Raw genomic sequence first — 41,668 nt, 5'->3', positions numbered from 1 at the left:
GTGCCGGTGCGGAAGGGCGGCTCTTCCTGGGTGTGGCGCACCCAGGAAGAGCCGCCCTTCCCCACCTACGACCGCCCGACCAGGCTCGGAAGGGACATCCAAGAGCGTTCCCCGACCAAGGAGCACACCGTGGCGAACCGCGCGGCCCACGAGACCAAGACCGTCCTGATCACTGGCGCGAGCAGCGGCATCGGCGAGGCCACGGCCCGCGAGCTGGCCTCACTCGGGCACCAGGTGATGCTCGGCGCACGCCGTACCGAACGTCTGAAGATGATCGTCGAGGACATCCGCGCCGCAGGCGGCGTGGCTGACTCCCGGGAGCTGGACGTGACGAACCTGGAGAGCGTTCACGCGTTCGCACAGGCTGCTCAGCACGCGTACGGCCGCATCGACGTGCTGGTCAACAATGCGGGGGTGATGCCGCTCTCACCGATGCACGAGCTGCACATCGCGGAGTGGAACCAGATGATCGACGTGAACCTGCGCGGCACTCTGCACGGCATCGCAGCCGTCCTTCCGACGATGCTCGCCCAGGGCGCCGGCCATGTCGTCAACGTAGCCTCCACGTCGGCGCACCGGGTGGATCCGACCGCGGCCGTCTACTGCGCCACCAAGTTCGCTGTCCGCGCCCTGTCCGAGGGTCTTCGCCAGGAGAGCCGCGAGATCCGGGTCACCGTGGTCAGTCCCGGCTTCACCAGCACCGAACTCACCCATCGCGGCGGCTCCACGGAGGCGCAGGCAGCCGCCCGCGCCGCCAGCGAGGTACTCGCGATCCCGGCGTCGTCCATCGCCCAGGCCATCGGCTATGCGATCAGCCAGCCCGCCGACGTCGACGTCAACGAGCTCGTCGTACGCCCCACCGTCCAGGGCTGACCACGGGTACCGCAAGCGCAAGGCGCCTTGCCCGCCGAAGGCCGGCGGCAAGGCAGCAAGCTCGACGCATCGATCTCCTGGGCCGCATCCCGGCACACAACCTTCAACGCCCGTGCGGCCCGCGGATAACCTGCGCGAGAGCCCATCATGTCTACGGATTGGTGAGAGCCGTGAAGTTCACTGTCGATGTCGATGTCCAGGTTCCGGTCGCAGACGGGACGCACCTGGCGACGAACCTATGGCGGCCCGAAGTGGACGAGGGTACGGCCTTCCCGACTCTGCTGGTACGTCTCCCCTACGGCAAGGACAACGTCAGCCTGTACGGAGGGGCGGCCTTCCCGAACATCTTCACCCTGGTGGAAGCGGGTTACGCGGTCGCCGTGCAGGACTGCCGCGGCACGTACCGCTCCGAGGGCATCTTCACTCCTCATCTGGACGACGCCTCGGACGGCGCGGACACCGTGCGCTGGCTCACCGCCCAGCCCTGGTGCAACGGTGCGGTCGGGAGCTACGGCGCATCCTACGTAGGTTTCGACCAGTGGCAGACCGCATCGACAGGGGTCGAGGGCCTCAAGGCAATCGCCCCCGCCCAGTCCACGGCGGACTTCTACCGAGCCCCCTGGTACTCCCCCGGTGGCGCCATGTCCCTGGAGTGCGGGTTCAGCTGGGCCGCGCTGATGTCTGTCGCCCATGCCGACCGGGAACTCGCTGCGGGCAGGGGCACCGCGGAGGACTTGACCGCCGCAGCCGAACTCATGACCCGGATCCCAGCCGCTCTGGAGACCACGCCGCTCGTTGACCATCCGGTCATCCGCAAGCAGCTGCCCTGGTTCATCACGGATGTCTGCGGCCACCCGTCGAGGGACAAGTACTGGCGGGACCTGGCCGCGATCGAGCGGGTCGAGGAGATCAGCACCCCGGCGCTCATCCTCGGCGGCTGGTACGACCTGTTCATCGGCGAAACGGTCAACGCCTACACCGAGATGCGCAGGCGCGGCGGCAGTCAGGAGGCCCGTGAGGGCCAGCTCCTCGTCATCGGCCCGTGGGCCCATTCGCCCGGCGCCGACCTGGGGGCATTCCCCGACCGCAGCTTCGGCGCCGGCGCATCGATGCAGATGGCGGAAGTGACCCAGTCGCACGTGCGGTTCTTCGACCGATGGCTGAAGGGCTCGGAGACAGCTCTCGACGATCAGGCACCTGTCCGTATCTTCGTCATGGGCCGCGACGAGTGGCGCAGTGAGCAGGAGTGGCCGCTTCCCGATACCCGGTACACCGACTTCTACCTTGGCGGGGGCGGCCGGGCGAACACGTCGGGCGGCGACGGGGTGCTCTCCCAGGAGGCTCCTGAGGCGTCCGCGCAGGAAACGTACCTGTACGACCCACGGCGCCCGGTGCCCACCACCGGCGGCAACATCATCGCCCTGAGTCCCGAGGTCTACGCCGGCCCCGCCGACCAGAGCCAGGTCGAAGAACGCGAAGACGTTCTCTGTTTCACGACCCCGGTCCTGGAACACGAGGTGGAGGCCACCGGCCATGTTTCGCTCACGCTCTTTGTGTCTTCCTCCGCCGTCGACACCGATTTCACCGGCAAGCTCGTCGACGTCCACCCCGACGGACGTGCGATCAATCTGTGCGAAGGCATTCAACGCGCGCGCTACCGGGAGTCACTCGCAGAGCCGGAGTTCATGCGGCCGGGCGAGATCTACGAGCTGACGCTCGACCTGTGCGTCACCTCGAACGTCTTCCTGCCCGGACATCGCATCCGTCTTGAGGTGTCCAGCAGCAACTTCCCCCGCTACGACAGGAACAGCAACAGCGGCGGCACCATCGCCGAGGAGCGTCTGGAGGACATGGTCCCGGCTCTGAACCACATTCACCACGGTCCGAGCCACCCCAGCCGGCTCACCCTCCCACTCATCGAGCGGGGAACCCGGCGGGCGGGTGGCTCCTCATAGGTTCGCCCTATATGGCACATCGGTACTGCGTCTTGGACGCCGTGGTGGGCCTGTTGCTGGAATCGGCGTATGACGAACCAGCGCATTGCCCTGATTCCCGGTGACGGCATCGGGACGGAAGTCCTGCTGGCCGCCCAGCAGGTACTCGATGCCGTCGGCCGCCGCCACGACCTTGGCTTCACCTACACCTCGTTCGACGACTGGTCCTGTGAGCGGTACCTGCGCGAGGGCGCGATGATGCCCGAGGACGGCCTCGACCAGTTGCGTGACAAGGACGCCATCCTGCTCGGTGCGGTCGGCTACCCGGGCGTGCCCGACCACGTCTCGCTGTGGGGGCTGCTGATCCCGATCCGCCGTAGCTTCCGCCAGTACGTCAATCTGCGGCCGATCCGCGTCTTCGAGGGCATCGAAAGCCCGGTGCGCGGGGCGGCGGCGGGAGCGGTCGACTTCGTCGTGGTGCGCGAGAACGTCGAAGGCGAATACAGCGAGATCGGCGGACGCCTGGGACGTGGCCTCCCCGAGGAAATGGCCGTCCAGGAAGCGGTGTTCACCCGGGCCGGAGTGACCCGCGTCCTGGACTACGCCTTCGGCCTGGCCGCCCGGCGCGGCGGGAGGCTCACCTCGGCCACCAAGTCGAACGGCATCGTGCACACCATGCCCTTCTGGGACGAGCTGGTCGCCGAGCGGGCCGCCGCCCATCCGCAGGTGGGTTGGGACCAGGAGCACATCGACGCGCTGGCCGCCAAGTTCGTTCTCGATCCTGCCCGCTTCGACGTGGTCGTGGGCTCCAACCTCTTCGGCGACATCCTCAGTGACCTGGCCGCCGCCGTAGCCGGCTCCATCGGTATCGCACCGGCCGCCAACCTCAATCCGGAGCGCGAGTTCCCCTCGATGTTCGAGCCGGTGCACGGCTCCGCGCCCGACATCGCCGGTCAGGGCATCGCCAACCCGCTGGGCGCGATCTGGTCGGCCGCCATGATGCTCGACCACCTCGGTCACCCCAAGGAAGCCAAGGACGTCACCGACGCCATCGCGGCGGTCCTGGCCACGACGGATGTCCGAACTCCCGACCTGGGCGGCAATGCCACCACGGCGGAGTTCACCGACAAGCTCCTCGAACGCCTCTGATCCTGGTACCGGCTTCTGTATTTCCGGGTTCTGATCGCCATCGCCACCCGCATCCTGACCGGCTGGACCTCGACGGCGGTGCCGTCCATCTTTACCTGGCCGCCGTCTGCATCGCCCAGGCCGCCGGCACGACGCTCAGCATCGGCCGGCGTCGCGCGCAGAGCCCGGGCGGCGGTATGTCCGATGCGTGTTACGGCGCATGCGTGTTGTCTGCCTCGGCGAGAGCGCTCGCCATGAACGCCTGGGCTGCCGGAGTGAGCGCGGTGCGTCGGCTGACCAGGGCCACTTGCAGGCTGGTGGTCGGTTCAAGGGTGAGGACACATGCGCCCGCTTGTTCCGCCAGGGATCTCCAGGAGTCCGTGACCACGGCCAAGCCGACCCCGCCGAGGACCAGTGGCACGATCGCCACCCGGTGCTCGGTCTCGACCGCAACGGTGAACTCGACTCCCGCCATTCGTAGATCGTCGACGTACTTGCGCATGCCCGTGCCCTTCTGTCCCACGATCAGCCGGTGTCCCGACAACTGCTCGTGTCGAACAGGCACGTCGGCGGGGAACGGCCCTCCCGGTGGTGCCAACAGCACGAACCGCTGCCCAACCACCGGATGGACGTGGATGTCCCCGTCCGGGATTTCGCCGGGTGAGGCGAGCAGTCCCAGCTCGCACTGCCCGGTGCGCACCATGTCCGTCACGTCACGGGGTGTGAATGCTGCCTGCACATGTACCGAGACCGCGGGGTGCGAGCGACCGAAGGTTCGAATCATCGTGGTAAGGGGTTCGATCGCCTGGGAGGGCATGGCGGCGATGTCCACCTGGCCGTGGTGGAGTCCCTGAACCGACTCCACCGTGGCGCGGGCCAGTTGCAGACTGCGTACGGCGTCCCTGGCAGGCTGGATCAGCGCGGTGCCTGCCTCGGTCAGGACCAGCCGCCGGCCGATGCGGTGGAACAGGTCGCTGCCCAGGTCGCGTTCGAGAGCGCGGACGGCCTGGGACAGGGAGGGCTGGGAGAGGTACAGAGCCGAGGCAGCCCGGTTCACTCCTCCGTGGTCGACCACGGCCAGGAAGTACTCCAGTTGCCTTACGTCCATGTTCTGCCTTCCACTCACCACCGAATATAGGAGCAGCCTATAAGGCTGCCTTGAATTGCATCTTGGACGTGGCTCTGGCCTTCCTGCTGTGATCGGGGCATGAGCGATCAGTTGCTAACCGGATTCGACCGCCGGACGATTGATGCCGACGGGGTCGGCATCAACGTCCGCGTCGCCGGGGACGGCCCACCGGTCTTGCTGCTGCACGGCTACCCGCAGACGCACCTGATCTGGCACCACGTCGCCCCTCTCCTGGCCGCCACGCACACCGTGGTACTCACCGATCTGCGCGGCTACGGCGACAGCGACAAGCCGCCCTCCGACGCCGGACATGCCCCGTACGCCAAGCGCTCCATGGCGCACGATGAGTTGCTCGTGATGCGGCAACTGGGGTTCGAGCGCTTCGCCGTTGCCGGGCACGACCGAGGAGGCCGGGTCGCCCACCGGCTGGCCCTCGACCACCCGAAGGCCGTCCGCGCACTCGCGGTGCTCGACATCGTGCCCACCCGGTACGCCCTCCAGAACGCCGATGCCGCGTTCGGCCAGGGCTACTACCACTGGTTCTTCCTCACCGCCGGCAACGGAATCCCGGAACATCTCATCGGCCAGGATCCCGAGTTCTGGATCCGGGCCAGAATGGGTGCACGCCATTGCGGGGGCATGCCCTTCCACCCGTCCGCGCAGGCCGAATACATCCGCTGCTTCTCCCATCCCGACGCCATTCACGCCTCCTGCGAGGACTACCGGGCCGCAGCCACTGTCGACCTGGAACACGACGACGCCGACGCCTCGGCCGGCCACCGCGTCAGCGCCCCGGTCCTGGCGCTGTGGGGCGAGCACAGCTTCGTCGGGAGGCACTACGACGTGCTGGAGGTCTGGCGTGACTACGCCGACCATGTGCATGGCCAGGCCCTGCCGTGCGACCACTACCTCCCCGAGGAGGCTCCCGTCCAGACCGCACAACAGCTTCAGGCGTTCCTCACGGAGCAGCGCCGCTGACCTTCCGCGCGTTCCACGACCGGCGGGCCACTCCATCGGGGGGCGACACACGTGACGCCCTCCGCCACGGCGACGACCGTGCTTCGCCGTTGCGGTGGTCAGCCGACGTGGGGCTTCCAGGCCGCCGGGTCGGCACCGTAGGGGACGAGTCGTTCGACGCGCGGCAGTGACATGTTGGAGAAGGTCAGCGGTGGGGCGAGGTTGGTGACGGCGCCGTAGGCGGTGTCGAATGTGACTGTCCGCGGCGGGTGGATGTCCTTCTCCGGCACTCCTGCCAGGAGTTGTTCGTCGATCAGGCCGAGCTCCTGTACCCACATCGCGCTGCGCGTGAGGGAGAGGCGCACATGGTAGGAACCGCCCTCCACGGACCGACGCAGCAGGGCGGCCATCATGCCCGCAGCGGCCAGGTAGCCGGTGACGAGGTCGGCCAGGTAGAAGACCGGGGAGAACCGGGGCCGGCCCGGCGCCCCCTCGCGCGCGGCAAAGCCGGAGGCGACCTGTCCGTTCTGATCGAAGCCCGGCCGACCGGCCCAGGGGCCCTCGTGGCCGTAGGCGTTGGCGCTCATGTACACGATGCCGCGCGAGCTGCCGGCCGCCAGCTCGGCGGGGGTGAGGCCGAACCGGTCGTTGACGTCCGGTCGCCAGGTGGTGGTGAACACGTCGGCTCCGGCGGCCAGTTCCCGCATGACACCGAGTTGGTCGGGCTCGCGCAGGTCGAGGTATGCGCAGTGCTTTCCGACGTCGACGCCGAGGTGCTGGGCCAAGGTGTCCGCATACCGAGGGGCGCTGATGTGGAGCACCTCGGCACCGAATTCGGCGAGAGTCCGCGCGCTGCGCGGGCCGGCCAGGACGTGAGTGAAGTCCAGGACGCGCAGCCCGTCGAGCGGGAAGGCGGCGGCCGGCGTCCAGGGCACGGGGGCGCTGTCCGCGATCTTCACGATCTCCACGACGGGCGTACGCTCAAGGAGCCGGCCCTGCGGCTGTTCCAGCCACTGCTCCCGAGTGAAGGCCCGGCAGCACGGCAGGCCCGCGGCCGCCATGGCCTCCTCCAGGTCCGCCGAGTCCCAGCGCGCGACCTCGCGGGCGAGAGCTTCGCGGTTGTTGCCGCAGTCGAAGAAATTCAGGTAGCCGTCGAGCAGCTTGGCGTAGGGAGGTCCGGCCTCCAGCATCACATAGCGGCCGTCGGCGCACGCGAACAGTCCGTTGGTGGCGACGTGTTCGGCGCCCACGTCGATGCCGTGACCGGACTGGCGCACGAAGTGCGTGGGGTGGAGGTAGTGCAGGGCGTGCTGGATGTCGATCTCCACGTCGCCGGTCTGGCCCGTGCGCCGCTCCCAGATCGCGGCCGCTGCTGTGCCGATCGCGAGCTGAGCCGTGGCGGAGGCCTCGCCGAGGCGGTGCGGGGAGCGGATGACGGGGTCACTCCCGTGCAAGGCCGCGTCGCCGTGGAATGCCTCACCGAGTCCCATCTGCGCCAGCAACTGCGCCAGGGGTTTCAATTCGCCTTTGCTGAGACGTCGTTGGATCACCTGTCATCCTCTCTCGGGCAGGCCGGGTGCCTCTCCTGACCCGACCGGTCGGTTCGGCCGCTCACTGCGCGCGCAGTTTCACCAGTGCATAGTGCTTCCGGGACCTGACGGTTCCAGCAGGCACGCCGAGGATCTCCGCGGTCTCCTGGTCGGTACGGCCGTACAGGTAGGTGGGCGCCAGCACCTCGCGGTGCTCGGAGGACAGGCTGCCCAGGAGCCGTGTGAACTCCAGGGAGGCGAGGACCGTCTCTGTGGAGTCCGGCTGCGTGACGTCATGGGTCACCTTGGTGACCGTCTCGTATCGCGTGGCGGCGCTGCGGACTCGGTCGACGACGAGGTTGCGGGTGACCTTGAGCAGCCATCCGCAGCTTCTCGGCGTAGAGCGTCAGGGCCATCTGGTGGTCGGCCACCATCGCTTGGAGGAGTTCGGTCCGGGCCGTGGGGATACGCGTGGCCGGCTTGGGTGTGTCCATGGTCTTGTTTCCCTGCAGTGAGTGCTGCTTGCGGGAGGACCGTAAACAGCGGCCTGTGCCGAATCGCTGCCGTTTTTGTGCCGTGCCCCGTGCCCCGTGCCATGTGCCCTCGCGGGCGGTCGGATTGGACAGACCGGCCGCAGGCCCCGTGTGCCGTGCGGAGACCGTCGTGCAATTCGAACGGGAGGTAAGGACGGGATGGCGCAGGACATCAACATTCCGAGGGACGAACTGTTCGCGCTGGAGATCCCCGACGTATGGGAGGAAGTCGATCTGAGCGGTGGGGTGTTAGCTGCCCATCGGGCTCAGGCGCCGGTGTCCGGCACGGCCACTGTGTATGACGACGGTGTGTTCATGGCATACGGCATGGTCTTCGCCGTGACCACGCCCGCGGGTTCGGAGTCGACGCTTCCGGTGCTCTCCGCACGGCTTGACGTCTCCACTGCGACCGGTGAGGCGCCCTCGGACCGTGTGATCAGCTCGGTGACGGTGCCTCAGGTCGGTACCGTCGCACAGGTGACGGGTACGGAGACCACGCGGCTGACCGGCGGTCGGGCAGAGGCACCTGTGGGAAGTCGAGCGAGAACGGCCGACGGTCGGCGGGGACGTCCTACTCGCGCTGCGTCAACGCCTGGCCGGGCTCGGTGGGTACGTGGGCCTGGGCGGTGCCGGCGAGGTGGGTAGCGAGGTCCACGGCCCACCCCAGACGCCGGCCACCCATCACGGAGGCGTCGCCGGCGCACGGTGGCACACCCGACCGTCACGGAAATCTCGCCAGGGCCGCATGGGCGTGTGAGCCGACCAGCACCGAGGTCCGGATCGCATGGGCGATCGCGGCCAGTCGTTCTGGCCATGGCGGAGGTCGCCGACCACGTCGAGCGGGTCGCCCCGCCTACCGGCACGTCCTCGCCTCGCGGCGTCTCGACGACGCGCCGGCACGACAGTTCGACGACTGTGACCTTGCCTTCCTCTTCCTCTCGCGTGTCGGCGACCGCGATGTGCCCGACGTCAGCCGGCCTGTCATCGCGCGGTTCCGGGCCGGCGGCTTCGTCGGGGCGATCAGGGTGTGACGAAGGTGTAGAGCTCGACGATGACACCGTCCTTGCAGTGGGCGATGTCTCTGCCGGTCACGACGGGCGGACGGCCGGCGGGACCGAACCGGAAACCGAGGTGGCCGAGGTCGTCGACGACGGACACGGGTCCGTCCGGCTGGAAGACCCAGCCTGGAGTCTCCTCGCGCAGCTCCGCGGCGCGCCGGGCGAGGGCCTCACGCCCGCGGGAGACGCGGTCGGGTTCGTGCCAGAGGACATCCTCGGCGTAGATCTCGGCGATGGCCGCGGCGCGGCGTTCGAGGTCCGGTTCGTTGAAGACGTCGAGGAGGTTGCGGCGCATCAGTTCCGCGACGGTGCGGTTCATTTCGTTGCTCCTTCGGATCGCTCATGCCGGTGTTGATGCGGGAAGTGCCGGGCCGGCTCCGCTCGGGGTGACCTGGTCCAGGTGCCCAGGTGCCCGGGTTCTCGGTCAGGCGGCCGCGGGTGCCGGGGGCGAGGCCCGCGAGAGGGCGACCCGCCTGCGCAGTGAACTGATCGGCACCATGGTGCTCGCCCACGCCGTGTTCAAAGGCCGAACGAAGGTCCGCAGACGGTCCACGGCGAGTTCGAGCCCCCGGCACCGCGTCAAAAGGGCAGAGAAGCCGGGGGCTACGCCGGAGAGGGTCCGTGGGTGGGGTCCTCCAAGTCGTGTTCGCGAGCGTAGGCGATGAGCTTGCGAGGCGCCCGGCCGATGTGCTCGGCCAGCGCGGCCTCGGCGGCATCCGCGTCCCGTGCCAGGGCGAAATCCCGCAGTTGGCGGTGCTCGGTGGCCAGGTCGCGTACCTGATCTTCGGTCAGGGCCCAGTACCAGCGTCGGTAGAGTTCGGCGTTGTCGCGCAGGGAGTTGACGACTCCCTCCAGGCGCGGGCTCTGCGCGCCCGACAGCAGCGCCTGGTGGAAGGCCCTGTGAGCGGCGGGCCAATCCTCGTTCAGCCGACCGTCTGCTCCGTCGACCGGGGTGCGCTCAAGCGTGTGGTGCGCCGCCACGACTGCAGACTCCCATTCCAGGCCGCCCAGGGCGATCGACTGCCGCAGCGCGATCGACTCCAGCTGCACCCGCGTCTGCGTCAGGTCGGACAGATCGTCGACCGACAGGGGCATCACGCTGAACCCGCGCTGCGGGTTCGACACGACGAGCCCCTGCTCGGTGAGCCGGGTGAGCGCCTCGCGAACTACCGACATGCTCACGCCGAATCGTGCCGCGAGGGCGACCAGCTTGAGCCGCTGCCCCGGAGCGAGGACCCCGTTGAGCAGGTCGCTCCGGATCCCGTCGAACACCTCTTCGGTACGCGTTGAATTCTCCTTGACCACCCGAACACCCTAGCCGCCTGACGCAATAACTTGCAGTTAACGACATTTCTCCTGATCGACGACACATTTCGGCAGTGGCGGATCACGGCCGCGGGATGTTCCGCAGGTTGGCCCGCGCGACATCGAGCATCTGGCCCACACCGCCTGCCAGGACCGTCCGGCCCGCCGCCAGAGCGAAGCCCTTGATCTGTTCGGCGGAGATCCGCGGAGGGATGGCGAGAGCATTCGCATCGGTGACGAGCTCCACCAGGCAGGGACCGGGGAAGGCGAGCGCCTCCTTGAGACCGTCACGCACCTCGCCTGGTCGCTCGATGCGGACCGCGTGGATCCCGACAGCTGCCGCTATCGCGGAGAAATCGACCGGTTCGTGATCGGTCTCGTGCTCCGGCAGGCCGTCCACCAGCATCTCCAGTTTCACCATGCCGAGCGAGGAGTTGTTGAAGAGGACCGTCTTGATGGGGAGGTTGTGCTGCTTCACGGTCAGCAGCTCGCCGAGCAGCATGGCGAGCCCGCCGTCGCCGGACATGGAGATCACCTGCCGGCTGCGGTCGGCCATCTGCGCCCCGATGGCGTGCGGCAGGGCGTTGGCCATCGTGCCGTGGAGGAACGAGCCGAGAATGCGGCGCCGTCCATTGGGCGTGATGTACCGGGCCGCCCAGACATTGCACATGCCGGTGTCGACGGTGAACACCGCGTCATCGTCGGCCAGTTCGTCGAGGACGGCGGCCGGGAATTCGGGGTGGATGGGTATCCGCCGGTCCACGTCGTGGGTGTAGGCGGAAACGACGGTCTCCAAGGACTGGGCGTGCTTGCGCAAGCCGGCATCCAGGAAGCTCCGGTTCTCCTTGTCCCGCACCAGCGGCAGGACCGCCCGGAGGGTCTCCCGGACATCGCCGTGCACGCCCAGGTCCAGTACCGTACGACGGCCCAGTCGGCCAAGGTCGTGGTCGATCTGCACGGTCCGCTGCTGCGGCAGGAAGTCGTCGTAGGGGAAATCGGTCCCCAACAGGAGCACCAGGTCGGCATCCTGCATCGTGTCGAAACACGCGCCGTAGCCCAACAGGCCGCTCATGCCGACGTCGTAGGGGTTGTCGTACTGGATCCATTCCTTCCCGCGCAGGGTGTGGCCGATCGGGGCCTTGAGGCGTTCGGCGAGCCGCATGACCTCGGCGTGGGCGTCGCGCACGCCGGCCCCGGCGAAGAGCATCACCGTGCGAGCGGAGTTGAGCCGGTCCGCGAGCGCCTGCACCTGGGATTCGTCGGGGGTGACGCGGCCCGCGCTGGAGACCAGGGGGCTGGTGCCGGTGGGGACGGTCGCCGCGGCCGCGGCGAGGTCACCGGGCAGGACGAGCACGGAGACATCGCTGTGGCCGACGGCACGCTGCATGGCGATCCGCAGCACGCGCGGCATCTGATCGGGCGTGGAGACCAGCTCGCAGTAGTCGCTGCACTCGGCGAACAGGCGCTCCGGATGGGTCTCCTGGAAGTAGTTCGTGCCGATCTGGTGCGACGGGATGTGGGAGGCGAGGGCCAGGACCGGAGCACCGCTGCGGTGCGCGTCGTACAGCCCTTGGATCAGATGGGTGTTGCCTGGTCCGCTGCTTCCCGCGCACACCGCGAGCCGACCGGTCAGCTGCGCCTCCGCTGCTGCGGCGAATGCGGCTGCCTCCTCGTTGTGCACATGGACCCACTCGATGCCCTTCGTGCGGCGAACCGCGTCCACGACCGGGTTCAGGCTGTCCCCGACCACTCCGTAGATCCTCGACACCCCGGCCTGACGCAGCACGTCGACCAGTTGTTGGGCCACTGTCCGCTTCCCCATCGGGTTGCTTCCCTTCCAAGCTTCGGCGGACCCGAAAGGCCCGTGCCAGTTCGTCGAACATCGACTTCGCGGCGTTGTACCCGTGGTGCGCCGACCACGGCCGGGGCGGCGACGTGGTGGGGAGTGCGTTGCTCAGGGACGCAGTGCCAGGGCGACACCCCAGGAGTCCTCGAACATGTAGTAGCGGCTGATGCGGCCCTCGGCATTGACGACGATGTCCACCGCGAACGGCGTGTCGATCACCTTGCCCGTCGAGCGCACCACGACCCGTGCGCGGCCGATCAGCACCGCGTTGGAACCATCGACGACGACGCGCTCGATCTCAAAGAGCTCGCGGTCGGTGAGACCGCCCATCGTCCGGAAGAACTCCGGGATGGCGTCGACCTGGCGCCGGCCCACCCAGGGGACGATCTCCGGGTCCCCGGGGATCTCCCAGTGGGCGTCGTCCGCGAACAGCTCCACCACGGCCGGGATGTCACCCTGCCCCAGGCGCTTGAGGAGTTCGTTCACCACATCGCGTGTCTGGTCGCTCATGACTGTCTCCATCTCCGCCGAACGGATTCGGCTTCTCGAACTGCGCTATTGCGTGGTTGATGACGGGCTGAAGCCCGGTCAGGCAGCGCCCTGCGTTCCGGATCCAGCCACCAGCCGGTTGGTCAGTGACCCGATGCCTTCGATGGTGCTGACCAGGGTGCCGCCCGGCTGCAGGTAGCGCTCCGGGTTCCGGCCCATTCCCACCCCGGACGGAGTGCCGGTGAAGACGAGGTCGCCGGGAAGGAGCGGTACGACCGCGGACAGCCGTGCGACGAGCTCGGGAACGGAGAAGATCAGATCCCTGGTCCTGCCGTCCTGGAGCACCTCGCCGTCCAGGGCGCAGGACAGCGCCAGATCGTCGGGGTCGGCGAACTCCTCGACACTCACCAGCGAGGGGCCGATCGGGCTGAATCCCGGGTAGGACTTGCCGAGGGAGAACTGCGGTACCGGTCCGGCGAGTTGGACCGTCCGTTCGGACAGGTCCTGGCCCACGGTCAGAGCCGCCACGTGGCTCCATCCGTTCTTCTCCTCCACCCGGTGTCCGGGGCGTCCGATGACCGCGACCAGTTCGACCTCCCAGTCGACCCGGTCGCTGGGCAGCGCCACGGTGTCGTACGGGCCGGCGATGCTGGTGACGAACTTCGTGAACACCGCCGGCGAGGTGATCTCCGGCCGCACGCCCGCCTCGGAGACGTGCGCCCGGTAATTGAGGCCGATCCCGAAGATCTGGGCCGGCCGCAGGACCGGGGCGCCGACCTGCGCGGCTGAGAAGGGTACGGCGTCGTCCAGCGAGCGGCCCTCGGCCCACTTCGCGAACTCGTCCCACCGCTCGAAGATGCGGTCGGGCTCGGCCGCGAACCTGCCGTCGCTCGCGGTCTCGACATCCAGTGCTCGATCGTCCTGCAGCAGTGCGAGCCTGCCGCCGATCCTGCCAATACGCATGACTACTCCTGTGAGGTTGTGTGCCGCGGACGTCAGCGGGGGCTGTGCGAGCCCGTCATGAGCGCGGCGAGGTCCTCCGGCTTGATGAAGGACGGCGGGAGCGGCGGGCCCCAGTTGTAGATACCGCGGGCTCCGTCGACGACCGAGGGCTTCCACAGCTGGTCGTCGACGATGCAGTCGAGGTCGCTGTAGTACTCCGAGAAGTTGCCGGCCGGGTCCTTGAGGTACCAGAAGAAGTTCGACCCGATGTGGTGCCGGCCCAGGCCCCACACATGCCGCTCGGGGTGCTCCTCCAGCATCGCGGTGGCGCCGCGGCCGACCTCGTCCACGTCGTCCACCTCCCACGCGGTGTGGTGGAGGAAGTCCACCGGAGCCTTCTGGACGAGGATGTTGTGGTGGTCGGTGGAGCAGCGCAGGAAGCTGGCCAGGCTGGGCACGTGGTCGGTGGCCTTGAAGCCGAGGCCCTCGGTGAAGAAGCGCTGGCTCGCGTCCTGGTCACGCGAGCCGATCACCACGTGGCCCAGCTTGCGCGGCCGCACCCGGTCCGTCCGCTCCACCCCGGGGGCGCGGCCGTTGGGGCGGGAGGGGCGCCCGGGACCGTTGTACGGCATCTCCTCGGCCGGGGTCTGCTCCAGGTGCGGGGCGATCTCCAGGACTACTGTCAGGTGGGAGTTCGGGTCGGCGACTCGCAGAGATGTGGCGCCCCTTTGAGCCGGCACGTCCAGTTTCGACAAGCTGGCGGCCACGCGGTCCAGGTCGTCCTGGTCGTCCACGCCGACGCCGAGTTCGATCAGCCGACGCTGTGCGGAATGGGCGAGCTTCAACTGCTCGCCGCCATCCTGGGTGGCGAAGCGGCGGGCCTTCCCGTCGCCCACCGCCGTGAGGCCGAACTCCTCGTAGTATCCGGCCGCGGCTTCAACGTCCGGGACGCCGAGGGTGATCGACGTCAGGCGGTGCAGGGCCATTGCGTTCTCCTTCAGATAAGGGGCTCGTCCGCAGGTTGCCGACTGCTGCCCAGGTACTGACTGTCACGCATGTGTCATGGGTCAAAAGGGTCGGTCCGGAGCGGGCCACGCCTCAGGCCCGCGCCCAACGCAACTCGGTGCGGCGCCGCCCGTCGCGGTCGGTTGACAGGACGAGAAAGTCGCCGTCGAGCCGCGCCCACCGGACCTGGTCCTCGGTGAAGGGCGGCAGTCCGACGCGGACGATGTGCCGGAGCAGGCCGGCCGTCTCGGCTTCGTAATCGCCGATGTACGCCACTGCGGGTGCGTCCGCGTGACCGGGGATCACCACGGCCACCTGGTGCGCAGGCCCGTAGTGCAGCCTCCCGGCCGGCTGTCGTCCATACGGCTCGGCCAGGAGGGTGCCGTCGGTGTTCAACTCGCGGATACTGCGCAGGGACCATGTCCCGAGCAGGCCCGAATCCCACTCCGGCCGGCCCGGATCCCATCCCGGCTGGGGCGTGGACGGCTTGTCCGTGGTGCACATATCGCTCCTCTTCGTGTCATCGGGCGGTGGGCACCCGCGGATCGCCGTACTGGATGGCCAGTGGGCCAGGATCACTTCCAGAGCGACCCGCGCCTCTACGCCGACCTCCTCGGCCGACATCGAAGCCTGGGGAGAACACCTGCGGCCGGACCCCCTCGTCGGCGTCGCGCAGCCGGACTGCGGTGTTGCTGTCACCGGGAGTCGTCTCCGGCGGGGCGTCGTCGCGCCCGTCCCGCATGTGGTGCCTCAGATCGAAGACGATGCCGCTGTCGGCCGCGGCGGCGGCCCGGATGACGTCATCCGGGCTGCGCAGGTCGGGGTTACCGCTCAACCTCGGCCCGCCGCCGAAGCCCTTCCGGATCGCCCGGCCGTCGCTCACTCACTCATGCACTCTCCTCGCTCCTTGCCTCACCCCTCGGCCGACGACGACCTGCGCCGACGGTGACGAACGATGCCGCGTTCATCTGCTGGGCACCGGCCCCCTGAACGGCACTCCTCCACTGTAGCCAAATATCGTCAAGAAGCAAGAATATCGAAATTCTGCGAGTGACCGACGTCGATCTGCGGGATCAAGCGCCGTCGCACTCGCTCCGGGCGTCACCGCAGGGCCGCGGAACCGGCAGCCCGGCCGCCCTCCTCGCGGTCGAGTCGTTCCTGCAGGCGGCGGTTGGTGTCCCTCACCCGGTCGGTGAGATCCCGGTAGGGCTCGTCCCATGGATCCTTCAGCCCGAAGCCGCGTTGCGGGTTCTCCAGCCAGCCGCACCAGTGCCAGCCGAGGCACCATGGGCGCGCCGCGAACGCCTCCGCGGAAGCGGCGTAACCGGCGCCGCGTTCGTGCTGGTCGCGCGCGGACCCGGTGCGTCCGGGGCTCATCACCGTGGGGCACCAGTTGCCGGTGTCGGCGATCAGGACGGGGCGGGCTGTGCGCTCGTGCCAGCGGCCGATCTGCTCCAGGGCTGCGTCCAGGCTCACGGGGTGCAGTCCCGGAAAGGTCTGCACCGACAGCACGTCGACGTAGGGGGCCATCGCGTCGAGCACGGCTTCAGGTACACCGGCCCGGGTTCCGTAGCGGTCCCCCAGGACCAGGTGGTGCGGGTCGTGGCGCCGGATCGCCTCGGTGGTGACGCGGTAGTAAGCCTCGGCGATCGCCGGGAGTTCCGAGGCCGGATAGCCCGAGCCGGCGGGATGGCGGCTCCAGCAGGGTGCATCGACGAGGAAGTAGCCCAGAAGGTTCGGGTCGTCGGGGCGGCACACCGTCCTGGCCAGGTGATCGCACCACTGCGCGAACGCGGGGTCGCGGGGGTCGCGATAGGCGGGGAAACCGTTCCAGTACTCGATCTCGGCCACGCGCAGCGACAGCGTGTAAGGGATGCCTGCGCCGGCCAGGTCCTCGGGCGGCAGGCCCTCGGAGTGCCCCAGGTCGACGACGGCGCCCTCTGTGGCGAGACCCGCTCCGCTGACGTACTCCGATGTCCAGCCCACGGTGTTGAAACCCCAGCCCCTCAGCTCTGGCACCAGGCCCTCCCGCAGCCACTGCCGCCGCGAAGCCCCGTACCGTGACTGGTAGATGGCGAAGTTGTGCGGATAGCGCAGGTTGGTGTCGTCGGCATGGACGATGCCCACGGACAGGAACGGGTCACCGTCCGGCGTGCGCAGTCGCCAGCGGTGGCGGCGGTCGACGCTGAAGGCCGGGTACGTGGGGTTCGTCGCCGGGTACGTGGGGTTCGCCATCGCGCGCCATCCCTCGGGTGAGTGAAGCCGTGAGTTCGTTTCGAGCTAAACATCCGCATCACCACACGACAAGACTAGATGTCTCGTCTCGCGTTCTCTACAGTAGGGACATGCCCGCAGATCCCGCACGACGCAACCATGAATCCTGGCGCGCCATCCTCGACGCCACCTTCGCGCTACTGGAGGAGGGTGGCTACGAATCGGTCAACATGGGTGCGATCGCGGCCCGGGCCGGCGTGGGCCGGCAGACGCTGTACCGCTGGTGGCCGTCGAAAGCAGCGGTGGTATTCGAGGTCTTCCTCGAAAAGACGAACATCGGCCCCTTCCTCGACGGGGGCAAGGACTTCCCCGCACAATTGCGCGCCTTCGCTCATGGATTCCGCACCCTGTACGTGGAAGGACCTGCGGGAACCCGCCTGCGGGAGCTGATCGGAGCAGCGCAGACCGATCCTGACCTGGCACGCGCCATGGTCGAGCAATGGTTCGAACCGCGCCGCGCGCAGGTCCGGCAGGCTCTGCGCGCGGCCCAGGAAGCGGGTGTCGTCCGGGCCGATGTCGCAGCGGATACGGCACTCGATCTCGTCTTCGCACCACTGCATTACCGTTTGCTAGTCTCGGGCCAGCCTGTGGATGCCGAGTACGTGAATGCCGTCGTGGACCTCGGCCTGGCCGCGCTGACGCCTCAAGTCTCCTGAGCGCAGGAGCAGACTCCGTCGGGCCTCGGTCACCCCACGGCTCACGTCGGGTCCTGGCCCGGATTGATCGCCAACATCCTCCTTGCCCCCTGAACAACCTGCCGCAGCGTCGCTGAGGGAGGTAGCAGCCCGTGACATGTCCCGGCAGCGGTGCGCTGGTAACGCACGAGGTGGCGGCCGCCCCCGTAGGGCACGCGACGCGAGTGGAGTCAGTGAACGATGGAGGACGTAGGGGTCGTGCGATTCGCGGTCTTGGGATCGGTGAGGATGTGGCGGGGCTCGGTTGAACTGGAGCAGGGACCGCCCAAGCGGCGCGCGCTACTCGCGCTGCTGCTGGTCCGCTCCGGTCACCCGGTTCCCCTCCACGAGATCGTGGACGTGCTGTGGGGGCAGACCCTCCCCTCAGCGCGGTGAACGGCGTCCATCGGCACATCGGCGAATTGCGCCGACAGGTCGCCGCGGAGGAGAACACCGGAACTCAGTGCGTCGCGTCAACTTTCGCGGTGATCGGAAGCGGTGCCAACACGCGTCATGTCGGTGGCGCGGGCTCACCAAAGGCGGCACCGTCGCACGAAGCTGGTGCTCGATCTCCCGGCAGCCGCGTCAGCCGCGGGCAGCCTGCGGAGGAGTCAATGTGGAAGGCGAGGCCGTACTCGCGGGCGAACCGGTTGGCCTCCGTGGCACAGCCGCCCATCGAGCGCAGGTAGAAGGCGTAGGCCACCGACTCGACCTGCCCCGCGCCCAGGCGCAGCGACCAGAGGTTCCGGGCCACCCGGACGAGTCGGCCCCGGCGCGCGGCGGAGCGCGCCGGGGCCAGGCGGTCACGTGCCCAAGGGGGTCAGCGGGCCTCGGTGACGGTGACGGGAACGTCCGGGCAGTCGCCCAGCACCTCCGCGAGCGCGGCTCGTTCCTCGGCGTCGATGCTCAGGCCCCAGCGAGTCTTGTCCGCCACCCAGTCGGTGACATACGTACAGCGATAGCCCTCGGCTGGCGGCAGCCACGTGGACGGATCCTGGTCCGCCTTGGACCTGTTCGACGCGGCGGAGACCGCGATCAGCGCACGGTCGTCACCCAGGTCGTTGGCGTAGTCCTCCCGCTCCGTCGCCGTCCATGCGGAGGCGACGCAACCAGTGGAGGCACACGGCTACGACGGCCAGACGACTTCACCGTCACGCACCAGCAACGGCTCGGGCTGGCACTCCTCATACGAGCGGATCCATCCCAGGTCGACACTGCCGTCGAAGCGACGATGACGGGCGTCGGCCTTGGTCGCGAGCCAGCCGAGGAGTTCACCAACCAGATCGAAACCGTCAGGGTGGATCTCCTGCCGACTGGTCAGAGCCCAGGCACCGCAAGCGGCGTCCTCCCGGCGCTCCAGGACCGAGTCAAGGGCGCCTTCCACCTTGAACGCCTCACTGTGGTCGGCAAGAAGAGGTTCAGGATAGTTCTCGATGACAGGCTGGCCGTCCTCGTCCTCCACCACGAGCGGAAACTCGGTGACGATACGCAGAGTCTCTGGCTTGGGCCCGGCTCCGAGGTGCCATCGCAGCTCTGCCAGTTCCTCCTCCGAAAGCTCGTCACGCAGATCCAAGGTGAGCATGAGCTCGAACATGTCAGCCACAGCTGCACACGATAACGCGGCGGACTGTCAGTGGAGACTGACACGATGCCAGGCATGACGATCAAGAACGCGCCCCGGCAGGCTCTTGGGATGGTGTTGCTCGGGACTGGAGGTATGTGATGCACGCGAGCATACAGTCTGGTGCCATCTCGCTCTGGATGGCCAGGTTCAGAGCCCGCCGACAGTCCTCGTAGAGGTGGCGAGGTGAAGCGGGTCGGCGCCGTGGATAATGGCCTCTTCGAGCTGTCGATCGACGCGGAGCCGTCCAAGGGGTGGCCGTGATCGGAACACGTGAGCGGATCACCACAGACGGTGCTCCATCCGCATGAAGGCGAGACCGCGGCCCGGTGCCGGTGCCGTGGCAGGCGCCGCGCAGCATGTGGGCGCTTTCACGATCGGCCCGTTGATGACGAACGCGGGCGCCCCTCCCACTCCAGGCGATCGTGCGCCACCCGCCGCACGGTCGCCCACGCTCCGGCGGTCAGCGTTCCTCATCATCGATGGGGTCCGGTTCGCGGATGTATGCGAGGTCGAGGACCTAGCGTTCGGTGATTGGGCTGCTGTTCCACGCTTCGAGGAGCGTTTGCTCGGAGGAGTGGTCTCTGAGCTGTTCAAGTGTGGTGTCGTAGTAGTCGGCTGTCGCCTGGCGGTTGGTCCACCAGGCGTTGCCTTCGTAGATGCCCGGGCGGGGCAGCTACGTTTCGCCTGCGGGGCCGAGGCCGACCTGATTGATGACGAGGATGCCGGTTTCCGACTCGAGGCTGATGCCGATCTGGCCTTCGGCGTCGGCGGGTGGGGCGGGAGGGGTGTCCCAGATGCGGATGGTGATTTCGACGTCGATGTCGGGCTGAAGGCTCCGCAGGTACAGGTGGTAGTCATTGCCGGCCACCACCTGTCTGCGGGCAGCAGTCATGGCATCGTCATCACCGAGGTAGGCGTCTGCGTCGTAGACCTCCACGACGCGCCGTCCCGGAGTGGCCTTACAGCTGTATCCGGCCAGAAGTGCCATGGCCTTGCTGCCTTCCCGCTAGTCGGTGATCCTCATGTAGAAGGGGTCGCCGTCCAGCACGCGGTTGAGGGTGTACATCTGGTCGAGCCGGCGGCCGACGGTCTCATTGTCATCGCCGTCGATCAGGCGGACCGAGCCGGTTGTCCCCCTTGGCCGACCCTTCCTTCGTGGAAGCGAACGGGTACTCGTCGCACTGCAGGTCGGTGCCCGAGTAGTCGCCCCACACTTTCTCGCATTCCTTGATCGAGCGCGTGCGGTTCTTCTTCTGCTCGTCCTTGTCGACCAGCCGGTGCAGGGGCTCCTTGGTGCCCGGGACCATCTTGCCGACCCAGGAGGGGAAGGTGCGCTCCGGCCAGTAAAGTGCGTCGTAGATGTGCCGCCGAGGAGTCCTTCGGCTGGACGCCGGCCTTCCACCACCTGGCCGGGGAGGCAAGGCTTGCGCGGCCAGCCTCCCCGACAACCCCGAGCTGTACCCGCGCTCGACCCGACTGGCTGTGCGGCGATCACCCGCCAGTCCACCGGCGGCACGTCCAGCCCAGTCCACAGGCACCCACGCATTCGGCAGGAAAGCCAGAAAAGGCTGGCTTCGCAAGAGACGGCGTGTCTTTCTTCAGCATGTGGAAGCGGACCCTGACGGTGGAAAACACCATCGAGTGCGTCCGCTTCGACGAGAGTGACCAGTGCGTGATTGCGTCGGTACGGCCCGACGCGAGGCGTCGGCGGCGGTGCGGGCAGTGTGATCGTCCGGCTGCCTGGTATGACGCCGGGCGGGGCTGGCGCCGGTGGCGGGACCTGGACTACGGGGCGGTGCGGGTGCTACTGGCGGCCGGTGCCCGCGGGTGCGCTGCCGTCCGCACGGCGTTCGGTGGCCACTGTGCCGTGGGCACGGCACGGCGCTGGTCAACACCTACGCGTTCGACCGGCAGGCCGCCCGGGTGGCCGCTCAGTACTCCAAGACCGCGGCAGCTGAACTCATGCGCACGTCGTGGCGGACGGCCGGCCGGATCGTCGAGCGGTTCGTGGCCGACCGCGACCGCGCCGTGGACCGGCTGGCCGGCTTGCGGCGGATCGGGACCGACGAGATCAGCCACCGCAAGGGCCAGAGATGCATGAAGGTCGCTGTAGACCACGACACCGCGAAGGGGGGCGGGACCTTGGTCCTCAGGGCCGGGCCTTTCGGCGGTCGGGCGGCGGGATAGATTGGGATACTTTAAGCGGTACTGTCGAAAATATTTTGGAGGACTGTACTCATGGCCGTAAGCAAGGCCGGGCGCATCGCCACGGCGGTGGCCGCCGCCGCGCTGATCGGGGTGGCCGCGTCCGCCTGTGGACCCGACGACAACAACGCGGGCGGGAGCGGGTCCGTGAAGGAGTCCTCCTCGAAGTCCGCGTCGTCCGCCCCCGAGGCGAAGGCTCCACCGGCCGGGAACCAGCTCGCGAAGGTGCCCGCCTCCGTCAAGGGCGGCGTGGTCACCGTCGGTGACCCGAAGGCCCAGCACACGGTCAAGGTGTACGAGGATCCGCGCTGCCCGTTCTGCAAGAAGTTCGAGGAGGGCGGCGCCCAGGCTCTGGTGAAGCCGGTCGCCGACGGCAACGTCAAGATCGAATACACGCTCGCTTCGTTCCTCGACAACAACTTCGGTGGCAGCGGCTCCCTGAACGCCGTGAACGCACTGCGCGCCTCCGTCGAGGCGGGCAAGTTCGCCGAGTTCCACGCGGGCGTCTTCGCCAACCAGCCGGAGGCGGAGACCGAGGACGCCTACACCCCGGCCTTCCTGCTGAAGATCGCCGACAAGGTCGAGGGTCTGCGTGGTGCCGCCTTCGACAAGGCGGTCACCAACGGCACGTACAAGAAGTGGGTCGAGACGGCCATGAAGTCCTTCTCGGACGACGGCATCCAGGGCACACCGACCGTCCTCATCGACGGCAAGAAGGTGCCGGGCGACGGCAGCGCGATATACGACAAGGCGGAGTTCGCCAAGGTCCTCAAGGACGCCGGGATCTCCTGACGGGGATTCCTGAGCCTCCACGGCTCCGCCGGTGCGGCGCTCCGGGCAGCGGACAGCAGGCCAGGCCGATCAGGACCGAGGTGAAGTGGCCGAGGCCGGTGAAGGTCCTGCCGGTGACCAGCGGGGCGCCGTACACCGCGAGGGCGATGACGAGACAGCCGTACCGCCACCGGCTCGGCACCCAGTGCGTAAAGGGCTTCCCAATCGGTACCAACTGCGGTTGAAACCGGGTTCGTGATCGTGGGGATGCCGAGGTCAACGGCACCGCCGCCGCGAGGAACCACCAACGTCGCCAGATCCCGCTCGGGGACAACGTGCATCACGACCGGTGACCGTAGCGACCGCAGGCCGCATCTGACCCCTGAACTGCTCAATGTCCACTGTTCGTTCAGTCAACGGGGCGTGCGCTGTCCCGTTCTCATCGTGAACCCCGCTGAACGGCCACGCCTCGAAGAGATTCGGAACAACCTCCACGACCGGGTCACCGAAGCCGAACGCGAAGGCTGGCTCGGCGAACCGGAAGGTCTCCATGTCAGCCTCACGACCGCGGAAGAGAAGATCGCGCAACTCGACGCCCGGCGGAAACGCCACGAGACCTCCGTCTTCCCACGGATCCCCCCCAATCGACCGGATCGCTGACCGCACCAACTAACCGCGCGTCCTGTCGAGCTACGGCCCGAGCCGGACCGCCCGGGCCTCGGCGACGGCGTCCAGAGCCTCAACGTGCCAGTCATAGAGGTAAGTCATCGTGCGGCAGTACGCCAGCACGCGCTCGTGCGCCTCAGCAGTGCCGATCTTCAACAGGGCGCGTACGGCGGCCTCGTGGGCGCCGGACCACGAGCCGGGGCCGAGGAGCGACGTCAGGGGCGTGAGGCACTCGGATGTGCCCCGCTCGGTCAGCGCGGCGGACGCGGCCTCCCGCACCGGGCGTGACGCGGCGAGCCGCTCCTGGCCGACCGCGGCGTCCGTGGCCGTCCGCGCCGGCGGTGCCGCAGCGAGTCGGCCCAGGACAGCGGTCGCCCCGGCTTCTGGGCGGGCGGCGAGCGTCGCGACGAGCCGGTCGGACAGGTCCTCGCTCAGGTTGTCCACGCCGTCGGCGAGCGCGACGAGGACGGGCAGGGCCGGGGCGCCGATCAGACCGAGGGCGTGCACCGCGGCGCGGGCAACGTCGGGTTCGGTGCCGTGCGGTTTGGTGCTGTGGGTGACGAACTCCCCGAGTGCCTTCACCGCCTCCGCCACGGGAAACCCGCTCAAGGCCGGCACCGCCTGGGCCCGCACCGCCTCGTGCCGTGACCGGGCGCAGGCGAGCACCACCGGCAGGGTGTCCGGCGCGCCGATCAGACCGAGGGCCCGCACGGCGCGGGCGCGCAAGGTGCCGGGTTGCTCCTCGTCTTCGGCCAGGGCCGCGAGGGGCGCGGCGGCCTCCGTTCGCCGTAGGGCGCCGAGCGCGTCCGCGGCGGCCGTGCGCACCGCCGTCGGGGCCATGCCGTTCTCGAGGACGGTCAGCAGCGCCTGGGCAGCCCCTGCGTGCCCGATGCCACCCAACGCCCGTGCGGCACCGCGCTGTTGGGTCACCGTCCCGTCCCCACCGGTGAGCAGTTCCAGGAGTTCTTGAAGCGGCGGACCGGGAAGTCGGGCGATGAGGTCCGCCACGGCGTCGCTGATGAGCGCGTCGCTTAGAGCCTCCAGCAGGGCCTCGCCCGCCTCGGCACCCGCGTACGCGGACAGAGCCAGGGCGGCGGTCCGGCGTACGGTCGGCACCGCCGACTCGCGCAGGTGGTGCCGGAGCAGAGCGTGGTACTCGCCGGGGTCCGGTACGGCGAAGAGGTCAGGGGCTTCCGCTACGTGGGCGCAGACGGCGGCCACGGCGTGGGGCGGGCACTCGGGGTGGTGCGGGGATCGTGACGCCGCGCGGAGCACGTCCAGCAGGTGGTTCCGACCGTCCTCGGTTCTGGAGAGTAGGGCGGTCGCGAGGCGTGCCGTTTCAGGGTCCGGGTCGCGTTGCGCCTCGTACAGGAGCGGTTCGGCGGACGGGTACCGGCGCGCGGGTGGCCAGGCGGCGTCGGGCAGTGCGTGGAGCGCCGTGACCGCGGCCCGGCGCAGTCGGGTGCCCGAGGCGGGCGCGTGCGCAAGGACGAGGAGGGCGGAGCCCGCGCGCGGGTCCCCGATGGCGCCAAGCGTCCGCACCACGCGTTCCGCGTGATCGGGCAGGTGGTGCCAGAGCAAGGCGAGGAGTGGGGTCACGGCCTCGGGTGGGCGCATTCGGGCCAGCGCATCGAGGACGAGGGCAGCCGTGTACCCGGGCCGGTCGGTCGTCACCTGGTCGAGCACGTCGAGGAGTCCGCTGACGGCCTCCGGTCCGCCGATGGCGGCCAGGGCGTCGCATGCAGGCCGGTCCAGTTGCTCGCGGCTGTGACGCTCCTCGACCAGCAGCCGCAGCAGCTCGGGGACCGCGCGGCGCTCCCTGAGCTTCCCCAGAGCCTTGGCCGCCTGCCACCGCAGCCCGGGGTGCGGCTCGCCCCGCTGGCGGAGGCAGGCGAAGAGTGCCTCGACGGCCTCCGGCGGCCCCGTGCTGCTGCCCAGCAATATGGTGGCGTACAGGGAGACGTCATGGGTTTCGGACCGGGTGGCCCGGCACAGTCCCGTGACGTCGCCGTCCATGCGCATCCGTATCAGATCGGCGATCGACGACGCCTGCTCCACTCAGGCCTCCCCGCCCTCGGGTGTCTGGTCCGACATCGCCACGTACAGCGGTGTCCCGACGACGATCGTCAGCTCCCGTCCGTCCTCCCGCGTCACGGTGCCGCGCATCAACTGCCGTGCCAGGAATTCGCAGTACATCGGCGGCACGGTCAACGACTCGGCGAAGTGGAGCACGTCGTGCGTCACGCTCTCCCGGCTCGGCATGCGGGCACGCCAGCGTCCATTGAACTGGTACTCCCACTCGGGTGGGATGTCCTGCAGCAGCCGGAACATCGACGGCAGCCCCGAGTAGCTGACTTTGTTCATGTCGGACGACGCCTGGTAGCCGATGAGGTGGTGGGCCGACCCGATGAGCGCGACGACCGTGTCGCCGTCGCGGCCCGTCATCAGCGTCGGGCCGTTCGCCTCGCCGTATCCGGCGATCCGCAATCCCAGGTCTCCCCGGAACCAGGCCGCGGGCTCCGACATCCAGCTTACGTCGAACTCCCGGTCCAGATACGCCTCCACGAGGTCGAGCCGGTCGTACGTACTCGTGTCGGCGCGCGGCGACTGCACGGCCACGCTCACGACCTTCAGGTCGAGTCTCGCCTCCACAGCGAGCCGCAGCAGCAGCTTCGGCGGAATCTGCTCGTACAGCATGTCCACCTTCACGGTGGAGACGTAGAGGTAGTAGCGCATGCGCGGTCAGGCGCGAGGCCACTGAGGGAGCGCCAGGAAGGCGGCCCAGACGGCGGGGGTGACGGTGAGGTAAGCCCCGCGCGGGGTCTTCGGGTCGCGGATGTGCGCGGAAGCCCGCTCGGCGGCCGCTTCCAGGCAGGCGCCGCCCTCCTCGGTGCTGTAGCTAGATGTGAACCATTGCAATGCCGTGCTCATCGCTCTCCTAGCAAACGGTCCAACAGGATCTAGTTTCCTCGGGGTTGAGTGCCTGTGTCCGCAGCATCGCATACTTGTGCCCCAGAATGGACACCTCGTCAGGCTCGGCGATCATCTGTCTGCCTGTGCGCTGGGGGCAGCGGGGCGGACACGGCGCCATCGGGGAGCACTCGCACTGTGAGCACTGAACGCCCACCTGCTACCCCACCGCGCCGATACTCCCAGAGGGACGAAACGTTCCGGGCGCAGCTAAGCTTGGCGTTTATCGTCCGTGGTCGAACATGGCCTCGAACTTGCTGACGTTTTCGTCTGAGTGCCTGACGTGAGAGCGGCCTTCGTCTGATCCTGTGCTCCGTCACAGAGGCACTTGATCAGTACGAAGGCCGTAGCAATGAGTCTGCTGCAGCGGGATGTCCCGTGGGATGCGTTTGCCGAACTGTCATGCTTTCGGGTCGAGTTCTATGCCTGCCTGACCCAGCGGCCCGACGCCTTGTTCGAGCTGAGTGACGCCTTGCTATGTGCAGACGGCCCGGTGAAGACGCTGGTCGAACTGTCCCTGACACCTGAGCACCGGCGCGGTCATGGCGCGTTGTACGGCGGGCTGAACCACGGGCGTATGGATCTGTCCCGGCTGCGCAGGGTACTGGCAGGATTACCGCTTCCCCGGACGGCGGAGGGTCGGCTGGTGCTGGCGGTCGATGTGAGCAACTGGCTGCGGCCGGATGCGAATACCAGCCCGGACCGGCTGTTCTGCCACACATACGGCCGGGGCAGGGGCTCGGCCCAGATGATCCCCGGGTGGCCCTACTCCTTCGTCGCTGCCCTGGAGCAGGGTCGGACATCGTGGACTGCCATGCTGGACGTGGTCCGGCTGTGTCCGTGGGACGACATCATCACGGTCACCGCTACCCAGGTCCGGGAAGTGTTCCAACGGCTGTATGTGGCGGGCCAGTGGCAGATCGGCGACCCGCCCGTCCTGGTCGTCGTCGATGCCGGTTATGACGTGACCCGCCTGGCTTTCCTGCTCGCGGACCTGCCCGTTGAGCTGCTGGGCCGCATGCGGTCGGACCGCGTTCTGTACTTCCCGCCCCCACCGCAGCCGGCGGGCAAGCGCGGGCGCAAGCCCAAGCGCGGGGCAGAGTTCAAGTTCGAGGATCCGGCCTCCCAGCCAGTCCCGTCCGTCACCACGCTGAGCGACACCACCCACTACGGGAAAGCCGTCGCCACTGCCTGGGACCGCCAATCGGTTGCAGACACCCTTCCACGAACCGAACTCGGAGGGCATGTCCTCCCACGGAGAACCCGTGCGGTACTTCCACGCGATCGCCTCGATAACCTGCCGGTGATCGCGCCACCGCCCACCACGTCGCGGAGCCCGGTCCGGAAGCAGCGGCTCAATCCGCGACCACTGCACATCAGCCAACGGCATAACCGGACCAACGACCCGATAGTCCGAACAGGTCGGCCGCGGGCAGGATTGGCGCGTGATACCTCCCCGACTGCTGTGGTGCGATCCCCGGCCCATCCCCCGGTTCAACCGGCAGGAGCCGGTGACCACGATCGTTCGCGATCCCAGCTTCTACGAGCCGACTGAAGATGACGACTGCTGTAGGTTCGGGTACTTCTGCCAGGCGCATGACCGCCCCTACTGGCACGAGTCCTGCGGGGAAGGGCCGCACCTGATAGCCCTGCACTGCGACGAGCACGGGCCGGAGAACATGTGGCCGCAGCCGAAGATGCTGATGTTCCCGGAAGGGTTCGACCCACTGCTGAGCGACGCGCAGCTGGCCTGGGTGCAGGCCGAGTGGGACGCCGCCGACTAGGCAAGATCCAGAAGAGACGGCCTAGTCGACTTGGCGGCCTTGGGGAGGTAGAACGTACGCCCCCTTGGCGTCATCCAGGCAGGGGCCGAGCTTGTCCGGCTGGGACAGCGGCTTGCAGCAGCCAGCGGCACGGCGGTAACCGCCGGCGCTGCCGCCGCAGCCATTCCCTTCATGAGCGCTCCATGGTGTCGGACGGCGCGTCCCGGCAGCCGCGGGAAACGACCGCAGCGGACCTTATCTCCCAGTTGGCCCCGGATGCTCGGGCGCTGCCAACAGCCGCGGGCCCTCGGCGCGGAGGATGGCCGCTCTCTGAGCGTGGCCCGAGCCAGTTGTACCCGATGCGCCGGGACCACTGGCTTCTGGCCACTGCCATGGTGTGCATGGTTGTCGCGCGGTGGGGGGCGGTCAGAGATGACGCGCCACGAAAGCGGCCACCTGAGTGCCGAGTTGCTGGCGCGCACGGTTGTCGAGGGAGGTGTGCTGGCCGGACCAGATCCGGCTGAGCCACGCTTCGGTGGCGGCGTCCTCGAAGCCGTCGAAGGTCCGGGTGACGCCCTTCGACGTCACCGCGAGATGATGCCGCGCACCGTAGAGCCCGGCGAGCGTCGTTGCCGCAGCCTGGCTGAGGGCGCCGTGAGCGCCGGGATAGGACGGATCCGGTGCGGTCGGCAGCAAGGGGGTCCAGTGGGGATCGCCGACGATGTCCGGGTTGTAGTGCGTACCGCCGAGCCGGATGGCAGTCACGGGCCGCCATACGCGGTAAGCGTACTTGGCGTCGTACATCGCGATCGCGGTGTCGGCGAGGGACAGGTCGAGCCCGGCGAAGACCTTCACCGCCTTCTCCAGGCTCGCGTTCTGGGAGGCGACAAGGCCCTGCGCGACCTGGTTCCAGACGTTCCAGACGGGCGCCGCCGCCCAGAACTTCGCGGCCGCGGTCTGATCGGGGGTGCGGGTGGTACTGGTCTTGCTCCCCAGGCTTTTGACCTCGTTCAAGGCGGTGGCGTACGCGGCGCCGCTCACGGCCGGCGGCGCTGCGGGGCGGAACTGGCGTCCGCTGACCAGCACGAACGGCTTGACCGAGCCCCAGTTGCTGAACACCGGTGCCGGGAAGGCGGGCGGGGCGGGCCGGTAGTCACCGGCCTTGTCGCCGGGGCGCAACCGCGGCGGCTTGGCTGAGGACCCGTCGTCGGACCGCAGGCTCATCAGTCGGCGGGCGACCTCGGCTCCCACGGTCGTGCCGGCCTGTTTGCCCGGGCCGCCCGGAATCGCGGACAATTGGCTGCTCAGCCGCTGGTCCACGCCTGCGCGCTTGGCCGGGTACAGGGCGACGAGGACATCGTGGGCCGCCTGGTCCGCCGCGGCATCCGCACGGGCGCCTCCCGGCGCCGACACCGAGAACACGTAGGCGGGGCCGGCCCGGGTGATCGATACCACCGCGTCGTACTCGGCGGCCTGGAGAAGCGCGAAGCTGCGCGTGGGTTGGACGGTGGACGGTTGCGCATTCGGATCGCTGAGGATGGTGATGAGCTCGCGGTTCCACTCCACGACCGACATCCCCGGCCCCGTCGCGGCGGCGCGCAGCGCCGGCGAGTGAGCGGTGGTGGACCCGAAGGCCGGGCTCGTGAGTCCGGCTGCCAGCGCGGCTCCGGCAAGTATGGCGAGTGTCTTCTGCTTTGCACGCATGTTCTGTGGCTCCTTGTCGCTGGTGATGGGCTGTGGCAACTGGCGGTCATGCACGTGGCTCATCTGGGCCGGCCACGCGAGCGTGATGGTGTCGGGGTGGTGCGGGCCGGCCACCGGGTCGGGATGGCGGCGGTCGTGGAGGGCGAGTTGTTCGGCGGGTTCTGCCGCAGCTGCGACCGGGCCGGGACCGCGGGCTCGACCCAGGCCATCCGGTCCATGAGGGCGGTCCGGCGTGGTAGCAGCCGGGCGCGTTCGGGGGCCGGGCGGGGCCTCGATGCCCTTGCCGCTGTTCGGGGTGATGTCCACGCTCACACCTCCGCCGGTACGCAGGGGCCGGCTCCGCAGCGTTGACACAGCACCGTGTCGTGGTGGGGGCCGCCGTAACCGAGGGCCGATGGGTGTGCCGACGTGGACCGCATGGGCATCTGGGTCGGGCCCGGGCAGCCGTCGACGGGGCACGGCTTGTGGGTCGCGACGGCCCACTCGGCGGGGGCGTCGGGTGACCCGGCGCCGCGACCGCCCCCGGTAGCCCGTCGCCGTGCTGCAGTGCCGGCCCCGACAGGGGGGCGCAGCTCGTGCGGAGCGTACGGTCCGGTCATGGCGAGCACCTCAGGCAGGCGCGGACTTCGCGGCCGCTCCGTGTCTGGTGGATCTCGGTCGACTGGGCGAGGTACTGGACGATGCCGGTGCCACGGCCGTGTTCGTCGGGGGCGATGTCGGGGCGATGGCGCTCCACGGCCGCGCCGGAGTCAGTGACCACAATGTGCAGAGTTTCGTGATCGAGGGCGAGCAGCAGGGCCATGCGCTCATGGCCGTACTGGGCAGCGTTGGCGGCGAGTTCGTCGACGATGAGAACGGCGGAGTCCCGCTCGCTCGCGGGCACGCTCCAGGTCTCCAGCAAATCGGCCGCGAAGTGACGAGCGGCGGAGACGTGTGCCTCCTGCGCCGGCAGGGTGAGCAGTGCCTGGCGGCGGCAGGGCCGGCCGAGCAGTGAAGTCGGGCTGGGGGAATCGGTCACAAACATGGTCTTCTGGCTCTTCTGTGGATGTGCGGAGACCGGAGCGGGGTGACCGCAAACGATTTCGGGGGCGGTCGGTAGGCCGGATCCTGATCCTGGATGGGCGCGCTCATTCAGTTCCACGGACGACGCATGCCGGATGGTTCGAGCTATTCGCCTCTTTTATTCGGATTCTTGCGAGTCATGTCCATGGCGCCGCCTGTCTGGGCTCAGCCGCCTCCGCCCGGAGCTCGCTGCCGCACGGCCGGACCGGGCACCGGCAGCTCGGTCCCCTCGCCCGTGGTCTTCCGGACGGCCCTGCGGAAGCGTCGCGCCGTAGAGCGGGACGGACGTCCCTGCCCTCATCTCGGCTGGGTCGCGGTCCTCGGCGTGCTGACGTGCTGGATTCTCTTCTCCTGGCTGTACGGACTTACAGCGGCTATCACAATGAGGTGGATCGCCCCTGGTTGCCGTGTCCGGGGCGGGAGTTGAGCGTTCGGCTCGGCGACGCCTACGGGACTGGGACGAGGCCGGCGTGCGGCAACGGCCCCATGTCGGCGAGGTGCCGACCGAGGGGCTCGGTGACGTGACCGTAGGGCGGGTGGCCTCCGTCGCGGATCGCCAGGACATCGCGAATCTCGGCAAGGCTGAGGCCGGCCGCCTGGGCGGAGCGGATGAAACCGACTCGGGCCCGGGTAGTCGCGGTATCCACCCGAGGTGTCGGCCGAATGTGCTCAGGTGATCTGCCGCAGACGGTGGGAGGGCGGGTCACGGGCGGCTGGTGGTTTCACCCGGATCTTGTCAACCGGTTCCATGGGCAGTTCTCACCGGCCATGATGATCAGTGGGGCGGGGCCGCTGCAGGTCCCACAGCTGACGACTACCGATGTCCTTGGGGGATGAATGCCGCGTATAGGGGTCTACCTCGCGCATCCACGGCCTGGCAGCTTCAACCACGCGCTGTTCGATACCGTTGTGCAACACCTGCGCGACCTCGGATGCGAGGTTCTCGCGCATGACCTCTGTGCTGAGGAATTCGCACCTGGGCTGTCTGCCGACGAGACGGAAACGGTCCGACCTGCCGCGGGCACTCATGATTCCCAGGTGGCGCTCCATCAGGCGGAGGTGGCCACAGTTGACGCCATGGTGTTCGTTCACCCGAATTGGTGGGGCATGCCACCCGCCGTCCTTGCAGGTTGGGTGCAGCGTGTACTCGCGCCCGGCGTTGCCTACAAACTGGGAACCCCGGAGGGGCAGCCCCAAGGGCTGCTGAGAGCCGGCCGGGCCCTCGTCCTGAACACCTCTGACACCCCCGCCGACCGCGAAGAGGCCGAGTTCGGGGACCCGCTGCAAAGCATCTGGTCGGCATGCGTCCTGCCGTACGCAGGAGTTGCCGACGTTCGCCGGGTCGTCTTCCGAACGGTCACCGATTCTTCCGATGAAACCCGCGCATCCTGGTTGCATCAGGCACGTCACCACGCCGCTGCACTGCTGGCCTGACCGTTAGGCGTGCTGTGCACGTTCGCCTGTGCCGAGCTGGGCACCTTCACGCGAACGCCGACACGAGGTGCGGAGCGGGTCCGCCGGCAGCCCGGCCTGCTCGTAGAAGGGCAGGGTCTTGGCGGTGGTGCCGGTGGCGACGGCGAGGGCTCCGACGCGCACACCTCGACCGTAGCCCTTGACCTTCCAGCGTGGTGGAAGGCCAAGCGTGGGCCGCATGACCTGGCGGTGCCGCTGATGCGCGTGGAGATGGTGACGGTCCCGGATTGCCCGAACGGCCCGGTGCTGAGGGAACGGCTGGCCCTCGCCCTCGTCGGCCGCACAGACGTGGAGCTCACCGAGCACGTGGTCGACGACCCGCCGGAGGCCGAGCGGCGCGGCATGCACGGCTCCCCGACGCTGCTCGTCGACGGGCGCGACCCGTACGCCGCCTCGGGCGCCGCGGCCAGCGTGTCCTGCCACCTCTGCCGTGGCGCGGACGGCCGGATCCGCGGAGCGCCTTCCGTCGAAGAACTGCGGCGGGTACTTGGCACGCCCGTCACCGGCGGCGCGGGCCGGGCCGGGCAGGGCCGTCTCGCCCCGATCGAGGGTGGCCTGCGGGCGGTGCAGCAGGCCGTCATGCCCTCCTTCGCCGTACCGGCCGGCCAGATGCTCGCAGTCGCCCTCCGGCCATGACCGCTGAGGGGGCACCCCGTGCAGTTCCAGTTGTACGGTCCACCACCGCGCCACTCGATCAGCTCCGGATCGTCGACGGCGGCAGCAGAACCGCACAGTGCAGGAAATCCAGCACGACGTTCTGGTCCTGTGGTACAGGCTTCCCGACTCTTTTGGGAACACCAGGATCCCTGCGGGGCAGCCGAGCAGGGGGCTCCGGCACACCCAGATCACTTGGCCGCCGTCCAAGCCTGCGGCCCACCGCCGCGCCACTCGATCAGGATTGGGTCGTCGACCGTCGTATCGGTCTCGGGCAGGCCCGTTCGGCGAAGAAGCTCGACTACATCGAGCAGGTGATACGCGATGCCGACGAACTCACCACCGATCGTGACCTGCCTGCCACCATCAGGGCTCGGCGGCTGCACCATCACAGGCGCGCCTCCCATACCTACCGGGTGCCCTTTTGCTGAGCAGCTCATGCAGGTTCGCGCCCGTCGAACCCCGTCGGCGACAGTGGGTGGGCGATCAACGATCGTGAGTGCGGGCATGCCCGCACTTGTCCGTGCATCACCGCTCATCCCGTTGCCAGGACAGTGTCAGCCACTCCGGCCGTGGACATTGTCGTGGGCCGGGCTGTGGCAGTCAGGGACCTTGCACTCCCGTGAGGTCACGGGTCGGCCAGCCAGTCGAACACCGCATCGCGCTCGCGCCGCTCTCTCGCTGGACGCCATGACAGAGGATCGCGAGCAAAGCACAGGTGGCCCGTTCCCACCAATGGCGCTCAGCAGGCGATGGCTTCGCTCGCCGGGGCTACCGCTGGGGGATGGCGAGTTCACGGCCGCGGTAGAAGCCTTCCCGCTCGTCCACGATGTACGGGGCCATGCCGGCACGCCGCTGCGCCTCGGGCTCGGAGGCCCGCCAGGAGTCGCACGCCTCCCTGGAGTCCCAGAACGACACCCCGGTGATCTCCTGCCCGTCCTCGGACCAGTACGCGAAGGCACGGAGCATCCCGTGCGGGTGAGTGTCCGGCCGCCAAGCCTTCTCGAAGTCCTCCAGGGTGCCCGGCCGGATGCGGCGGGTCGTCACCCAGACGAAGCGCTCCTCCATCGCGGCCTCCTCAGCTGTACGGGTCCGATCTGCAGGTGCCACTTCGACCACCGTAGGTCTACAGCACCGCTCGCGCCTGCGTGGCGATCGCGGTGCCGCGTCACCGCGGTGAGATCCGCAGCGCGCTTGCGGGGCCGCCAGTCTGGTGGCGCGGTGTGTTCCCGGCGTTTCCGGTCGTGAGGGGTGGCGGCGGACTATGGAAGGGAGTGGACGGGAGTCGCGGGTGCGACCTGTCGGCGGTGATGGCGATGAGGGGTTCGATCCTGCTCGGGACTGTCCGCGGACTGGCGGTGCGGGCCCACTGGAGCGTGCCGATGGTCATACTGCTCTTCGCCTACGGCCTGGCCCGCCTGACCCTGCCCGGGTACGCGCCGGGCCATGCCCCGCTGGTGTACGCGGTCGCCGGAGTCGTCGGTGCTTCGCTGTTGCTGGTGAGCCTGGTGGTGCACGAGGTGGCACATGCGCTGATGGCCCGCAGGGCCGGGATCTCCGTGCGGGACGTAACGCTGTGGGCGCTTGGCGGAGTGACCCGTATGGACCGGCCCACGACGGCGCGGGACGCGTTCACCGTCGCCGTCAGCGGGCCGCTCGCCAGCCTGATGCTCGGCGGCATCGGGCTGGGTGCGGCGGCCGCCGTGGAGGCGACGCTGGGCTGGCGGATTCCGGTTGGCGTGCTGGGTTGGCTGGGTGGGATGAACCTGCTGCTGGGCGTGTTCAACCTGCTGCCCGCGGCGCCCCTGGACGGAGGCCGGGTGTTGCTGGCCGTGCTGTGGTGGCGTACGGGGGACCGCGAGCGGGCGCAGCGGGCGGCAGGGCGGAGCGGGCAGGTGGTGGGCTTGGCGCTCGCCGCTGTGGGGTGGCTGGCGTTCGTGAGAGGGATGACGGGCGGGCTGTGGCTGATGGTCGTCGGTCTGTTCTTGACCGGCACCGCCGCGGCCGAGCGCCGGTGGGCCGAGCTGGTCACGGCTCTTCGCGGCGTACGGGTGAAACAGGCGATGAGCACTCCGGTGGCCACCGGTCCCGACTGGCTGACCGTGGACCGCTTCCTGTCCGAGGTGGCCTCCCCGGCTCGCCACTCGGTGCTGCCGTTGCTGGACTTCGGCGGCCGTCTCAGCGGTGTCGTACAGCTACGCCGACTGGCCGCCATACCGGCCGAGCGGCAGGCCTCACTGCGGGTACGGGACCTCGCGACACCCCTGTCCCAGTGCGCGCTCGCTGCACCGGAGGAATTGCTGAACTCCGTCCTGGAGCGCCTCGCCACCGGCGGCCGACTGCCCATACTGGTCATGGACGACGGCTGGCTCTGCGGAATCGTCACCGCGCACGACATCGACCGCTCCCGCCGACACCACCGCCGTTCGCCACTCCCGCAGCCCTCCAGGCCGCCGCTCCAGCCACCGGGCAGCCGTACCCGCCACGGCACTCACCCCGGCCCGCGCCCGTCCCATCGCCGACCGGACACCGGCGAGCAGAAGCATTCGGCATGAACCCGGGAGAACCGCTGCGGTGACAGGGGAGGTATTCCTTCTGTGGCCCATCTGCTGGTGCCCGGATGCCACCGTATGCGGTAGGTGTCCAGGCAAGCAGGGCTGCGGGCGGTCGGCCGGGCGCTCCGGTCGAGCCCTGCCCGGGCGGGACACGTGCGGGGACGAACCGCTGTCGGCGGAGTCCCCGTGCTGTTGGTCCGTGGGCCGTTCGACGGGGAATCGGATGGATCACCGGGTGACCGTGCTGGTTCGCCGCCGGAATGTCGTGGTGGTGCCCAATCATCCGCAGTCCGGGCCGGCGGCTACGGCATCTCTCTGGTCCGCCGCTCTGCGGCATCGACCGGGAGGTGTCCCTCGGTGGCGAGTTGAAGCACCAGGCTCTCGGCTTCGGCGGCTACCGACCCGGCCAGCGGGGACCGAGGGGTGTCTTGTCGTACGCACAGACGTGAGGTCTTCACGATGAACTGCCTGTCAACTGCGGGGATGGGGAACCCAGTTCACCTGTACAAAACATCTGCCGGCAGCCGAACACTATGCACAGACACCCACGGCCCGAACCCGCACATCGCCCCTTTGGCGCGGCTCATGCGCGCCCCTGCCAGGTGCGGAACCGCCGGCGTGAGGCAAGGCGAGTGACGGGGGTACTGGCCCCGGAGGCCGATTCCCGCCGTCATATCGTCCAGGCGCAGAACCAGGAGGTGGCATTGGCGGTCCGCATCTACAGCAGTGATTAGGGCTTGCCGGAAATCAACACGCTGGTTTGGTCCTGGTGTTGTCCGGGTCGAGGAATCTGGCGAGGTCGGCTGGCGTGCGGAATCGGGCTGTCGAGGCGGGAATCTGGACGCCGTGTGCTGCCAGGAGCGGGCGGACTTCTTTGACTGCGCAGCTGATGGTCATGGCAGTGGTGTTGAAGAGCTGCCGGAGAAGCTGCTGAAGACTGTGCTTTCGCAGGTAGAGGACGGTGACCAGGATCTGGTCAGTGTGGGTGAGTTTGGGTTTGCGGCCTGTGCCGCGAGCGGCGCGGCGTGGTCCGCCGCGGGCCGCATGACGGGCTTGTTCACGGCGCTCTTCCAGCTCAGGGACCACGATGTCGATGAGATCGCGGAGTTGCTGGCCTGTCATGCCGGTCAGTACAGGGTGCTGCAGGTCATAGGCCGTGAGGGGATGGGCGCCGCCTGCTGACGACTCGCCCTGCCGGGGACGGTCCAGGTGCGGTGGGTGGCTGGCGGGGTGGAGGGTGTAGTCCAGGTCTCCGTGGAAGCGGTGGCGGGTGATCGGCAGGGCGGCGATGGCCTCGTCGCTGATCTGGATGCCGGTGGGATACTGACCGCTGTCGAGTTCGGCCTGCACCGTCAGTTCATGGTGATGTGGGAGAACAGCCGGTGCTAGATCTTGTTCCACTTGGATGTGCCGGGCGGCAGGTGACACACAGTGGTCTCCAGGCCGGCCTTACGGGCGAGGTCGGCGAGGTGGGTCTTCCAGCCGCGGGTGCGGTAGCCGTTGGCGCCCCCGGCATCAGCGGTGATCAGCAACCGGCGAGACTGCGGGTAGTCGTGTCGGCCGCGGGCCTGCCACCAGCGGCGGATCGAGGCTACGGCGAAGGCCGCGGTGTCATGGTCGGTGCCGATGCTCACCCAGGCGGTGTTCGCGGCCGTGTCGTAGATCCCGTACGGGATCGCCTTCTCGGCCTGGCTGGGGAAGTCGCGCGTGTTGACCTGAGCGGGCTGCTGGGCGGGCCGCCACTCGTGCCCGGCGTTCTTGTAGTTGCCGATCAGTTCCTGCTTCTTGGTGTCCACGCTGATCACCGCATCTCCGGCGTCCCGGTCCGGGTGCTGGGCGCCTTCGATGGTCTTGGCATTGGACTGCAGGCTGAAGCCTTCCTCGCGCAGCAGGCCGGCGACCGTGTCGGCGGAGACCCGGTGGCCCTGGTGGTCAGCTCCGCTACCAGGTTCCGGGTCGACTTCGTCGTCCAACGCAGCGGCGACATCGGGTCGCCCCGCTCGTCGGGCTCGACCAACGCCAGCGGCGCCTGCCGCAGTCCACGGGCGAGTTCTGGCACCTTCTTCCGACCTCCGCCAGCGCGACGGACTCGCCCCAAGGGGCCCTGGCCGGACTCCAGTTCAGACACCCCGCGCGAGACCGTGCCCTCCTGCGCCCCGGCCGCACGGGCGACGAGCCTGATCCCACCGTGTCCCAGCGACCGCGCCTCCGCTCCTATTGCCAGCCGGCGCTGACGCTCGTCCAGATGCGGCAACAACGTCTCGAGCTTCGCCGCCAGGACGGCCTTGATCCCCTCCGGTCTCCCGATACCACTTCAACGATCCCCGGAGTTGGAAGCCACGACTTAAAGCGGTGATTGCTCGACCCACCGCTGCAGGCGGGCGCAGGCCACCAGTGCACTGCCGTCTTCGCTGAAGTAGAACAGGTAGGTCCATTTCTGATCCGCAGAATCGATCATCGCTCCGCGCACTGGCCAGCCATGCTCGCGGAGGAGCCGCACCATTCGTTCCAGCCCAAGAGGTTCGACTCCGTGCCGCCGCATGCCCCGATCTCTTCGATGCCGCCCGCACAGTGCGCACGCAGCGCGCCCGCAACCAGGGGCGGCAGGAGCGCGCCGGCAAGCGGGGCGCGCGCCCCTACGCTCTGCGCGGCCGGGTCCGGTGCAGTCTGTGCGGGCGAAAGATGCAGCCCGCCACCATCCGCAGCCGCGTCTACTACCGCTGCGAGCCCAAAGAGGAAGAAGCCGCCCTCTATCCCGACCTCACCCACCCGCGCACCGTCTACCTGCGGGAAGACACCGTGTGCCAGGCCCTGGATCAGTGGATCGCCCGGGCTTTCACACCGGACCGGCTCTCCGTCACCATCGAAGCGCTCACCCACGCCAGCGCCGCAGCAAGCACCGCAGAGCCCCAGACCCCTGAGCAGGCTCAAGCACGCCAGGCGATCAAGGACTGCGAGCGGCGCCTCGCCCGCTACCAAGCAGCCCTCGACGCCGGAGCCGACCCCGCCGTCGTCACCCAGTGGATCAACGAGGCTCAGCGGGACAAGGACGCAGCACAGAAGAAGCTCGGCACGCGCCCCGCCGTCACCCGAAAGAAGCAGATCCCGCTCGACGCGCAACAGATCCGGAAGATCACCGAGAGTGTTGGAGAGATTGCACAGCGCATCCAGACCGCCGCCGAGAAGAAAGGTCCGCTCTACGAGGCCCTGGGCATCACTATCAGCTACGAACACGCAACGAAGACCGCGACCGTAAGGTCGAGGCCCTCGTCACCGTATCGACAAGCATTGTGTCCGAGGGGCGAGTTGACGGCTGACGATACGGTCGCGGCTGCGCGAGGGAAGCTCTACCTCTGATCAGGTGCGCCGGGAGACAGGGTGACCCGCAGGATGGCATGACGTGGCACCCGGCTGCCGGGCGAGGGTGTCTGCTCACATACTCGGCCGACGGGCGTGCCGGGGTGAGGGCACACTCGGTGTCGGATGGGCTGGATGCGGGCGCCGACTGCCTGGGCGCTCGATCGGGCTTCGTTCATCGTCTCGCCGATCAGCGAGGGTGCCGCGACCTGGGGACGAGCGGGGGCGTGGGATCCATCGATCACGTAGGTGCACACGGCGGCCGCCAGCACCGCCATCGCCATCGCCAGGAGTGACCGGCGGATGCGCCGTCGTCGCTCGGGGCGTTCTTTCCGGGGTTCCCGGGGCGGCGGTGGCTGGGTGTGCCGAACCGTCGCAGGCGGGGCCGGCAGCGCCGAGGTGACCTCCGTGGCGCGGCCGGCCAGTACCTTCCCGATGGCGTCGCGCATCTCCTCGGCGGTCTGGTACCGGTCCGCACGATCCTTGGCCAGCGCGCGCAGCACCAGGATGTCGTAGGCGGCGGGCAGCTGCGGGGTGTGGGCAGAGGGAGGCAGCGGTGGTTCCGAGAGGTGCTTCATGGCCACGGCCAGCGGGGTGTCACCGGTGAACGGTGGTCGGCGGGTGAGCAGTTCGTACAGCAGGCAACCTGTCGAGTACAGGTCGGTGCGGAAGTCCACCTGCTCGCCCCGGGCCTGTTCCGGCGAGAGGTACTCGGCCGTGCCCACCACCACCGAGGTGCGGGTGAGGGTCGTACCCGCCCGATCCACCGAGCGGGCGATGCCGAAATCCGTCACCTTCACGGTGCCCTCGTGGGAGAGCATGACGTTCGCCGGTTTGATGTCCCGGTGGACGATGCCGTGGCGGTGGGCGTGGTCGAGCGCCTCCAGCACGCCGACGGTGAGTTCCAGGGCGTACTCGGGTCCGACGATCGGTGCCTCGCGCACGAGTTGGAGCAGCGTGGAGCCCTTGACGTACTCCATCACGAGGTACGGGACGAGGTGGCCGTCGATCGTTTCCTCGCCCGCGTCGTAGACGGCGACGACGGCCGGGTGGCCCAACAGGGCCGCCGAGACGACCTCACGGCGGAAACGCGCCCAGTGTTCCGCATCGGCAGCCAGTTCCGGCCGGAGCGTCTTCACGGCGACCGGGCGGAACAGCAGCAGATCGTACGCCAGCCATACTTCGGCCATCCCCCCGTGCCCCAGGACCTGTTCCAGACGGTAGCGCCCGCCCAGACGACGTGAGCGATCCACGGTGTTCCCCCCTCGTTGCCGACTTCCGCCGAGGCACCGTAGGGGCGGTTCTTGTGGGATCTCTGTGATACGGGGCCGACCGGGTGGCGCGTCCCAGCAGTGATCGGGCCGCCTACAACGTCAGCCCGGGCCGATTGACTGCTCGGGGCCCGCGGGGTGCGGCGACGGTTCGACCATCAGGTGCCTGCACGGAGCCCGCTGGGTGACGGTGACGTTCATCGAGCCGACGACCTTCTTGTTGAGCGTCGCCGGCGGGACTCCCGTGACGCCTGCGGCAGCCAGCCGCCGCACCGGCCGCCTCCTGCCGAACGTCGGCTGTGATGAGCCGCATGGTGTCGGGGTGCTGCCAGCTTTGGCCATTCTCTCACCCTCCGCTGAACTTCGCCTTTCATGCCGCAGTTACCTTCCCAGCAGAGTGAAGTTCACTTTGCAGTCAGGAGAGCCGGTACGGTGAAGCGACGCAACATAGGCGGCGGCAGGTTCTACGCCCCCCTGGCCAGCGTGCTCCTGGCCCTGTCCGTAGGCGGCTGCGGCACGAGCGGTGGCAACGCAACCGGTGGGGCGGCCACCTCGTCGGCGTCCACCACCGCCGACGGCAAGCCCGGGACCGCGTCGCACGTCAGGGCTGAGCCTGCCGCCTGGCAGAAGTGGGGCCTGACACCTCTGCCCGCGGCTCCCGAGCCCCCGGCCGACAAGCCCATCAGGCTGTCCGCGACCGGCCCGGTTCCGGTCTTCGCGCACGTGCCGACATCCCAGAAAGTCGTCTTCATCACCGTCGACGACGGACTGGAGAAGGACCCCAAGTTCATCGACATGATGCGGGACCTGAAGATCCCGATCACGATGTTCCTGATGAACGACGCCATCAAGTCGGACTACGGGTACTTCAAGCCACTGCAGGCGATGGGCAACCGCATCCAGAACCACACACTGCACCATCCCGCGATGAACACCATCTCGCTGGTCCGCCAGAAGCAAGAGGTGTGCGGCGACCAGAAGATCCTCACCCAGCAGTTCGGCACCGCCCCGTTCCTCTTCCGGCCGCCTTACGGGGCGTACAACAAAAACACCAAGATCGCGGTGGGAGAGTGCGGGCCGCGAGCGCTCGTCTGGTGGCGCGAGTCCATGCAGATACGCAATATGCAGTACCAAGATCCAGGTAAGAAGCTACGCCCCGGCGACATAATCCTCGCCCATTTCCGCGGCCCCGCGGAACTCAAGGGCGCCACCATGACGGAGATGTTCGCGAATCTGCTCAAGCGCATCCGGGAACAGGGCTTCGCGGTGGCCCGCCTGGAAGACTACATCCAGCCGCCGGCCGGACACTGAACCGACCAGAAATCAGTGCCCTTCGCAGCCGTTGGACTCTTTCGGCCTCGGGGCGCGACGACATCGGGCCCTCCAGGACGGTGCCTCGGGAGCAGAAGTTCACTCCCCACCGAAAAGTCGGGTCAAAGCCCAAGGAAAGCCCCGAGCAACCCCTCCCGACCAAGCGCGGGCGGGTGCCGGGCGGAAAACGCAGGCAGGAAACAGCCCATGGGTCTCACAAGCAACAAAGTGCTGATGGTGGCGATCGTCCTCGCCGCCCTACTGTTCCTCGGCACGGTCTGGCTGTGGCCTCGCTTGGCCCGGCAGAACTGGCGTGCCGTCAGCGGACGGGTCGGGCTGCTGCTCGGCACCCAGCTGGCGCTCTTCGCCGCGGTGGGACTCGCCACGAATCAGGCCTTCGGTTTCTACGCCAGCTGGGCCGACCTGTTCGGTCAGGAGACCGGCCAGGGCGTCGTCGTCGACCACATGGCGGAGGGCGGCAACAGCCCCGTCCAAGTGGTCTCCGCCTCCCGTGTCATCGGCGCGAGCAGCTCGCTGCCGCAGATGGCCGGGCAGGTCCAGAAGGTCAACATCATCGGCCGTACGACCCACATCGCCACGCCGGCG

45 protein-coding genes and 6 pseudogenes (1 of these 51 running past the window's edge) are annotated in these 41,668 nt (G+C 68.6%); 18 read left to right on the top strand and 33 right to left on the bottom strand.

Going from position 1 to position 41,668, the window contains the following annotated elements; translation table 11 throughout:
- Positions 1 to 129 precede the first annotated feature (129 nt).
- The 3 genes from AQI95_RS39045 (at position 130) to AQI95_RS39035 (ending at position 3,956) form a co-directional block, all read left to right on the top strand.
- Entirely contained in the window at positions 130 to 873 is a 744-nt protein-coding gene (locus AQI95_RS39045; RefSeq protein ID WP_067135503.1) for an SDR family oxidoreductase, read from the top strand.
- 161 nt (positions 874 to 1,034) lie between these two features.
- On the top strand, positions 1,035 to 2,828 hold the full coding sequence (locus AQI95_RS39040) for a CocE/NonD family hydrolase (RefSeq protein WP_341849500.1): 1,794 nt from the start codon (positions 1,035 to 1,037) through the stop codon (positions 2,826 to 2,828).
- Positions 2,829 to 2,897: 69 nt separating this feature from the next.
- Positions 2,898 to 3,956, top strand: coding sequence for a tartrate dehydrogenase (locus AQI95_RS39035; RefSeq protein WP_067135432.1), 1,059 nt, complete (start codon positions 2,898 to 2,900; stop codon positions 3,954 to 3,956).
- A 190-nt stretch (positions 3,957 to 4,146) separates the two neighbouring features.
- Here AQI95_RS39035 and AQI95_RS39030 read toward each other — a convergent pair whose 3' ends face one another.
- Positions 4,147 to 5,043, bottom strand: a complete 897-nt coding sequence (locus AQI95_RS39030; protein ID WP_067135430.1) for a LysR family transcriptional regulator — start codon at positions 5,041 to 5,043, stop codon at positions 4,147 to 4,149.
- 99 nt (positions 5,044 to 5,142) lie between these two features.
- Here AQI95_RS39030 and AQI95_RS39025 point away from each other — a divergent pair, with 99 nt between their 5' ends.
- Positions 5,143 to 6,042 carry an alpha/beta fold hydrolase gene (locus AQI95_RS39025; RefSeq protein ID WP_067135427.1) on the top strand — a complete coding sequence of 300 codons (900 nt, stop codon included), beginning with the start codon at positions 5,143 to 5,145 and terminating at the stop codon, positions 6,040 to 6,042.
- A 98-nt stretch (positions 6,043 to 6,140) separates the two neighbouring features.
- Here the strand turns inward: AQI95_RS39025 and AQI95_RS39020 are convergent, their stop codons facing one another.
- The 11 genes from AQI95_RS39020 to AQI95_RS38970 all read right to left on the bottom strand — a co-directional run bounded on the left by AQI95_RS39020 (position 6,141) and on the right by AQI95_RS38970 (position 16,963).
- Positions 6,141 to 7,541 carry a CoA transferase gene (locus AQI95_RS39020; protein ID WP_159056667.1) on the bottom strand — a complete coding sequence of 467 codons (1,401 nt, stop codon included), beginning with the start codon at positions 7,539 to 7,541 and terminating at the stop codon, positions 6,141 to 6,143.
- 91 nt (positions 7,542 to 7,632) lie between these two features.
- Positions 7,633 to 7,854 (bottom strand): sigma factor-like helix-turn-helix DNA-binding protein, encoded by a 222-nt coding sequence (locus AQI95_RS49445; RefSeq protein ID WP_244188991.1) that lies wholly within the window; start codon positions 7,852 to 7,854, stop codon positions 7,633 to 7,635.
- 1,249 nt (positions 7,855 to 9,103) lie between these two features.
- Positions 9,104 to 9,460, bottom strand: a complete 357-nt coding sequence (locus tag AQI95_RS39010; RefSeq protein ID WP_067135421.1) for a nuclear transport factor 2 family protein — start codon at positions 9,458 to 9,460, stop codon at positions 9,104 to 9,106.
- Positions 9,461 to 9,744: 284 nt separating this feature from the next.
- Complete coding sequence (locus AQI95_RS39005) at positions 9,745 to 10,446, bottom strand: GntR family transcriptional regulator (RefSeq protein WP_067135419.1); 702 nt, start codon at positions 10,444 to 10,446, stop codon at positions 9,745 to 9,747.
- Positions 10,447 to 10,528: 82 nt separating this feature from the next.
- Positions 10,529 to 12,268 (bottom strand): pyruvate dehydrogenase, encoded by a 1,740-nt coding sequence (locus AQI95_RS39000; RefSeq protein ID WP_067135417.1) that lies wholly within the window; start codon positions 12,266 to 12,268, stop codon positions 10,529 to 10,531.
- Between the two features lie 132 nt (positions 12,269 to 12,400).
- A complete protein-coding gene (locus tag AQI95_RS38995; RefSeq protein WP_067135415.1) occupies positions 12,401 to 12,802 on the bottom strand; it encodes a nuclear transport factor 2 family protein in 402 nt (133 codons plus the stop codon).
- Positions 12,803 to 12,880: 78 nt separating this feature from the next.
- Positions 12,881 to 13,744: a fumarylacetoacetate hydrolase family protein gene (locus AQI95_RS38990; RefSeq protein ID WP_067135413.1), complete on the bottom strand. Its 864-nt coding sequence runs from the start codon at positions 13,742 to 13,744 to the stop codon at positions 12,881 to 12,883.
- A gap of 32 nt (positions 13,745 to 13,776) precedes the next feature.
- On the bottom strand, positions 13,777 to 14,709 hold the full coding sequence (locus AQI95_RS38985; RefSeq protein WP_067135411.1) for a VOC family protein: 933 nt from the start codon (positions 14,707 to 14,709) through the stop codon (positions 13,777 to 13,779).
- Between the two features lie 112 nt (positions 14,710 to 14,821).
- Entirely contained in the window at positions 14,822 to 15,232 is a 411-nt protein-coding gene (locus AQI95_RS38980) for a lipocalin-like domain-containing protein (RefSeq protein ID WP_067135408.1), read from the bottom strand.
- Positions 15,233 to 15,248: 16 nt separating this feature from the next.
- Entirely contained in the window at positions 15,249 to 15,611 is a 363-nt protein-coding gene (locus tag AQI95_RS47625) for a hypothetical protein (RefSeq protein WP_067135406.1), read from the bottom strand.
- A 218-nt stretch (positions 15,612 to 15,829) separates the two neighbouring features.
- Positions 15,830 to 16,963, bottom strand: coding sequence for a glycoside hydrolase 5 family protein (locus tag AQI95_RS38970; protein ID WP_067135404.1), 1,134 nt, complete (start codon positions 16,961 to 16,963; stop codon positions 15,830 to 15,832).
- 110 nt (positions 16,964 to 17,073) lie between these two features.
- Between AQI95_RS38970 and AQI95_RS38965 the strand changes: the two genes are divergently transcribed.
- A complete protein-coding gene (locus AQI95_RS38965) occupies positions 17,074 to 17,658 on the top strand; it encodes a TetR/AcrR family transcriptional regulator (RefSeq protein ID WP_067135402.1) in 585 nt (194 codons plus the stop codon).
- Between the two features lie 237 nt (positions 17,659 to 17,895).
- Positions 17,896 to 18,072, top strand: a complete 177-nt coding sequence (locus AQI95_RS38960) for an AfsR/SARP family transcriptional regulator (protein WP_341849499.1) — start codon at positions 17,896 to 17,898, stop codon at positions 18,070 to 18,072.
- 115 nt (positions 18,073 to 18,187) lie between these two features.
- Here AQI95_RS38960 and AQI95_RS48150 read toward each other — a convergent pair whose 3' ends face one another.
- The 5 genes and pseudogenes from AQI95_RS48150 to AQI95_RS49435 all read right to left on the bottom strand — a co-directional run bounded on the left by AQI95_RS48150 (position 18,188) and on the right by AQI95_RS49435 (position 20,607).
- Complete coding sequence (locus AQI95_RS48150; protein WP_167361985.1) at positions 18,188 to 18,430, bottom strand: DUF6417 family protein; 243 nt, start codon at positions 18,428 to 18,430, stop codon at positions 18,188 to 18,190.
- A 66-nt stretch (positions 18,431 to 18,496) separates the two neighbouring features.
- A pseudogene (locus AQI95_RS45655) lies at positions 18,497 to 18,778 on the bottom strand (HNH endonuclease family protein); the annotation flags it as partial.
- Between the two features lie 24 nt (positions 18,779 to 18,802).
- Entirely contained in the window at positions 18,803 to 19,270 is a 468-nt protein-coding gene (locus AQI95_RS38955) for a hypothetical protein (protein WP_244189001.1), read from the bottom strand.
- A 703-nt stretch (positions 19,271 to 19,973) separates the two neighbouring features.
- Positions 19,974 to 20,237: a hypothetical protein gene (locus AQI95_RS49440; protein WP_244188990.1), complete on the bottom strand. Its 264-nt coding sequence runs from the start codon at positions 20,235 to 20,237 to the stop codon at positions 19,974 to 19,976.
- Positions 20,238 to 20,397: 160 nt separating this feature from the next.
- Positions 20,398 to 20,607, bottom strand: coding sequence for a NucA/NucB deoxyribonuclease domain-containing protein (locus AQI95_RS49435; RefSeq protein ID WP_067135397.1), 210 nt, complete (start codon positions 20,605 to 20,607; stop codon positions 20,398 to 20,400).
- Between the two features lie 296 nt (positions 20,608 to 20,903).
- Here AQI95_RS49435 and AQI95_RS50460 point away from each other — a divergent pair.
- From AQI95_RS50460 to AQI95_RS38935, 3 genes and pseudogenes are all read left to right on the top strand, one after another.
- A pseudogene (locus AQI95_RS50460) lies at positions 20,904 to 21,104 on the top strand (transposase family protein); the annotation flags it as partial.
- 23 nt (positions 21,105 to 21,127) lie between these two features.
- Positions 21,128 to 21,487 carry a transposase gene (locus AQI95_RS38940; RefSeq protein ID WP_067135395.1) on the top strand — a complete coding sequence of 120 codons (360 nt, stop codon included), beginning with the start codon at positions 21,128 to 21,130 and terminating at the stop codon, positions 21,485 to 21,487.
- Positions 21,488 to 21,538: 51 nt separating this feature from the next.
- A complete protein-coding gene (locus tag AQI95_RS38935) occupies positions 21,539 to 22,297 on the top strand; it encodes a DsbA family protein (protein WP_067135392.1) in 759 nt (252 codons plus the stop codon).
- Here the strand turns inward: AQI95_RS38935 and AQI95_RS49430 are convergent.
- Positions 22,275 to 22,478: a rhomboid-like protein gene (locus tag AQI95_RS49430; protein WP_079071823.1), complete on the bottom strand. Its 204-nt coding sequence runs from the start codon at positions 22,476 to 22,478 to the stop codon at positions 22,275 to 22,277. The two genes, AQI95_RS38935 and AQI95_RS49430, sit on opposite strands and share 23 nt — an antisense overlap.
- Before the next feature lie 242 nt (positions 22,479 to 22,720).
- Between AQI95_RS49430 and AQI95_RS38930 the strand changes: the two genes are divergently transcribed.
- The gene (locus AQI95_RS38930) at positions 22,721 to 22,936 is read left to right on the top strand and encodes a hypothetical protein (protein ID WP_244188989.1); all 216 of its coding nucleotides are present in this window, start codon (positions 22,721 to 22,723) and stop codon (positions 22,934 to 22,936) included.
- 30 nt (positions 22,937 to 22,966) lie between these two features.
- Here the strand turns inward: AQI95_RS38930 and AQI95_RS38925 are convergent, their stop codons facing one another.
- From AQI95_RS38925 to AQI95_RS49425, 4 genes and pseudogenes are all read right to left on the bottom strand, one after another.
- Positions 22,967 to 25,000, bottom strand: coding sequence for a HEAT repeat domain-containing protein (locus tag AQI95_RS38925; protein WP_067135389.1), 2,034 nt, complete (start codon positions 24,998 to 25,000; stop codon positions 22,967 to 22,969).
- Positions 25,001 to 25,678, bottom strand: coding sequence for a DUF7019 family protein (locus AQI95_RS38920; protein ID WP_067135386.1), 678 nt, complete (start codon positions 25,676 to 25,678; stop codon positions 25,001 to 25,003).
- Positions 25,679 to 25,684: 6 nt separating this feature from the next.
- The gene (locus tag AQI95_RS38915; RefSeq protein ID WP_067135384.1) at positions 25,685 to 25,873 is read right to left on the bottom strand and encodes a DUF397 domain-containing protein; all 189 of its coding nucleotides are present in this window, start codon (positions 25,871 to 25,873) and stop codon (positions 25,685 to 25,687) included.
- Positions 25,870 to 25,997 (bottom strand): annotated as a pseudogene (locus AQI95_RS49425) (transcriptional regulator); the annotation flags it as partial. The gene AQI95_RS38915 and the pseudogene AQI95_RS49425, both read right to left, overlap by 4 nt.
- 267 nt (positions 25,998 to 26,264) lie before the next feature.
- On the opposite strand from AQI95_RS49425, the pseudogene AQI95_RS46845 reads away from it, so the two are divergent.
- Positions 26,265 to 27,113 (top strand): annotated as a pseudogene (locus tag AQI95_RS46845) (transposase); the annotation flags it as partial.
- Positions 27,114 to 27,173: 60 nt separating this feature from the next.
- Here AQI95_RS46845 and AQI95_RS49420 read toward each other — a convergent pair.
- Positions 27,174 to 27,302 (bottom strand): annotated as a pseudogene (locus AQI95_RS49420) (transposase); the annotation flags it as partial.
- A 121-nt stretch (positions 27,303 to 27,423) separates the two neighbouring features.
- Here AQI95_RS49420 and AQI95_RS38910 point away from each other — a divergent pair.
- Positions 27,424 to 27,696, top strand: coding sequence for a hypothetical protein (locus AQI95_RS38910; RefSeq protein WP_067135382.1), 273 nt, complete (start codon positions 27,424 to 27,426; stop codon positions 27,694 to 27,696).
- Between the two features lie 405 nt (positions 27,697 to 28,101).
- Here AQI95_RS38910 and AQI95_RS38905 read toward each other — a convergent pair whose 3' ends face one another.
- The 4 genes from AQI95_RS38905 to AQI95_RS49415 form a co-directional block, all read right to left on the bottom strand.
- On the bottom strand, positions 28,102 to 29,685 hold the full coding sequence (locus tag AQI95_RS38905; protein WP_244188988.1) for a vanadium-dependent haloperoxidase: 1,584 nt from the start codon (positions 29,683 to 29,685) through the stop codon (positions 28,102 to 28,104).
- Between the two features lie 289 nt (positions 29,686 to 29,974).
- Positions 29,975 to 30,397 (bottom strand): ATP-binding protein, encoded by a 423-nt coding sequence (locus AQI95_RS38895; protein ID WP_425264958.1) that lies wholly within the window; start codon positions 30,395 to 30,397, stop codon positions 29,975 to 29,977.
- A 490-nt stretch (positions 30,398 to 30,887) separates the two neighbouring features.
- On the bottom strand, positions 30,888 to 31,088 hold the full coding sequence (locus AQI95_RS48490; protein ID WP_067135378.1) for a MerR family DNA-binding protein: 201 nt from the start codon (positions 31,086 to 31,088) through the stop codon (positions 30,888 to 30,890).
- Positions 31,089 to 31,200: 112 nt separating this feature from the next.
- On the bottom strand, positions 31,201 to 31,392 hold the full coding sequence (locus AQI95_RS49415) for a hypothetical protein (RefSeq protein WP_244189004.1): 192 nt from the start codon (positions 31,390 to 31,392) through the stop codon (positions 31,201 to 31,203).
- Between AQI95_RS49415 and AQI95_RS38885 the strand changes: the two genes are divergently transcribed.
- A complete protein-coding gene (locus AQI95_RS38885) occupies positions 31,336 to 31,875 on the top strand; it encodes an NAD(P)H-dependent oxidoreductase (protein ID WP_244189000.1) in 540 nt (179 codons plus the stop codon). The genes AQI95_RS49415 and AQI95_RS38885 overlap by 57 nt on opposite strands.
- Before the next feature lie 3 nt (positions 31,876 to 31,878).
- On the opposite strand, the gene AQI95_RS47620 is transcribed toward AQI95_RS38885, so the two are convergent.
- A complete protein-coding gene (locus AQI95_RS47620) occupies positions 31,879 to 32,037 on the bottom strand; it encodes a MerR family transcriptional regulator (protein ID WP_159056666.1) in 159 nt (52 codons plus the stop codon).
- Between the two features lie 75 nt (positions 32,038 to 32,112).
- Between AQI95_RS47620 and AQI95_RS38880 the strand changes: the two genes are divergently transcribed.
- Entirely contained in the window at positions 32,113 to 32,550 is a 438-nt protein-coding gene (locus AQI95_RS38880) for a hypothetical protein (RefSeq protein ID WP_159056665.1), read from the top strand.
- A 209-nt stretch (positions 32,551 to 32,759) separates the two neighbouring features.
- Here AQI95_RS38880 and AQI95_RS38875 read toward each other — a convergent pair whose 3' ends face one another.
- On the bottom strand, positions 32,760 to 32,957 hold the full coding sequence (locus AQI95_RS38875; RefSeq protein WP_425264957.1) for a hypothetical protein: 198 nt from the start codon (positions 32,955 to 32,957) through the stop codon (positions 32,760 to 32,762).
- Between the two features lie 382 nt (positions 32,958 to 33,339).
- Positions 33,340 to 33,636: a hypothetical protein gene (locus tag AQI95_RS38870; protein WP_067135345.1), complete on the bottom strand. Its 297-nt coding sequence runs from the start codon at positions 33,634 to 33,636 to the stop codon at positions 33,340 to 33,342.
- Between the two features lie 248 nt (positions 33,637 to 33,884).
- On the opposite strand from AQI95_RS38870, the gene AQI95_RS38865 reads away from it, so the two are divergent.
- Entirely contained in the window at positions 33,885 to 35,123 is a 1,239-nt protein-coding gene (locus AQI95_RS38865; protein WP_079071833.1) for a site-2 protease family protein, read from the top strand.
- Positions 35,124 to 35,870: 747 nt separating this feature from the next.
- Here AQI95_RS38865 and AQI95_RS38860 read toward each other — a convergent pair.
- Positions 35,871 to 37,431, bottom strand: a pseudogene (locus AQI95_RS38860) (ISAzo13 family transposase).
- Between the two features lie 263 nt (positions 37,432 to 37,694).
- Between AQI95_RS38860 and AQI95_RS38855 the strand changes: the two are divergent.
- Positions 37,695 to 38,480, top strand: a complete 786-nt coding sequence (locus AQI95_RS38855; protein ID WP_341849498.1) for a recombinase zinc ribbon domain-containing protein — start codon at positions 37,695 to 37,697, stop codon at positions 38,478 to 38,480.
- On the opposite strand, the gene AQI95_RS38850 is transcribed toward AQI95_RS38855, so the two are convergent.
- Both AQI95_RS38850 and AQI95_RS47615 read right to left on the bottom strand, forming a co-directional pair.
- Positions 38,471 to 39,733: a protein kinase domain-containing protein gene (locus tag AQI95_RS38850; RefSeq protein ID WP_279617046.1), complete on the bottom strand. Its 1,263-nt coding sequence runs from the start codon at positions 39,731 to 39,733 to the stop codon at positions 38,471 to 38,473. The genes AQI95_RS38855 and AQI95_RS38850 overlap by 10 nt on opposite strands.
- Before the next feature lie 120 nt (positions 39,734 to 39,853).
- Positions 39,854 to 40,024 (bottom strand): hypothetical protein, encoded by a 171-nt coding sequence (locus AQI95_RS47615; RefSeq protein ID WP_159056664.1) that lies wholly within the window; start codon positions 40,022 to 40,024, stop codon positions 39,854 to 39,856.
- 210 nt (positions 40,025 to 40,234) lie between these two features.
- Between AQI95_RS47615 and AQI95_RS38845 the strand changes: the two genes are divergently transcribed.
- A complete protein-coding gene (locus tag AQI95_RS38845) occupies positions 40,235 to 41,062 on the top strand; it encodes a polysaccharide deacetylase family protein (RefSeq protein ID WP_244188987.1) in 828 nt (275 codons plus the stop codon).
- A 207-nt stretch (positions 41,063 to 41,269) separates the two neighbouring features.
- A protein-coding gene (locus tag AQI95_RS38840; RefSeq protein ID WP_067135325.1) for an alpha/beta hydrolase crosses the window boundary here: on the top strand, positions 41,270 to 41,668 show its beginning. 726 nt of this gene lie beyond the right edge of the window; only the first 399 of its 1,125 coding nucleotides appear in the window; the start codon lies at positions 41,270 to 41,272; the stop codon falls past the right edge of the window.

It is taken from the genome of Streptomyces yokosukanensis (assembly GCF_001514035.1).
GTDB lineage: Bacteria > Actinomycetota > Actinomycetes > Streptomycetales > Streptomycetaceae > Streptomyces > Streptomyces yokosukanensis.
This window is presented reverse-complemented; position numbering and strand designations above follow the sequence as displayed.

What these genes read in the sequence shown, in the direction of transcription:
- AQI95_RS39035 (WP_067135432.1), top strand. Translation starts at nt 2,898, where the DNA reads ATGACGAACCAGCGCATTGCCCTGATTCCCGGTGACGGCATCGGGACG.
- AQI95_RS39030 (WP_067135430.1), bottom strand. Translation starts at nt 5,043, where the DNA reads ATGGACGTAAGGCAACTGGAGTACTTCCTGGCCGTGGTCGACCACGGA.
- AQI95_RS39025 (WP_067135427.1), top strand. Translation starts at nt 5,143, where the DNA reads ATGAGCGATCAGTTGCTAACCGGATTCGACCGCCGGACGATTGATGCC.
- AQI95_RS39010 (WP_067135421.1), bottom strand. Translation starts at nt 9,460, where the DNA reads ATGAACCGCACCGTCGCGGAACTGATGCGCCGCAACCTCCTCGACGTC.
- AQI95_RS39000 (WP_067135417.1), bottom strand. Translation starts at nt 12,268, where the DNA reads ATGGGGAAGCGGACAGTGGCCCAACAACTGGTCGACGTGCTGCGTCAG.
- AQI95_RS38995 (WP_067135415.1), bottom strand. Translation starts at nt 12,802, where the DNA reads ATGAGCGACCAGACACGCGATGTGGTGAACGAACTCCTCAAGCGCCTG.
- AQI95_RS38990 (WP_067135413.1), bottom strand. Translation starts at nt 13,744, where the DNA reads ATGCGTATTGGCAGGATCGGCGGCAGGCTCGCACTGCTGCAGGACGAT.
- AQI95_RS38985 (WP_067135411.1), bottom strand. Translation starts at nt 14,709, where the DNA reads ATGGCCCTGCACCGCCTGACGTCGATCACCCTCGGCGTCCCGGACGTT.
- AQI95_RS38980 (WP_067135408.1), bottom strand. Translation starts at nt 15,232, where the DNA reads ATGTGCACCACGGACAAGCCGTCCACGCCCCAGCCGGGATGGGATCCG.
- AQI95_RS38970 (WP_067135404.1), bottom strand. Translation starts at nt 16,963, where the DNA reads ATGGCGAACCCCACGTACCCGGCGACGAACCCCACGTACCCGGCCTTC.
- AQI95_RS38965 (WP_067135402.1), top strand. Translation starts at nt 17,074, where the DNA reads ATGCCCGCAGATCCCGCACGACGCAACCATGAATCCTGGCGCGCCATC.
- AQI95_RS38955 (WP_244189001.1), bottom strand. Translation starts at nt 19,270, where the DNA reads ATGTTCGAGCTCATGCTCACCTTGGATCTGCGTGACGAGCTTTCGGAG.
- AQI95_RS49435 (WP_067135397.1), bottom strand. Translation starts at nt 20,607, where the DNA reads ATGGTCCCGGGCACCAAGGAGCCCCTGCACCGGCTGGTCGACAAGGAC.
- AQI95_RS38935 (WP_067135392.1), top strand. Translation starts at nt 21,539, where the DNA reads ATGGCCGTAAGCAAGGCCGGGCGCATCGCCACGGCGGTGGCCGCCGCC.
- AQI95_RS38920 (WP_067135386.1), bottom strand. Translation starts at nt 25,678, where the DNA reads ATGCGCTACTACCTCTACGTCTCCACCGTGAAGGTGGACATGCTGTAC.
- AQI95_RS38915 (WP_067135384.1), bottom strand. Translation starts at nt 25,873, where the DNA reads ATGAGCACGGCATTGCAATGGTTCACATCTAGCTACAGCACCGAGGAG.
- AQI95_RS49415 (WP_244189004.1), bottom strand. Translation starts at nt 31,392, where the DNA reads ATGCGCGAGAACCTCGCATCCGAGGTCGCGCAGGTGTTGCACAACGGT.
- AQI95_RS38880 (WP_159056665.1), top strand. Translation starts at nt 32,113, where the DNA reads ATGCGCGTGGAGATGGTGACGGTCCCGGATTGCCCGAACGGCCCGGTG.
- AQI95_RS38875 (WP_425264957.1), bottom strand. Translation starts at nt 32,957, where the DNA reads ATGGTGCAGCCGCCGAGCCCTGATGGTGGCAGGCAGGTCACGATCGGT.
- AQI95_RS38870 (WP_067135345.1), bottom strand. Translation starts at nt 33,636, where the DNA reads ATGGAGGAGCGCTTCGTCTGGGTGACGACCCGCCGCATCCGGCCGGGC.
- AQI95_RS38865 (WP_079071833.1), top strand. Translation starts at nt 33,885, where the DNA reads ATGAGGGGTTCGATCCTGCTCGGGACTGTCCGCGGACTGGCGGTGCGG.